General features: G+C 63.8%; 45 protein-coding genes and 1 pseudogene (2 of these 46 cut by a window edge). 22 read left to right on the forward strand and 24 right to left on the reverse strand.

Annotated elements, in window-relative coordinates; all coding sequences use genetic code 11:
- Positions 1 to 113, reverse strand: the beginning of a protein-coding gene (locus tag BMI01S_RS17365) for an amidohydrolase family protein (protein WP_028231215.1). The gene continues 772 nt to the left of window position 1, outside the view; the window shows 113 of its 885 coding nt (coding positions 1-113); its start codon is at positions 111 to 113; its stop codon lies beyond the left edge, outside the window.
- Between the two features lie 42 nt (positions 114 to 155).
- A complete protein-coding gene (locus BMI01S_RS17370; RefSeq protein WP_042290004.1) occupies positions 156 to 647 on the reverse strand; it encodes a MarR family winged helix-turn-helix transcriptional regulator in 492 nt (163 codons plus the stop codon).
- Positions 648 to 765: 118 nt separating this feature from the next.
- On the opposite strand from BMI01S_RS17370, the gene BMI01S_RS17375 reads away from it, so the two are divergent.
- The 4 genes from BMI01S_RS17375 to BMI01S_RS17390 all read left to right on the forward strand — a co-directional run bounded on the left by BMI01S_RS17375 (position 766) and on the right by BMI01S_RS17390 (position 6,896).
- On the forward strand, positions 766 to 1,593 hold the full coding sequence (locus BMI01S_RS17375; protein ID WP_028212367.1) for a p-hydroxycinnamoyl CoA hydratase/lyase: 828 nt from the start codon (positions 766 to 768) through the stop codon (positions 1,591 to 1,593).
- A 32-nt stretch (positions 1,594 to 1,625) separates the two neighbouring features.
- The gene (locus BMI01S_RS17380) at positions 1,626 to 3,077 is read left to right on the forward strand and encodes an aldehyde dehydrogenase (protein WP_028231216.1); all 1,452 of its coding nucleotides are present in this window, start codon (positions 1,626 to 1,628) and stop codon (positions 3,075 to 3,077) included.
- 102 nt (positions 3,078 to 3,179) lie between these two features.
- The gene (locus tag BMI01S_RS17385) at positions 3,180 to 5,075 is read left to right on the forward strand and encodes a feruloyl-CoA synthase (protein WP_028231217.1); all 1,896 of its coding nucleotides are present in this window, start codon (positions 3,180 to 3,182) and stop codon (positions 5,073 to 5,075) included.
- Between the two features lie 12 nt (positions 5,076 to 5,087).
- Positions 5,088 to 6,896, forward strand: a complete 1,809-nt coding sequence (locus BMI01S_RS17390) for an acyl-CoA dehydrogenase (protein WP_028231218.1) — start codon at positions 5,088 to 5,090, stop codon at positions 6,894 to 6,896.
- 93 nt (positions 6,897 to 6,989) lie between these two features.
- Here the strand turns inward: BMI01S_RS17390 and BMI01S_RS17395 are convergent, their stop codons facing one another.
- The 6 genes from BMI01S_RS17395 to BMI01S_RS17420 all read right to left on the reverse strand — a co-directional run bounded on the left by BMI01S_RS17395 (position 6,990) and on the right by BMI01S_RS17420 (position 12,134).
- Positions 6,990 to 7,946: a PDR/VanB family oxidoreductase gene (locus tag BMI01S_RS17395; protein WP_028212371.1), complete on the reverse strand. Its 957-nt coding sequence runs from the start codon at positions 7,944 to 7,946 to the stop codon at positions 6,990 to 6,992.
- 55 nt (positions 7,947 to 8,001) lie between these two features.
- On the reverse strand, positions 8,002 to 9,048 hold the full coding sequence (locus BMI01S_RS17400; protein ID WP_028231219.1) for an aromatic ring-hydroxylating dioxygenase subunit alpha: 1,047 nt from the start codon (positions 9,046 to 9,048) through the stop codon (positions 8,002 to 8,004).
- Between the two features lie 127 nt (positions 9,049 to 9,175).
- Positions 9,176 to 9,946 carry a GntR family transcriptional regulator gene (locus tag BMI01S_RS17405; protein WP_028231220.1) on the reverse strand — a complete coding sequence of 257 codons (771 nt, stop codon included), beginning with the start codon at positions 9,944 to 9,946 and terminating at the stop codon, positions 9,176 to 9,178.
- 357 nt (positions 9,947 to 10,303) lie between these two features.
- Positions 10,304 to 10,570, reverse strand: coding sequence for a pentapeptide MXKDX repeat protein (locus tag BMI01S_RS17410; protein ID WP_028212374.1), 267 nt, complete (start codon positions 10,568 to 10,570; stop codon positions 10,304 to 10,306).
- A gap of 92 nt (positions 10,571 to 10,662) precedes the next feature.
- Complete coding sequence (locus BMI01S_RS17415; protein ID WP_028231221.1) at positions 10,663 to 11,439, reverse strand: molybdopterin-dependent oxidoreductase; 777 nt, start codon at positions 11,437 to 11,439, stop codon at positions 10,663 to 10,665.
- Positions 11,440 to 11,495: 56 nt separating this feature from the next.
- Complete coding sequence (locus BMI01S_RS17420) at positions 11,496 to 12,134, reverse strand: cytochrome b/b6 domain-containing protein (protein ID WP_028231222.1); 639 nt, start codon at positions 12,132 to 12,134, stop codon at positions 11,496 to 11,498.
- Positions 12,135 to 12,554: 420 nt separating this feature from the next.
- On the opposite strand from BMI01S_RS17420, the gene BMI01S_RS17425 reads away from it, so the two are divergent.
- Positions 12,555 to 13,100: a sigma-70 family RNA polymerase sigma factor gene (locus tag BMI01S_RS17425; protein WP_028212377.1), complete on the forward strand. Its 546-nt coding sequence runs from the start codon at positions 12,555 to 12,557 to the stop codon at positions 13,098 to 13,100.
- Positions 13,097 to 13,738 carry a DUF1109 domain-containing protein gene (locus BMI01S_RS17430; protein ID WP_028231223.1) on the forward strand — a complete coding sequence of 214 codons (642 nt, stop codon included), beginning with the start codon at positions 13,097 to 13,099 and terminating at the stop codon, positions 13,736 to 13,738. The genes BMI01S_RS17425 and BMI01S_RS17430 overlap by 4 nt, the downstream gene beginning before the upstream one ends.
- A gap of 33 nt (positions 13,739 to 13,771) precedes the next feature.
- Here BMI01S_RS17430 and BMI01S_RS17435 read toward each other — a convergent pair whose 3' ends face one another.
- Positions 13,772 to 15,070, reverse strand: coding sequence for an L-fuconate dehydratase (locus BMI01S_RS17435; RefSeq protein ID WP_028231224.1), 1,299 nt, complete (start codon positions 15,068 to 15,070; stop codon positions 13,772 to 13,774).
- 119 nt (positions 15,071 to 15,189) lie between these two features.
- Between BMI01S_RS17435 and BMI01S_RS17440 the strand changes: the two genes are divergently transcribed.
- The 5 genes from BMI01S_RS17440 (at position 15,190) to BMI01S_RS39080 (ending at position 21,142) form a co-directional block, all read left to right on the forward strand.
- Positions 15,190 to 15,951, forward strand: a complete 762-nt coding sequence (locus BMI01S_RS17440) for a GntR family transcriptional regulator (protein ID WP_028212380.1) — start codon at positions 15,190 to 15,192, stop codon at positions 15,949 to 15,951.
- 137 nt (positions 15,952 to 16,088) lie between these two features.
- Positions 16,089 to 17,600, forward strand: a complete 1,512-nt coding sequence (locus tag BMI01S_RS17445) for a sugar ABC transporter ATP-binding protein (RefSeq protein WP_028231225.1) — start codon at positions 16,089 to 16,091, stop codon at positions 17,598 to 17,600.
- A 17-nt stretch (positions 17,601 to 17,617) separates the two neighbouring features.
- Complete coding sequence (locus tag BMI01S_RS17450; protein WP_028212382.1) at positions 17,618 to 18,646, forward strand: ABC transporter permease; 1,029 nt, start codon at positions 17,618 to 17,620, stop codon at positions 18,644 to 18,646.
- 95 nt (positions 18,647 to 18,741) lie between these two features.
- Positions 18,742 to 19,683 (forward strand): ABC transporter substrate-binding protein, encoded by a 942-nt coding sequence (locus BMI01S_RS17455; RefSeq protein ID WP_028212383.1) that lies wholly within the window; start codon positions 18,742 to 18,744, stop codon positions 19,681 to 19,683.
- A 346-nt stretch (positions 19,684 to 20,029) separates the two neighbouring features.
- The gene (locus BMI01S_RS39080) at positions 20,030 to 21,142 is read left to right on the forward strand and encodes an alpha/beta fold hydrolase (RefSeq protein WP_208460973.1); all 1,113 of its coding nucleotides are present in this window, start codon (positions 20,030 to 20,032) and stop codon (positions 21,140 to 21,142) included.
- 308 nt (positions 21,143 to 21,450) lie between these two features.
- On the opposite strand, the gene BMI01S_RS17465 is transcribed toward BMI01S_RS39080, so the two are convergent.
- The 3 genes from BMI01S_RS17465 to BMI01S_RS17475 all read right to left on the reverse strand — a co-directional run bounded on the left by BMI01S_RS17465 (position 21,451) and on the right by BMI01S_RS17475 (position 28,552).
- Positions 21,451 to 22,344, reverse strand: a complete 894-nt coding sequence (locus tag BMI01S_RS17465) for a transglutaminase family protein (protein ID WP_028231226.1) — start codon at positions 22,342 to 22,344, stop codon at positions 21,451 to 21,453.
- Positions 22,341 to 24,989 (reverse strand): circularly permuted type 2 ATP-grasp protein, encoded by a 2,649-nt coding sequence (locus BMI01S_RS17470; protein WP_028231227.1) that lies wholly within the window; start codon positions 24,987 to 24,989, stop codon positions 22,341 to 22,343. The genes BMI01S_RS17465 and BMI01S_RS17470 overlap by 4 nt, the downstream gene beginning before the upstream one ends.
- Before the next feature lie 77 nt (positions 24,990 to 25,066).
- Positions 25,067 to 28,552, reverse strand: a complete 3,486-nt coding sequence (locus BMI01S_RS17475; RefSeq protein ID WP_028231228.1) for a transglutaminase family protein — start codon at positions 28,550 to 28,552, stop codon at positions 25,067 to 25,069.
- A 182-nt stretch (positions 28,553 to 28,734) separates the two neighbouring features.
- Here BMI01S_RS17475 and BMI01S_RS17480 point away from each other — a divergent pair, with 182 nt between their 5' ends.
- Positions 28,735 to 29,814 carry a zinc-binding metallopeptidase family protein gene (locus BMI01S_RS17480; protein ID WP_028212387.1) on the forward strand — a complete coding sequence of 360 codons (1,080 nt, stop codon included), beginning with the start codon at positions 28,735 to 28,737 and terminating at the stop codon, positions 29,812 to 29,814.
- A gap of 14 nt (positions 29,815 to 29,828) precedes the next feature.
- On the opposite strand, the gene BMI01S_RS17485 is transcribed toward BMI01S_RS17480, so the two are convergent.
- The 6 genes from BMI01S_RS17485 to BMI01S_RS17510 all read right to left on the reverse strand — a co-directional run bounded on the left by BMI01S_RS17485 (position 29,829) and on the right by BMI01S_RS17510 (position 37,742).
- Positions 29,829 to 31,301: a circularly permuted type 2 ATP-grasp protein gene (locus tag BMI01S_RS17485; RefSeq protein WP_028212388.1), complete on the reverse strand. Its 1,473-nt coding sequence runs from the start codon at positions 31,299 to 31,301 to the stop codon at positions 29,829 to 29,831.
- A gap of 499 nt (positions 31,302 to 31,800) precedes the next feature.
- Positions 31,801 to 32,238 carry a cupin domain-containing protein gene (locus BMI01S_RS17490; protein ID WP_028231229.1) on the reverse strand — a complete coding sequence of 146 codons (438 nt, stop codon included), beginning with the start codon at positions 32,236 to 32,238 and terminating at the stop codon, positions 31,801 to 31,803.
- Between the two features lie 119 nt (positions 32,239 to 32,357).
- Positions 32,358 to 35,351, reverse strand: a complete 2,994-nt coding sequence (locus BMI01S_RS17495) for a CheR family methyltransferase (protein WP_042290010.1) — start codon at positions 35,349 to 35,351, stop codon at positions 32,358 to 32,360.
- 275 nt (positions 35,352 to 35,626) lie between these two features.
- Complete coding sequence (locus tag BMI01S_RS17500; protein WP_028231231.1) at positions 35,627 to 36,013, reverse strand: response regulator; 387 nt, start codon at positions 36,011 to 36,013, stop codon at positions 35,627 to 35,629.
- Positions 36,010 to 36,411 carry a response regulator gene (locus BMI01S_RS17505; protein ID WP_036019205.1) on the reverse strand — a complete coding sequence of 134 codons (402 nt, stop codon included), beginning with the start codon at positions 36,409 to 36,411 and terminating at the stop codon, positions 36,010 to 36,012. The genes BMI01S_RS17500 and BMI01S_RS17505 overlap by 4 nt, the downstream gene beginning before the upstream one ends.
- 197 nt (positions 36,412 to 36,608) lie before the next feature.
- Positions 36,609 to 37,742 (reverse strand): sensor histidine kinase, encoded by a 1,134-nt coding sequence (locus BMI01S_RS17510; protein WP_028231232.1) that lies wholly within the window; start codon positions 37,740 to 37,742, stop codon positions 36,609 to 36,611.
- A gap of 751 nt (positions 37,743 to 38,493) precedes the next feature.
- Here BMI01S_RS17510 and BMI01S_RS17515 point away from each other — a divergent pair.
- Complete coding sequence (locus BMI01S_RS17515; RefSeq protein ID WP_028212392.1) at positions 38,494 to 38,739, forward strand: hypothetical protein; 246 nt, start codon at positions 38,494 to 38,496, stop codon at positions 38,737 to 38,739.
- A gap of 119 nt (positions 38,740 to 38,858) precedes the next feature.
- Here BMI01S_RS17515 and BMI01S_RS17520 read toward each other — a convergent pair whose 3' ends face one another.
- Complete coding sequence (locus tag BMI01S_RS17520; protein WP_028231233.1) at positions 38,859 to 39,353, reverse strand: bacteriohemerythrin; 495 nt, start codon at positions 39,351 to 39,353, stop codon at positions 38,859 to 38,861.
- Positions 39,354 to 39,425: 72 nt separating this feature from the next.
- Positions 39,426 to 40,394, reverse strand: coding sequence for a PDR/VanB family oxidoreductase (locus BMI01S_RS17525; RefSeq protein ID WP_028231234.1), 969 nt, complete (start codon positions 40,392 to 40,394; stop codon positions 39,426 to 39,428).
- A 237-nt stretch (positions 40,395 to 40,631) separates the two neighbouring features.
- Between BMI01S_RS17525 and BMI01S_RS17530 the strand changes: the two genes are divergently transcribed.
- The 5 genes and pseudogenes from BMI01S_RS17530 to nadC all read left to right on the forward strand — a co-directional run bounded on the left by BMI01S_RS17530 (position 40,632) and on the right by nadC (position 45,221).
- Positions 40,632 to 41,978: an MFS transporter gene (locus BMI01S_RS17530; protein WP_028212395.1), complete on the forward strand. Its 1,347-nt coding sequence runs from the start codon at positions 40,632 to 40,634 to the stop codon at positions 41,976 to 41,978.
- A gap of 46 nt (positions 41,979 to 42,024) precedes the next feature.
- Positions 42,025 to 43,017 carry an ABC transporter substrate-binding protein gene (locus BMI01S_RS17535; RefSeq protein WP_028212396.1) on the forward strand — a complete coding sequence of 331 codons (993 nt, stop codon included), beginning with the start codon at positions 42,025 to 42,027 and terminating at the stop codon, positions 43,015 to 43,017.
- A 118-nt stretch (positions 43,018 to 43,135) separates the two neighbouring features.
- Positions 43,136 to 43,555, forward strand: a pseudogene (locus BMI01S_RS17540) (porin); the annotation flags it as partial.
- A gap of 89 nt (positions 43,556 to 43,644) precedes the next feature.
- Positions 43,645 to 44,235, forward strand: a complete 591-nt coding sequence (locus tag BMI01S_RS17545) for a MarR family winged helix-turn-helix transcriptional regulator (protein WP_028212397.1) — start codon at positions 43,645 to 43,647, stop codon at positions 44,233 to 44,235.
- 140 nt (positions 44,236 to 44,375) lie between these two features.
- Positions 44,376 to 45,221: a carboxylating nicotinate-nucleotide diphosphorylase gene (nadC, locus tag BMI01S_RS17550; protein WP_028231236.1), complete on the forward strand. Its 846-nt coding sequence runs from the start codon at positions 44,376 to 44,378 to the stop codon at positions 45,219 to 45,221.
- A gap of 42 nt (positions 45,222 to 45,263) precedes the next feature.
- On the opposite strand, the gene BMI01S_RS17555 is transcribed toward nadC, so the two are convergent.
- Positions 45,264 to 46,439, reverse strand: a complete 1,176-nt coding sequence (locus BMI01S_RS17555; RefSeq protein ID WP_028231237.1) for a Gfo/Idh/MocA family protein — start codon at positions 46,437 to 46,439, stop codon at positions 45,264 to 45,266.
- A 16-nt stretch (positions 46,440 to 46,455) separates the two neighbouring features.
- Entirely contained in the window at positions 46,456 to 47,787 is a 1,332-nt protein-coding gene (locus tag BMI01S_RS17560; RefSeq protein ID WP_028231238.1) for a Rieske 2Fe-2S domain-containing protein, read from the reverse strand.
- A 313-nt stretch (positions 47,788 to 48,100) separates the two neighbouring features.
- Here BMI01S_RS17560 and BMI01S_RS40870 point away from each other — a divergent pair, with 313 nt between their 5' ends.
- Complete coding sequence (locus BMI01S_RS40870; RefSeq protein WP_154671271.1) at positions 48,101 to 48,445, forward strand: carboxymuconolactone decarboxylase family protein; 345 nt, start codon at positions 48,101 to 48,103, stop codon at positions 48,443 to 48,445.
- Between the two features lie 143 nt (positions 48,446 to 48,588).
- Here the strand turns inward: BMI01S_RS40870 and BMI01S_RS17565 are convergent, their stop codons facing one another.
- A complete protein-coding gene (locus BMI01S_RS17565) occupies positions 48,589 to 50,115 on the reverse strand; it encodes a carbohydrate porin (RefSeq protein ID WP_154671272.1) in 1,527 nt (508 codons plus the stop codon).
- Between the two features lie 1,451 nt (positions 50,116 to 51,566).
- Here BMI01S_RS17565 and BMI01S_RS41965 point away from each other — a divergent pair.
- From BMI01S_RS41965 to benC, 3 genes are all read left to right on the forward strand, one after another.
- Positions 51,567 to 51,716, forward strand: a complete 150-nt coding sequence (locus BMI01S_RS41965; protein WP_167334422.1) for a hypothetical protein — start codon at positions 51,567 to 51,569, stop codon at positions 51,714 to 51,716.
- A 110-nt stretch (positions 51,717 to 51,826) separates the two neighbouring features.
- On the forward strand, positions 51,827 to 53,488 hold the full coding sequence (locus tag BMI01S_RS17570) for an NRAMP family divalent metal transporter (RefSeq protein ID WP_028212402.1): 1,662 nt from the start codon (positions 51,827 to 51,829) through the stop codon (positions 53,486 to 53,488).
- A gap of 837 nt (positions 53,489 to 54,325) precedes the next feature.
- A complete protein-coding gene (gene benC, locus BMI01S_RS17575) occupies positions 54,326 to 57,106 on the forward strand; it encodes a benzoate 1,2-dioxygenase electron transfer component BenC (RefSeq protein WP_028231240.1) in 2,781 nt (926 codons plus the stop codon).
- 22 nt (positions 57,107 to 57,128) lie between these two features.
- On the opposite strand, the gene BMI01S_RS17580 is transcribed toward benC, so the two are convergent.
- A protein-coding gene (locus BMI01S_RS17580; protein WP_028212404.1) for a helix-turn-helix domain-containing protein crosses the window boundary here: on the reverse strand, positions 57,129 to 57,671 show its 3' portion. Its footprint extends 378 nt past the window's final position; 543 of the gene's 921 nt are visible here — the last part of the coding sequence; its start codon lies off the right edge, out of view; its stop codon occupies positions 57,129 to 57,131.

A 57,671-nucleotide genomic window follows, 5' to 3' on the forward strand; every position in this document is an offset into this window, starting at 1 on the left:
AAATATTTGTCGGCGGCATCGTCGAACTCTTTCGCAAAGAGATCGGGCGGCTGGCAGCACGAAACTTCGGCGTGGACGTGCGTATCGATGGCGACCAGGCGGTCGAGGTTCATGGTTGTCTCCTTGTCTCTTTCGTTTGAGGTGGCTTCCGGCAGTCACGTGGCGCGCAGATTGCGCACGCAAGCGTGCAGCAGCCCTTGCAGGGATTGCGCCGCTTCGTGCCCGGTCTCTTCGAGCATGGCCCGCTCTATGCGATCGGCCTGGGCATTGCAGTCGTCCAGCAACGCCTCGCCGGTCGGCGTGAGCGATAGCAGGACAATGCGGCGGTTGGCGGGATCATGCTCGCGCGTGACCCAGCCGTTGGCCGCCATCGTTTTCACGACGACGTTCGCCGATTGGGGCGTGATGAACGAACGCTCGGCCAGTTGGGCGTTCGAGGCACGGCCTCGGGCGCGCAGCACGGAAAGGGCCGTGTATTGCGGCAGCGTCAGGCCATGTTGCGACAGCGCCTCGGAAAGCCGGCGCGACACGATGCGGTCGAGCTGGCCGATGAGGTAGGTGATGCGCAGGCCAGCGGCCGCGGGACGGCGCGCGGTCCCTTTCCCGGTACGTCCCGGGCGATCGGCGACGGTGGTTCTGGTACTCATGATCAAAGCGCGTTTAAGGGTTTGTACCGAAGCGGTCTCATTCTACTTTACATATCAGGCTACCTGATAGTACATTGATCTCAGGCCGCGTGTGCGGCAATGTTCACGGAGATGGAAAATGAATTACGAAGGTCGCTGGAAAACGGTCAAGGTCGCGGTGGAAGCCGGTATTGCCTGGGTGACGCTGAACCGTCCCGAGAAGCGCAACGCCATGAGCCCTACGCTGAACAGGGAGATGATCGATGTGCTCGAAACGGTCGAGCTCGATCCTGAAGCGCAGGTTCTGGTGCTTACGGGCGAAGGCGAATCATGGACCGCGGGCATGGATCTTAAGGAGTACTTCCGGGAAGTCGATGCGAGCCCCGACGTCATGCAGGAGCGCATTCGCCGCGATGCGAGCCGCTGGCAGTGGCAACTCCTGCGCATGTATTCCAAGCCCACCATTGCGATGGTGAATGGCTGGTGCTTTGGCGGCGGTTTCTCGCCGCTGGTGGCCTGCGATCTTGCTATCGCCGCCGACGAAGCCGTGTTCGGCCTTTCGGAAATCAACTGGGGCATTCCGCCGGGCAACCTGGTGAGCAAGGCGATGGCGGATACAGTCGGCCACCGCGAGGCGCTTTACTACATCATGACGGGCGACACGTTCACGGGCCAGCAGGCCGCGAAAATGGGCCTCGTGAACAAGAGCGTGCCGCGTGCCGAACTGCGCGAGGCGACGCTTGCGCTCGCCGCGAAGCTGCTCGACAAGAACCCGGTCGTGCTGCGCAACGCGAAGCACGGTTTCAAGCGTTCGCGCGAACTGACATGGGAGCAGAACGAGGACTATCTCTACGCCAAGCTCGACCAGGCCAACTACCGCGACCGCGAAGGTGGCCGCGCCAAGGGGCTCAAGCAGTTCCTCGACGACAAGAGCATCAAGCCGGGCTTGCAGGCCTACAAGCGCTGATTCAAGTGCGGTATAACGAAGGAGGAGACGACATGCACGAAACCGGGCTACTGATCGGCGGCGCGACCCGCTCCGCATCGAACGGCAAAACCTTCACGCGCATCAATCCGGCGACGGGTGCAGTGGCCACGCGTGCTGCGGCCGCCACGCTCGAAGACGCCGATGCCGCGGTCGCCGCCGCCGCGCGCGCCTTCCCGGCTTGGGCCGCGCTCACGCCGACCGAGCGCCGCAAGCGCCTGTCCGCCGCCGCAGACCGCATGGATGCGCGCGCAACGGATTTCATCGCCATCGGCGCGGCGGAAACGGGTGCCATGGCGAACTGGTACGGCTTCAATGTGATGCTCGCGGCCAACATGCTGCGTGAGGCCGCCGCCATGACCACGCAGATCGACGGCTCCGTGATCCCGTCCGATGTGCCAGGCAGCCTGGCCATGGCCGTGCGTCAGCCGTGCGGCGTCGTGCTCGGCATGGCGCCCTGGAATGCGCCGGTGATTCTCGCAACTCGCGCGCTCGCCATGCCGCTCGCGTGCGGCAATACCGTCGTGCTGAAGGCTTCGGAGGGCTGTCCCGGCGTGCACGCGCTGATCGGCGAAGTGCTCGACGAAGCGGGTCTGGGCGAGGGCGTCGTCAACGTGCTCACGCATGCGCCTGAAGACGCACCGGCCATCGTCGAGCGCCTGATCGCGAATCCGGCGGTCAAGCGTGTGAACTTCACGGGCTCGACACGCGTGGGCCGTATCGTCGCCGAGCTTGCTGCGCGGCATCTCAAGCCTGCGCTGCTCGAACTGGGCGGCAAGGCACCCGTGCTCGTGCTCGACGACGCCGATCTCGACGCGGCCGTGGAAGGCATTGTGTTCGGTGCGTTCTTCAATCAGGGGCAAATCTGCATGTCGACGGAACGTGTGATCGTCGATGGCAAGGTTGCCGATGTGTTCGTGCAAAAGCTCGTGGCGAAGGCGCGCACGCACAAGGCGGGCGATCCCACGCAGCCGGGCTCGATACTGGGTACTTTGGAGAGCGAAGCATCGGCGCGGCGCATTCGTGCGCTCGTGGAAGACGCCGGTGCGAAGGGTGCGAGTCTGCCGCTGGGCTGCGAGGTGAACGGTGCGATCATGCAACCGGTGATCGTCGAAAACGTCACGCGCGAAATGAAGCTTTACGCCGACGAATCGTTCGGCCCGGTCGTCACGGTGCAGCGCGTGGATGGCGACGAAGAAGCGGTGAACGTGGCGAACGACAGCGAGTACGGACTGTCGGCCGCGGTGTTCAGCCGCGACATCGCGCGCGCGATGAACGTCGCAAAGCGCATCGAATCCGGAATCTGCCATATCAACGGGCCGACCGTGCACGACGAAGCGCAGATGCCGTTCGGCGGTGTGAAGGCGAGCGGCTATGGGCGCTTCGGCAGCAAGGCGTCGATTGCCGAATTCACCGACCTGCGCTGGATCACCGTGCAGACCGGCCCGCGCCACTATCCGATCTGAACGATACGGACGCGCGCCCCATCGCGACATGACATGAACTACCGGGCCGGCTGCGCCGCTACCTTGCGCGGTCCCGGCACCGGTTTGCAAAGGAGACAGGCTTTGGAACCGGAGCCGACCCAAACCCAGCCGGCCTTCGCAGGCTATCGTGCCGTCGCCATCGGCACGGCTGCGCCGCAGATCGAGCGGCGCGGCGACTGCTGGTATCTGCGCTCGACCGAGCCGCTAGGCGACTACCCCGAACGCGTGACGGATCGCCTCGTCAGCGGCGCGCGCACGCATCCCGACCGCTGGCTCGTGGCACGCCGCGGCGCTGACGGCCAGTGGCAAGGCATCAGCTACGCGCAGATGCTCGAACGCGCACGCTCGATCGGTCAGGCTTTGATCGAGCGCGGATTGTCGGCCGAGCGCCCCGTCGCGCTGCTCTCGGGCAATGATCTCGAACACTTGCAGATGGCGTTCGGCGCACTGTGGGCCGGCGTGCCCTATGCACCGATTTCCCCCGCTTATTCGCTCGTATCGAGCGACTTCGGCAAGCTGAAGCACGCGCTGGGCCTGCTCGATCCGGGCCTCGTGTTCGCGGCCGACGGCCCTGCCTTCGCGGCCGCGCTCGACGCCGCGGTGCCCGAGCATATCGAACGCATCGTCGTGACACCCGCTGGCAGTGGCCGCCGCGAAACCTCGTTCGCCGACTTGCTGCAAACGCGCGCGGGCAGCATGGAAGAAGCCCTGGCGCGCGTGAATGGCGACACGATCGCGAAGTTCCTCTTCACCTCCGGCTCGACACGCCTGCCCAAGGCCGTGCCCACGACGCACCGCATGCTGTGCAGCAATCAGCAAATGCTGCTGCAGACGTTCCCGCAGTTCGGCATCGAGCCGCCGGTGCTGGTCGACTGGCTGCCGTGGAACCACACGTTCGGCGGCAGCCACAACGTGGGCATCGCGCTTTACAACGGCGGCACGCTCTATATCGACGACGGCAAGCCCGTAGCTGGCCGCTTCGAAGAAACCTTGCGCAATCTGCGCGAAATCGCCCCTACGCTCTATTTCAATGTGCCCAAGGGCTGGGAAGAGTTGACGGCCGCGCTCGAAACCGACGAGCGCCTGCGCGAGACATTCTTCTCGCGCGTGAAGATGTACTTCTTCGCGGGCGCGGGGCTTTCGCAGGCCGCGTGGGACCGGCTCGAGCGCGTGACGCAGGCGCATTGCGGCGAGCGCATCCGCATCATGGCGGGCCTTGGGATGACCGAAACGGCGCCGTCGTGCCTCTTCACGACCGGGCCGGTGATGGGCGCAGGCTATATCGGGCTGCCCGCGCCGGGCTGCGAGACACGTCTCGTGCCGGTCGACGGCAAGCTCGAAGCGCGTTTTCGCGGGCCCAACGTGATGCGCGGCTACTGGCGCGCGAACGAGGCGGACCGTCATGACGTATTCGACGAAGAGGGCTACTACCGCACCGGCGACGCCGTACGTTTCGTCGACCCGGCGCGCCCCGAGCTGGGCCTGCTGTTCGACGGCCGCATTGCTGAGGATTTCAAGCTCAGCTCCGGCACGTTCGTGAGCGTCGGGCCGATGCGCGCGCGCATCGTCTCCGGCGGCGCGCCGTATGTGCAGGACGCCGTGATCGCCGGCATGAACCGCGACGACATTGGCGTGCTGATCTTTCCGCGTCTCGACGAGTGCCGCCGGCTCGCCGGTCTCGACGCAGGTGCTTGCGCGCGCGATGTGGTGGACGCGCCCGCCGTCCGTGCTTTTTTCACTGACCTGATGGAGCGGCTCAATCGCGATGCGACCGGCAGCGCAACGCGCATCACGCGCCTTCATGTGATGGACGTCCCGCCTTCGCTCGATCTCGGCGAGATCACCGACAAAGGATCGATCAATCAGCGCGTCGTATTGAGCAAGCGTGCGGCGCTCGTGGAGGCGCTGTATGCCGCGCGTGACGGTCACGATACGCGCATGCGCGTGCTCCTCTCGTCGCATCTTCAGCATGTCTAAGGGGTGGTGACGATGAGTCTCGACTATCGGGCTCCGCTGCGCGACATGCGCTTCGTGATCGACGAATGGATCGACGCGCCCGCGTGGTGGCGCAGCGTGCCTGCGTGGGAAGACCTTGACAGCGCGATGGCGCAGCAGGTGCTCGAAGAAGCCGCGCGTTTTGTGACGGAGCGCATCGCACCGTTGAATTCGGCGGGCGATCTCGATGGATGCCGCTTCGAGAACGGCGAGGTCTTGACGCCCACGGGCTTTCGCGAGGCATACGAGGGCTTCGTGGCGGCGGGCTGGCCCACGCTCGCGCTCGACGTCGACGCGGGCGGCCAGGGCTTGCCGCAACTGCTCGAAGTAGCGCTGCAGGAAATGCTCGCCGCCGCCAACCATGCGTGGCTGATGTCGCCCGGCCTCACGCACGGCGCCACGGCGTGCCTGCTGGCGCACGGCTCCGATGCCATGAGGCGCGACTGGCTGCCGAAGATCGCGAGCGGCGAGTGGCTCACCACGATGTGCCTGACCGAGCCGCAGGCAGGCAGCGACCTGGCGCTGCTGCGCGCAAGGGCGACCGCCGACGCGGCGCACGACGCATGGCGCATCGACGGCAACAAGATTTTCATCAGCGGCGGCGATCACGATCTCACCGACAACATCGTGCACCTCGTGCTCGCGCGGCTGCCCGATGCCCCGACGGGCACCAAAGGTCTCTCGCTCTTCGTGGTCCCGAAGTGGATCGTCGATGACAGCAGTGGGAAGCGCGTGGCCAATGGCGTGCATTGCGAAGGCATCGAAAAGAAGATGGGGCTCAAGGCGAGCCCGACCTGCTCGATGCGGTTCGAACAGGCGCTGGGCTGGCTCGTTGGCGAGCCGCATCGCGGCCTCGCTTCGATGTTCGTGATGATGAACGCCGCGCGCTTGCAGGTTGCGATGCAGGGTGTGGGCCATGCGCAGCTCGCCTGCCAGCGCGCGCATGCCTACGCGCACGAACGCGTGCAAATGCGCGCCGTGAGCGCACCTGCGAACTACGGGGGCGAGCCGGGGCAGGCCGCGCCGATTGCGCTTCATCCGGCCATGCGGCGCATCCTGCTCGACCTGCGCTCGACCGTCGAAGGCGAGCGCGCCATCGGCTACTGGATCGGCTACTGGCTCGACGTGGCCGCGCGCCACCCGCACGCGGGCGAGCGCCAGGCTGCGAGCCAGCTCGCCTCGCTGCTCACGCCCATCGCCAAGGCGTTTTTCACCGCCAACGGGTTCGCGGCCGCATCGAGCGCGCTGCAGGTATTCGGCGGCTATGGCTACATCCACGAATACGGCGTCGAGCAGACCGTGCGTGACAGCCGCGTCGCGATGCTTTACGAAGGCACGAACGAAATTCAGGGCATCGATCTGCTCGTGCGCAAGGTGCTGGGCGACGGGGGCGAGGCGTTGCGCGCGTTGCTCGCGCATATCACCGGGGAGGCCGCGCGATGTGCGGCGTCCGGCGACTGCGCGCTTCGCGACGCGGGCGTCCGGCTCGATGCGCTGGCCGCTAGCGTTCAGCGCGTCACGAACGAGATCGAGCAGGGCAGCGCGAGCGATCGCGAGTTGCCCTACCGCGTCGCTGACGACTACCTCGCGCTGCTCGGCTGGCTGCTGCTGGCATTCGCGTGGGCGCGAACGCTACGCATAGCGCTGAACGCGCCCGTCGACGATCCGTTCTATGCCGAAAAGCGCATCACGGCCCATTACTTCTTCGCTTATCCGCTCGCGGCGTTCGATCATCGGCTGAAGCTGATCGAAGCCGGGTGCCGCGCATCGCTCCCGTACGCCGGACAGGCTTTCGTCGATTAGCAGCACGAATCTATCGAGACAGCAGCCAGCGAGCGTCGACGTCGTGAACGATGGCGCGTTTCCACCAGGAAATGCGGCGCATGCGGTCGCGTATCAGAGATCGAGCACGAGCATGGGCGTGCGCGAGCGCGAACAGCACGGCAGCAGCTGATCGTTGGCGGCGCGCTCTTCGTCGGTCAGGTAAAGATCGCGGTGGTCCGGCTCGCCTGACAACACGCGCGTGAGGCAGGTGCCGCACACACCTTGCTCGCAGGAGATAGGCACCTCGATGCCGCCGGCGCGCAGCGCCTCGACGATCGTCGTGCCCGCGGGGACATCGATCACGCGCTGGGAACTGGCCAGCGTCACCTGGAACGCGCCGCTTTCGTCCGCGCCAGCGTCGGTCTGCTGCGCGGCGCCGCCGAAGTACTCGCGATGCACGTTCTTCGCCGGCCACCCCGCGCTTGCCGCCGCGCCGAGCACGGCGTCGATGAGGCCCGCAGGGCCGCAGACGTAGAGGTGCTTGCCATCGTTTGGCTGGGCGAGCACGCGCGCGAGGTCGATGCGCGCGCCGGAGCCTTCGCTGTCGAAATAGAACCGTGTGTTGTCCGCGAAGCCCGCTTCGGCAAGACGCTCGCCAAAGGCGGCGCGCTGCGGGTCGCGCGCGCAGTAATGCAGCTCGAACGCTCGGCCCGCTTCGCGCAACTGCTCGGCCATGGCCATGAGCGGCGTGATGCCGATACCGCCCGCGAGCAGGACGGTGTGGGTAGCCTGTTCGTCGAGCGGAAAGTGATTCCTGGGTGTACTGATTTCCAGCGTCGCGCCCGCGGCTAGCGCGTGCATGGCGACGGAGCCGCCACGCGAGGCTGCCTCGCGCAGCACGCCGATACGGTAGACGCCGCCTTCGGACGGGCGGTTGCACAGCGAGTACTGCCGCACGAAGCCGCCGACATGAACGTCGATATGCGCGCCCGCCGCGAATGGCGGGAGTGGCGTATCGTCGGCGCTCGCGAGTTCAAAGACGCAGATGTCGGTAGCAACGGGAATCTTGCGGATGAGAGTGACTTTCATGAGGCGTCTGTTCGTAAGAACGAGGGCGGCCGCGCGCATGCGCGCGGCCCTGGCGTCAGACGGTTTCGGTCGTGGCGCTGCGCTCCGCGGCGATGAGCCGGTCGAGCACGCGCCGTGACTGCACGCCGCCCGCGTCGATATTGAGGCTCAGCAGGCGGCGCTCGGGCCATGTGAGGAGGTTGCGCTGCTGCGACTCGAGCATCTCGAGATCCTCGGCGAAGATCTTCCCCTGGCCCGCCCGGATCGCTTCGGTGAGCGACGCGTCGTGCACGGCGAAACTGCGCGCCATGCCCCAGAAGTACCAGATCGACGTTTCCGTCTCGGGCGTGATGAAGTCCACCACGATGCTCGACGCCTTGTCGCGCGCATCGGCGTCATACCCGCCCTTGCCTGCGTGCGCCACGCCCACTTCGATCATCACGTGGCTGGGCGGCGAGAAGTGGCAGATCTGCCAGCGGTCGCAGGGCACGTTGTCGGCAAGGCCGTTGCCGCGCAGCGCGGCGGCCCAGAACGGCGGCGGCATGATGTTGTGCATGAAGCGGCTGGTGGTGACCACGTCGCCGTTGACGGTTGTTTTGGGTGGCGCTTCCTCGATCTCGGCCTGGCCGATGCTCGATGCGTGGACATACGTCTCGTGCGTGAGGTCCATCAGGTTATCGATCATGAGGCGGTAATCGCACCGGATGTGATAGAGGCCGCCGCCATAGGCCCAGCCAGGATTGCCGGCCCATTCGAGGTGATGGATCTTCGCGGGGTCGGCCTCGGCTGCATCGCCGGGCCAGACCCAGATGAAACCATGGCGCTCCACGGCCGGATAGCTGCGCACCGCCGGTATGCCGCCCACGCGTTGGCAAGGCATGCTCACGCACTTGCCGCTTCCGCCCACGGTGAGGCCGTGGTAGCCGCATACCAGGTGGCCTTCGCGCACGCTGCCGAGCGAGAGCGGGGCGCCACGGTGCGGGCAGAAGTCTTCGAGCGCGGCCACACTGCCTTCGGCCGTGCGCCAGAACACCATGCGTTCACCGCAGATTTGCCGCCCAAGCGGCTTGCCGTCGATTTCATCGGGCGTGCACGCGACGTACCAGGCGTTTTTCAGGAACATATGTCTCCTCCGGGGCGCTTCAATGCGCTTTTGTTCATGGTGGGGGGGGGCGGCACGCCGTGCCGCCGTTCGTATCGAACCGCGAAACGCGTTGGCGAGCTAGCAACAACGCAGCGTCAACGCAGCATCAACGGGTATTGCGGCGAATGAGGTTGCCGCCAATCAGCCTCGTCATCGCGCGCTGGTTTTCGAGCACGCGCCGCAGGTTCTGATGGGCGATATGCGAGTGCTCGCGCATCAGCGCTTCGGCGCGTGTGCCTTCGCGGTTCTCGATCGCTTCGAGCACGGCGCGATGCTGGGCCTGCGCGACGATCAGCGTCTCTCTCGCGCGCGGGTCGAGCGACTGCACGACCACGAACGCGCTCGCCGACGCGAACGGCAAGGTGGCGACTTTCTCGATCTGCCGCGCCACCACTTCGCTATCCGAAGCAATGGCGAGGAGGCGATGAAAGCGTCGGTTTGCTTCGACATAGTGCGAGAACGTCTCCTCGCTCAGTTCGCCCACGAGCAGCTCGTCGATTTCGTCGATGCAGTCGTGCAGATCGCGGGACATCGAATGGGTGATGCCGCGCTCGGCGGCGAGGCGGGCGGCCAGGCCTTCGAGCGTGCCGCGCAGCTCGATGGAGTCGCGTATTTCGTTTTCCGAAAACGAGCGCACTGCATAGCCCCCGCTCGGAATCGGCTCGAGCAGCCCTTCCTCCTGAAGGCGCATGAGCGCCGCCCGCACCGGCGTGCGGGAGACGCCAAGACGCTCGACCACGCCGAGTTCGGAGATGCGCTCGCCGGGCGGCAGCTCGCCGCCGAGTATCAGTTCGCGCAGCCCGAGCTGGGCCTTGACGGTTTGCGAGGCGGCAGAGCCGGCGCGCGTGCTGGTTGGCGTGTCGTCGATGCTGTTCATGCGTAGCGAGGAAATGGAAGCGAATGCGGTGAGCGGCCGGCGAAGGCTGCTGACTACGTCTCGATGTGTACAAATTGTATACAGCGTTTCCATCGATTCAACTGGTTTCCCTCCAAATTACGGGTAAACGTGGAGAGGAAAGCCGTTTGAAAAAGACAAATTGTGTACATTGAAGAGGCGCTGGATTGCGCTGGCTCCTCGATGAGGCAGTAGCGTTGGGAGTTGAAGCGGATCGAGTGCGCTGCGCACGCGGGTAGAAGCGGCACCGTTTGGTCGGAATCAGGCGCCGGGTGAACTACAGGTGAGCCCGCCACGCCGCTCCCGCCGCAACGGCAAGGGGAGCGGCGTGGGGATCGTTCAATGCGACATTGCGCCGGATGCCGGATGATCCATGCCCATCGCATCGCCCTTCGCGGGCTTGCTCATGGAGTCGTGTTTCATCCCATCGGTCTTGCTCATCGTATCGTGCGACATGGCATCCTTGCCCATGGTGTCCTTGTGCATCGAGTCCTGCGACATGGCGTTGTTCGACATCGCGCCGCTCGCTTGCGCGAACGCGGTGCCCGCCGTGATGCTCAACAGGGCGGCCGACATGGCGATTGCTGCAATTCCGGTCTTCTTCATTTCACTGCTCCTTGCGGGTTGAAAAAAGCGAAGTTCGCGAATAGGGCGAACGGGAAACGAGGCCGCCACGCGATGCGGCGGCATGAAAAACGTCACGAACCGCCAAACCAGTTGTAGCCCTGGTCGACCCAGTAGCCGCCCGGATACGAATTCGTGACGAAAATCTCGACGATGTGCTTCGGGTTCTTGTAGCCGAGCTTCGTCGGCATGCGCAGTTTCATCGGGAAACCGTATTTGGCGGGCAGGCGCTCGCCGTCGTAGTCGAAAGCGAGCAAGGTCTGCGGATGTAGCGCGGTGGCCATGTCGATGCTTTCGTAGTAGTTGTCTGCGCAACGAAAGCCCACGTATTTCGCTGTTAGGTCCGCATCGACACGACGCAGGAAGTGCGCGAACGGCGTACCGCCCCAGCGCCCGATCGCACTCCAGCCTTCCACGCAGATATGCCGTGTGATCTGCTCCGCGTGCGGCAGGGCATACAGCTCGGGCAGCGTCCACACGCGCTGGCCTTTCACGAGGCCGCTGAGCCGGAGCCGATAGTCGCCGGCATCGACAACAGGCGCCTCGCTTTCGCTATAGAACGCGTTGAAGGGAAACGGCCGCGTGATCTGGGCTTCGGTATAGGTGGGCGCGAGCCGTCTCGGGTCGAACAGCCAGGCCTGGACGCGATCGTTCAAACGCGAGACGGTGCTGAGGAACGTGTTGACCGACGCGTCGTCGGTGAGCGTGCAGCCGGTGAGCATCGCAAGACCGCCTAGCGTGAGCACGCGCTTGCCGAACAGGCGCCGCGACGGCATGTCGAGTTCGCGCCGGGCGTCGGCCAGGATCGCCGCGCGGTCGAGTTCGATGATCTTTCGATCTGGCGTTTTCATACGGAATCCTCATAAATCACGATGGAGGGCGTCAGGCGTGATGTCGCGCTGTGCGTTCAGCGCCCGCGCAGCATGGTGAGCAGCGAGCGCGGCACGAGCGCGACCATCGTCACGTGAACGAGCACGAAGGCGGCAAGCAGCGCCATCGCGCAAAAATGAACGACGCGCGCGCGGTCGTATCCGCCTATCAATTCGCGCAACAGCGGGAATTGCACGGATTTCCAGATCACGAGGCCCGAGAGCACGAGCACGAGAAGATCGGCGATCGCGACGAGATAGGCGAGCTTCTGCACGGCGTTGTACTGGCTCGGGTCGGCATGCGAAAGATGGCCCGTGAGCGCGGCGCGCAGATCCTTGAGCACGGCGCGCGCGCTCAGCGGGAAGAACTTCGTGCGCCACCTTCCGGTGGAGAGATTCATCGCGAGATAGAAGAGGCCGTTGAAAAACAGCAGCCACATGGCCGCGAAATGCCATTGCAGCGCGCCGCCAAGCCAGCCGCCCAGGGTGATCGGCGTGGGAATGACGAAGCCGGCAAACACCGGCGACGCATCGTAGATGCGCCAGCCCGAGAACATCATGACGAGCGCCGCAAGCGCGTTGAGCCAGTGCGTGACGCGCAGCCAGAGCGGCTGAATGGCGCGCGGGCGGCGCAGGCGGGTTTCGAGCGGAAGCGGTTCGCCGGTCGAGGTGTGCATGGCAATTCCTTTAGCGGATCGATGCCAGTGAATTCGCTCCGGCGCGGGTGGGGGTTACAGCGTGTCGACAAAAAATTTCGCGAGAGTGTCGGCTGAACAAAATATTCGTCTGCGCCGTAGCGCCTGTAACCCGATCGGCGCTGCGAACGAATTACCGCGAATGGACGCATATGTTTGCGTCACGCGGAGAATCCAGACGTGGGCTTGACCAATACATGGGCGATAGGGGGGAAAGCCGCCGCGGCCGGCGCGGAGCACGTTGTTGCGGTGCGGGGAGCGTTCGGCTACCCTCACGCCTGCGCTCATGCAATTGGGGGCGAATATGGCGGCATCTGCAAGCTGCCTGAAAGTTCGCCTTCGCGAGATCGCCCGAATACAACGCGCCCGTCAACGTATCGTCGCGACAACCCAGGACGACTTTTGCACTCCGCGGAAACCCGTCTAAAAGCGCTCTTCATCAGCGGTCTGGAAGGCGACGCAATCGCGTATCGAGACTTCCTCGAGGAACTCACGCGCCATTTGCGGGGCTACCTGCGCCGCCGCATTCCGCAGTTGCGCGACGACGTTGAGGATCTCGTGCAGGAGATCCTGCTCGCGGTCCACAACGCGCGTCACACGTGGCGTCCCGACGAACCGCTCACGGCGTGGGTGCACGCGATCGCCCGTTACAAACTGATGGACTTCTTCCGCTCGCGCGCACGCCGCGACATGCTCAACGATCCACTGGACGACCATACCGATCTCTTTGCCGCGCCCGACGACGAACCCGCGCAGGCGCGCCGCGATATCGGCAAGCTGCTCGAGGCATTGCCCGACAAGCAGCGCTTGCCCATCGTCCACGTGAAGCTCGAAGGGCTTTCGGTCGTGGAAACGGCGAAGCTCACGGGCCTCTCCGAGTCGGCGGTCAAGGTGGGCATTCATCGCGGGTTGAAAGCGCTCGCCGCGCGCATTCGGGGAGCGCGATGAAAACCGACGATCTGATCAACCTCCTGGCCACTGGCGTGATGCGCGTGGATCGCAAGGCCGCGCTGCGCCGCTTCGCACGCGCGCTGCCGCTCGGGTTCGCGGGCTCGGTCGTGCTGATGAGCGTGGTGTTCGGCGTGCGGCACGATCTCTGGAGCGTCGCGCACACGCCGATCTTCTGGGCCAAGCTTGCGCTCCCGTTCGGCGTGGCGCTGGCTGCCGCGCTCGCCGTCAGCCGCCTCGGGCGGCCTGGCCTGCGGGGCGGTTACGCGTGGGCGCTGGTGGCGCTGCCGTTCGTCGCCGTGCTGGCGGCCGCCTGGCTCGTGCTCGGCGACGCGCAGCCCGCGCAACGCGTGCCGCTCGTGCTCGGCCTCACCTGGCGCACGTGCCCGTTCAATATCGTGTTGCTTTCGGTGCCTACGTTCGCGGCCGTATTCTGGGCCGTGCGCGGTCTTGCGCCGACGAATCTGCGCGCGGCAGGCGCCGCGTCGGGGCTCTTTGCGAGTGCGCTCGCGACCATCGCATACTGCCTCCATTGTCCCGAGATGAGCCCGGCGTTCTGGAGCGTCTGGTATGCGATCGGCATGTTGCTGCCCGCCGGCGCAGGCGCATGGCTGGGGCCACGGCTGCTGCGCTGGTAGCGAGGCGGCGTTGGCCCCGCGCGTGTTGCCGGCTCAGGGCCGCCACGCCTCGCCGTCCGGGAAAACGTGTCGCTCCAGCGAATCCGGCTTCATTTCGATGCTGTAACCCGGCTTCTGAGGCGGCATGTACCGGCCATTGCGGATCACGACAGGATCCAAGAAATGCTCGTGCAGATGATCGACATATTCGAGCACGCGATTCTCCAGCGAAGCCGACACGCAGAGATAATCGAACAGCGAAATATGCTGCACGTACTCGCACAGGCCGACGCCGCCCGCATGCGGACAAACGGGCACGCCGAACTTCGCCGCCATCAGCAGCACGACGATCACTTCGTTCAGCCCTCCTAAGCGGCAGGCGTCCACCTGGCAGAAGTCGATGGCCTGCGCCTGCAGGAGCTGCTTGAACATCACGCGGTTATGGCAGTGCTCGCCGGTCGCAACACCAATCGATCCCAAACGACGGCGAATCTGGGCATGGCCGAGGATATCGTCGGGACTCGTCGGCTCCTCGATCCACCACGGATCGAATTCCGCGAGGCGCCGCATGTTGGCCACCGCTTCGTCCACGTCCCATACCTGGTTGGCGTCCATCATCAGCTTGAGGTTCTCGCCGATCTCCTCGCGCAAGATTCGCGCGCGCCGCACGTCTTCCTCGAGATCGGCGCCGACTTTCTGCTTGAAGTGCGTCCAGCCCAGCGCGACACCTTCGCGCGCGAGACGGCGGATCTTGTCGTCGTCGTAACCGAGCCAGCCAGCCGAGGTCGTATAGGCGGGGTAGCCTTGCGCGAGCATTTCCTTTTCGCGTGCGCCCTTGGTCTTCGCGTGGCGATGGAGCAGGGCCAGCGCTTCGTAGGGCGTGATCGCATCGGTCACGTAGCGAAAGTCGAGGCAACGCACGAGTTCTTCGGGGCTCATGTCGGCGAGCAGCTTCCACACCGGTTTGCCGACCGACTTCGCCCACAGGTCCCAAACCGCATTGACGACCGCCGCCGTGGCCAGATGAATCGCGCCTTTGTCCGGGCCGATCCAGCGCAACTGGCTATCGGACGTGAACGCGCGCCAGAATGCGCCCATATTCGCGGCGATGTCTTCGAGGCGCTTGCCCACCACGAGCGGTGCCAGCGCGTTGACCGCCGTCACGCAGATTTCATTGCCGCGCCCGATGGTGAACGTAAGGCCGTGACCCGCGAGTGCGTCCGGAGAATCGGTTTCGAGCGTGACGTAGGTGGCGGAGTAATCCGGCGCGGCGTTCATTGCGTCGGAGCCGTCGAGCGAGCGCGAGGTGGGAAAGCGAATATCCCGTACGGACAGCCTGGTGATGGTGGTCATCTGAACTCCCAATGAAGGACGCGTGCGTGAATTGCAAGGTACGCCAGTGAAACGGGAGAGCGGGGTAAGGGAAAACGAGGCGTCTTCCCGCGTTGACAATGCGATGTGTGCTACCTAGCATGCTAGCATGTCTTCTCGAAATCAAGCGTGCCGTGAGCTCTTCTCCCGATGTAGCAAGTGCCGCGAGCGATCCTTATGTCGCACTGCAAAAGATCAAGGACGGCGCGCGCGGCAGCCTGACCGACGCCGTTGAACAGGCGCTCAGAGAAGCGATCGTGACGCTTGCGCTGGAACCGGGAATGATGATCGACAAGATGGCGGTCTGCGAACGGATGGGCGTGTCGCGTTTTCCCGTTTCGGCCGCGTTGGCGAAGCTCGCCCATGCCGGTCTTGTCGAGGTATTGCCGCAACGCGGCACGCGCGTCAAACCCATCGCGCTCGACGATATCCGCCAGCATCTGTTCATCCGCAGCGCGCTCGAAGTCGAAACGGTGCGCGGCGTGGCGCGCATGCACGACCGGGCCACGATCGACGCACTCGCCGCGAATCTGGACAAGCAGCGCAGGGTCGCCGGCAACGGTCAACGGCTCTTGTTTCATGAGCTCGATCTCGCGTTTCACGAAATCCTGCTCGACGCGGTGAAACTGCCGCGCGTGAAAGAAATCGTCGCCGTATCGCGCAATGCGCTGGACCGCGCAAGGCAATTGCTGGCGAGTCCCGAGCGGCTCATGCATACGCTCGACGAGCACGAACGTATTTTCGAGGCCATTCGCGCCGGCAAGGCCGACGCGGCGGCAAAGGCGATGCACGAGCATCTCGACCAGGTGATCGCGGAATTGCACCGATCGGCAAAGGACCGGCCCGATCTTTTCGCGCCTTGAACCTGCGTTTTCGAATGAAGGCTTTTCAATTGCGTTTCACCTGTATGTCAACCGCTTCGTGCTGCGTCGCCAAGTCGCCGCACGTGGAATAAAAGGGCCCCGGCAATGTGTCTGGCTTCTCTTCACGGATTTGCGCCATGACGCCGCTCATTTCCGTCAACAAACTCAGCAAGCGCTTTCCCGGCGTGAGGGCGCTTCATGAAGTGCAATTCGAACTCATGGCGGGCGAGGTGCACGCGTTGATGGGAGAAAACGGCGCGGGCAAATCCACCTTGATGAAGATTCTCGCCGGCGTCTATACGCGCGATTCCGGCGACATTCTCTACGACGGCCAAAGCGTCGCGTTCGCGAGTCCGCGCGAGGCCCAGGCCGCGGGCGTGGGCATCATTCATCAGGAACTCCAGCTGATGAATCATCTGAGCGTCGCGCAGAACATCTTCATCGGCCGCGAACCGCGCGGTCGTCTGGGCCTCTTTCTAGACGAAGACAAGCTCAACGCGCAGGCGCGCGAGATCCTCGGCCGCATGCACGTCCCGCTCGATCCGCGCACCCTGGTCGGCTCGCTCACGGTCGCCAGCCAGCAGATGGTCGAGATCGCGAAGGCGCTTTCGTTCGATTCGCGCGTGCTCATCATGGACGAGCCGACCTCGGCGCTCAACGACGCCGAAATCGCCGAGCTTTTCCGCATCATTCGCCAGTTGAAAGCGCGTGGCGTCGGGATCATTTACATCTCGCACAAGATGGACGAGCTCAAGCAGATCTCCGATCGCGTCACCGTGCTGCGCGACGGCGAATACGTGGCAACGGTCTCGACCGCCGATACGAGCGTGCAGGCCATCATCGGCATGATGGTCGGCAGGACGCTCGCCGACGTCGCGCCTTATGAAGGGCCGCGCAGCGAAGGCGAAGTGGCGCTCGAAGTGAAGCATCTCAATGCGGGCCCGCTCGTGCGGGACGTGAGCTTCACGTTGCGCAAAGGCGAGATATTGGGCTTTGCGGGACTGATGGGCGCCGGGCGCACGGAGGTCGCGCGCGCCGTGTTCGGCGCGGACCCGATCGAATCCGGAGAAGTCTTCGTGAAAGGCGTGAAGGCGCCGATCAAAAAGCCGAGCGACGCGGTCGCGCACAGCATCGGTTACCTCTCCGAAGACCGCAAGCGCTTTGGTCTCGCGACGGGCATGGACGTCGAGTCGAACATCGTGATGTCCAATCTCGGCAAATTCCTGTCGATGAATCTGTTCCTGCGCCGCTCGCATATACGCTGGACGGCGTCGCATTTCATCAATCTGCTCGCCATCCGCACCCCTTCGGCTACGCAGCAGGTGCGCCTGCTCTCGGGTGGCAACCAGCAGAAGATCGTCATAGCGAAGTGGCTGGAGCGCGACTGTGACGTGCTGTTCTTCGACGAGCCGACGCGCGGCATCGATGTCGGCGCCAAGAGCGAGATCTACAAGCTGTTGCGCGCGCTTGCCGAGCAGGGCAAGGCGATCGTGATGATCTCGTCGGAACTTCCGGAAATCCTGCGCATGAGCGACCGGATCGTAGTGATGTGCGAAGGCCGTATCACTGGCGAACTTTCCGCCAGCGAGGCGACCCAGGAGCGCATCATGCATCTCGCGACGCAGCGCGAAACCTTGCAAGCGGCATGAGCCCGAGGTCGAACCCTATGACAACGCAACCGGATATGGCGGCACCGGCGGAACAGAAGCGGTCCACCGGCATCAAGGCGCGGTTTTTCTCGCCGACCACGCTGCAAAAGCTGCTCGCCTTCGCGAGCCTGATTCTCCTGCTGATCTTTTTCAGCTTCGCGTCGCCCGCCTTCATGCAGATGGACAATATCCTCGGCATCCTGCAGGCGACGGCCGTGAATGGCGTGCTGGCCATCGCGAGCACCTTCGTCATCATCACCGGGGGCATCGATTTGTCGGTCGGTACGTTGATGACTTTCACGGCCGTGATTTGCGGCGTGTTTCTCACCTACTGGCATCTGCCGATGTGGATGGGCGTGCTCGCCGCAATCGGAACCGGCGCGGTGTGCGGGACCATTTCGGGAACATTGACCGCGAAAATGAAAATCCCGCCCTTCATCGCGACGCTAGGCATGATGCTGCTGCTAAAGGGGCTTTCGCTCGTCGTCTCGGCCGACAAGCCGATCTATTTCACTGAAACCGAAAACTTCTACATGATTTCGCAGGATTCGCTGATCGGCTATTTCCTGCCCAGCGTGCCCGTGCCCAACGCAGTGCTGATCCTGTTCGTGCTCGCCGTGCTCAGTTCGATCACGCTAAATCGCACGGCACTCGGCCGCTATACGTTCGCACTCGGCAGCAATGAAGAGGCCGTGCGTCTTTCCGGCGTGAATGTGGATCGCTGGAAGATCGCGATCTATGGCCTTGGCGGTGCGATCTGCGGTATTGCAGGACTCCTGATCGCTTCGCGCCTGAACTCGGCGCAGCCGGCGCTCGGGCAGGGCTACGAACTGGAAGCCATTGCGGCCGTCGTCATAGGCGGCACGTCGTTGAGCGGCGGCTCGGGTACGATCGTCGGCACGATCATCGGCGCGTTCATCATGAGCGTGCTGACCAACGGCCTGCGCATCATGTCGGTCGCGCAGGAGTGGCAGATCGTGGTGACCGGCCTCATCATCATTCTGGCTGTCTACGCGGACATCCTGCGGCGCAGGCGCAGTCGATAGGGAAAGCAAAAGAAGAAGCAAGCAAAGAACGGGGAGCAAGAACAGGCTCCCTCAATGGCTGGAGGTCAATGGCCCACCTTAGGAGGAGAGACGTCATGTTGAAAAGAAGACTCATCAGTGCCGTGATCGGGATCGGCGCGCTCGTGGGCGCGACCAGTTCGACATATGCTGAGGAACCCTACATTCCGATCATCTCGAAGGGCTTTCAGCATCAGTTCTGGCAAGCCGTGAAATCCGGTGCGGAACAGTCGGCGAAGGCGAACAACGTCAGGATCACGTTCGAAGGCCCGGAAACGGAGGCCATGGTCGACAAGCAGATCGACATGCTATCGGCTGCACTCGCGAAGAAGCCGCAGGCGATCGGGCTTGCCGCGCTCGACAGCAAGGCCGCCATTCCGCTGCTCAAGCGCGCGCAGGCCAGCAAGATACCCGTGATCGCGTTCGACTCGGGCGTCGACAGCGATATTCCGCTGACCACGTGCACCACGGATAACCTCGCCGCCGCTGCGCTCGCCGCAGACAAGATGGCCGAGCTGATCGGCAATTCGGGCGAAGTCGGCGTGATCGTGCACGACCAGACGAGCCGCACGGGCATCGACCGCCGCGACGGCTTTGTTAACCAGATCAAAACGAAGCATCCTGGCATCAAGATCGTTTCGGTGCAGTACGGCGCGGGCGACCACCTGAAGTCGGCGGAAATCGCCAAGGCCATGATTCAGGCGAACCCGAACCTCAAGGGCATTTTCGGCGCCAATGAAGGCTCGGCGGAAGGCGCGGCGATCGGCATCAAGGAGTCGGGCAAGAAGCTCGTGTTGATTGGCTACGACTCGGGCAAGGACCAGAAGGAGGCCATCATGTCCGGCCTGATGGCGGGCGCGATCACGCAGAATCCGGTGGGCATCGGCAAGTGTGTCGTCGATTCCGCGGCGAAGGCGCTGAAGGGCGAAAAGCTGCCGAAGAAGATCGACACGGGCTTTTTCTGGTACGACAAAACCAATATGAACGACCCGAAGATCGCTGCCGTGCTTTACGACTGATTCTGGTCGAACAGTTTTATGCAGGACGAGAGGAAGAGCCGAGGCTCTTCCTCTTTTTGTTCCAATGGCGGGCGCCAGAACTTCTGGAGTGCCGGCTGCGCTTTCGACGCGAATCATGCGCTGGACGGTCGCGCTGGGGACGCGATGCGTTGTCTGGCGATCAGTGTCGCGTGGCGGCGGAACGCAAAGCTGCGTTCGACAGAGACCGGACCATTGCGCAGCGCGACCCGCAACGCCGACAAGTCTCCCACTCGAGGGCAAGAAGCGCTTCAAAGCATCGTTGCGGCTGAGGACCGCCTGCAGCGTCCGACTGCCTCGGAGATATCGCGGAGTAACTGCGACACCATTGAGGAAAATTAAGACTTATCTGATTCTCATTGAATTCGCTCTTCTGCGGTCTCTTTACATTCGAAGCGACCTGCAACGTGACGTGCAATTGTGCTCTTTGCTCTCCGATGGGCGTTCAACAGGGAACACAAAAAGGCAATCGAATAGCTATCTAGATATTACAAATTGCCAACACAATTGTTATTTTGTTGATACTCTGAAAGTAGAGGCTGATGTGAGGTCATCGTTTCCGATTAATCATTTTCTGATTCCGGCTGCTGACGGCCACAACCTGGCGCTCTGGAGGGTATCGGAAAACGTCGGGCCGGCTGTCATCCTGACCCATGGCACATTCTCGAATCAACGCTCGTGCCGCGGCCTTGCCGAACACCTCGCGACTCGCGGGTTCTCCCCGTGGATCCTGGAATGGCGCGGGCACGGTGCCAGCGAGCGACCCAGGAATCATGCCTTTACACTGGAGGACGTAGCGCGGTTCGATCTGCCTGCGGCGTTTGAAGCGGTACAGCACGCCGCAGGGCAGGAAAGGGTGTTTCTGATCGGACATAGTGGTGGTGGATTGGCGGCCTGCATGTGGATCGCGAAAAACCCTGCCGAAGCCAGGCAGCGTCTGCGTGGGCTTGTTCTGATGGCTGCGCAGGCAACGCATGCCGCTCCGGGATTCAGACAACGCATACTGCTGCAGTTGATCAATGGCTATCTCTCCGGACGCAAGACTGCGCCAGGTCACCGTATCGGTATCGGCCCCGAAGCGGAAAGTGCCAGACTCATGCAACAGTGGTGCACGTGGAACCTGTTACGCGAATTTCGTGGTAGAGACGGATTCGACTTCATCGAAGCGCTAGGTCATGTCGATCTACCCGTCCTCGCACTGGCGGGAGCCGGCGACTGGTTTATTGCTCCCCCCGAAGGCTGTGAAGCGCTGGCCTCCGCTTTTGGCAGCAGGGATACGACGTTCTACCGTTGCGGCAAATCAGATGGCTTCAGCGAAGACTACTCGCACGCGCGCCTGATCATTTCACAACCCGCAAGCCGTGAAATCTGGCCTTTGGTCGAAAAGTGGCTGTCAGAGAGCGGTAGAAATCTCAAGGCCTGCAGCAAGTGCTTTAGTTGACTAGTTGGGTCTGCAAAGCTCGACCCTCGGCTGGGATACCCCGAGGAAGCAATGGCCAAGGAGCTGGAAATCAATGGATTTGCCAATCGTTGCACTTGACTCTTGAAACCACACTGGCGCACGAACCGGGACGCGCGATGCTGTCGGGAGGAACAGGCGGGTCGTTGGCACTGAATCCGGATCGGGCTGAGTCAGATGGGTTGGCGAGCGAAGGGGTAGCGCGGCCTCCGAACCTATCGTCGCCGTTCAGTTGGGCCTGGCGGGTGGCACGTAGACCAGTCCAACCCCGCGTCAGCGTACCACCAGGATCAGTCCGCCTCCACCCGCACCGCCACTTCCATACGATGCGCGCCGCCGCCGAGAATGACGCCGCGAATCAGCGAAACATCGCTGTAATCGCGCCCGATGGCGAGCGTGACGTGGCCCTGATCGGCGAGCACGTCGTTGGTCGGATCGAGATCGAACCAGCCTGCCGAAGACGCCGCCGGCACATACAGCGACACCCACGCATGCGAAGCGTCCGCGCCGATCATCGGCGAAGCGCCCGCGGGGGGATCGTTGCGCAGATAGCCGCTCACATAACGCGCGGCGAGCCCGATCGAGCGCAGGCAGCCGATCATTACCTGGGCGAAGTCCTGGCACACGCCGTGACGCAATTCGAATGCGCGCGCGGCGGGGGTGTCGAATGCCGTCGCCGATGGGCGGTACGCGAAATCGGCGTGAATGCGATGCATCAGGTCGATCGCGCCGGCCAGAACGGGCGTGCCCGGCGCGAAGCTCTCCAGCGCATAGGCACGCAATTCGGGCAACAAGTCGATATTCGGCGAGGCGAAGCAGAATTCGGACTCCGGATGAAAGGCGCCGCCCGCCGTATAACGCAGCAGCCGCGCGACGTCTTCCCAGGCCGGCGTGTCGTCTGCATCGAGCGAAGCGTAGCGCGGCGAGAGCAGCACGCTCGTCACGCTCGTCATCTGCAGATAGTCGTGGGGCGCGTCGAACGAGAAGTAGAGCACCTCGTTGCCGAATGCATCGTGGCGGCTCGTCTGATACGACGGCGACGGCTCGATGGACTCGCGATGCGCGAGCACGCGCTGCCATGGAAGATCGAGCGGGCGGATCGTCGCGAGATGCTGCGCGGTCTCGACGAGCGTCGAATAGCGGTAAGTGGTGCGGTGCGTGACCGCGAGGCGCGTGCCGCTCATGACCAGACCTGCGCGGCGAGCGGCACGGCATGGCTGAACCAGCGGGCGCTGATCTCGTTCGACGCCGCGGCCATGCGTTCGGCGAGACTGTCGCACAGTGCGGTGAGCGCGGGATAACGGCCGTCGTCGCCGGGCTCGCACAGCGCCTCGAGCGACGGCAGCGCCTCAATGGGCGCGAGTTGCGAAGCGAATGGCTCGCGCCTCGGTCCGCCCGCTGCCTGCGCGATTTCGTCGAGTCTCGCCCGCAGCCGCGCGTAGACCCCATAAAGGCCGCGCGGATTGGTCGGGTCCGTCACGATCAGGTCGAGCAGGGCGGGCACTTCGAAGCGCCCCGGATACAGCGAGCGATACGTGAGCGTGCTGTCGAACAGTTGCAGCAGCACGTCGAAGCCCGCAGGCGTGGCGAGCGTGCGTTCGTGCGCCGCGATGCGGAGCATCGTCGCCAGTGCCGCCACGCGCTCGATATGGCGTCCCGCGAATAGGAGGCGCCACGCTTCGTCGCGGGTCATGCGGTCGCCCTGGCAACCGCTGATCGCGCTCAGTTGCGTGGCGAGCGCATCGAGCGCGCCCATCAGCGCCATGCGGTCGTAAGGCGTGCTGCGTCGGAATTCGATGGCCGCACCATGACGCTGCGGCGCCGCCGCGGGCACGAGCGATAGCGCGTGAAGCGCGTCGCGGAAGTCGTTGCGCGCGGCGAGTACGTTGCGCCAATGGTCGCTAGACAGCCGGCCGCGAATCTCCCCGCAGGCGTACGCCTGGCTCGCGAGCGTTCGGCCGATGCCCGTTGCGCCCGCTTGCTCGTGCAGATTGGCGACGAGCGCGCGCTCGAAGTCGTCGAGGTCTCGGCGCGCTTCATCGCCCGTGGCTGGCACGAGGCCGTTCGCGGCGGCGAGTTCGAGGAAGGTGCCGAACAGCTCTTCCGCGTCGCTGCCTTCGAGCGAGCCGAGAATCAGCCGGCACAGGCGCACGCCGTTCTCGGCGCGCTCGCCGTAGCGTCCCGCCCAGAAGAGATTTTCCGCGGCGCGGCTAGGCACGCGGCGGCGTTCGCGGCGCAGGTCGCCGGGCTTCATCGGGCTCGGCAGGAGCGTGAAAGTCGAACCGGGTTGGCTCGACAGCACCCAGGTATCGACGCTGCTTCCACCCATCTGCATCGATACGGACTCCTGATGCTCTGCGGCGAGGCGCGTAAAACCACCTGGCAGCACGCGCCAGCTGCATTCCTGATCGGCGATCGCATAGACGCGCAGGACAGCGGGCCGCGCGCCGAGCATGCCGGCGCCGTTTTCGTAGCGCGGCGTATAGCTGTAGCGCAGCGGCTGCTGGATCGTGAAGGCGTCGGGCAATGGCTCGATACGCTCGCGCCAGGCGGCGAGCGTTTGCTGCCCGGCCGCGAGACCGGGCGGCGAAGACAGCGCGCGCGGGCCGCCCGGCCAGGTCGGTACGAGCAGCGCTTCGGGCACTTGCGCGAGCGCGTCGCGCCAGGCCGCGTCCTCGCCGCACCACCAGGTGGCAACGCCCGGTAGCGCGAGCGGCTCGCCGAGCAGCGCCTGCGCGATGCCTGGCAGGAAGCCGTGCAGAGCGGGCGATTCGACAAACCCCGCACCGGGCACATTCGAGACCATCACATTGCCCGCCCGCATGACCTGCAGGAGCCCCGGCACGCCGATGGTCGAGTCGGCGCGCAGTTCGACGGGATCGCAGAAGTTGTCGTCCAGCCGGCGCAGTACGCCGTGCACGCGTTCCAGACCGCCCAGCGTTTTCAGGTACAGCATGTCGTCGCGCACCGTGAGGTCCTTGCCCTCGACCAGCGTGAGGCCAAGATAACGCGCGAGGAACACATGCTCGAAATAGGTCTCGCTGAAAGGCCCGGGCGTGAGCAGAACGATATGCGGGGAAGCGCCGCTCGCGCCGTCTACGCCAGGTTCGTCGGCGCTCATGATCGCGCGCGCGGCCGCGGCGAGCGTGGCGATGAGCTGCGAATACAGAGGCGCGAGCCGGTGCACTCGCATGGTGCGAAACGGTTCGGCGAACAGGCTCGAAACGATCAGCCGGTTCTCCAGCAGATAGCCGAGCCCCGAAGGCGCCTCCGTGCGATGCGAGACGACGGTCCACTGGCCTTCGGGCGAGCGCGCGAGGTCGAGGGCGACGATCTGCAGATACTGGCGTCCGGGCGGCACGAAGCCTTTCACGGCGCGCAGATAGCCGGGATGCCCGAACACGAGCGCAGGCGGCAGCAGGCCGCGCGCGAGCAGCGTCTGCGGTCCGTAGATATCGGCGACGATCTCGTTGAGCAGGCGCGCGCGCTGCGCCACGCCATGCTCGATACCGGCCCATTCGTTTTCGTCGATGATGAACGGCAGCACGTCTAGCGCCCATGGGCGAGGGCCGCCCGGGTCCGCGTAGACGTTGTAGGTGATGTCGTTCTCTCTCACCTGGCGCGCGACCGAGGCCGCCGCGCTGTCGAATCCCGCCACGCCCGGCTTGCCGATCAGCGCGAAGAACTGCCGCCACGGCTCGCGCAGCTCACCGTCCGGCGTGCGCAGTTCGTCCCAGTGCCCGGCCCGCACGGGCAGCGTGCGCAGCGGCGCGAGCGCCAGCGCGTCGCTGGCGGAGGAATCGAACGGCAGGGCGGATTGAGTCGGCAAGATCGTGGGTCGTCGCGGCGCACCTCGCGGGCAAGGTGCGCCTTCGGTTGGGTCTCTCGACGTGTTATCGGCCGGAATCAGCCGCGCCGCAGATCCAGTGTGAACGGAAATTCGAGGCTGCGCTCGGGTGGCGCCACTTCCACGGCGCCTGGCGTATGCCCGGTCGTGAAGAAGCGTGCGCGACGCCGGGCCTCTGCCTCATAAGCGTTGACCGGAAACGTCTGATAATTGCGGCCGCCCGGATGCGCAACATGATACTGGCATCCGCCGATCGCGCGGGCGCTCCAGGTATCGACGATATCGATCGTGAGCGGCGCGTGCGCGCCGATGGTCGGGTGCAGCGACGACGCCTGTTGCCACGCCCGAAACCGCACGCCCGCCACGCTCTCGCTCACGCGCCCGGTGGGCTGGAGCGGCAGCGCGCGGCCGTTCACGGTGACCACATGACGGTTCTCGTTGATGCCGAGCACGCACACTTCGAGCCGCTCCACCGAAGAATCGACATAGCGCACCGTGCCGCCGGCCGCGCCTTCCTCGCCCATCACGTGCCACGGTTCGAGCGCGTGGCGCACGGCGAGCGCGATGCCCGCGGTCTGCAACTCGCCCACCAGCGGAAAGCGGAACTCGAAATGCGGCGCGAACCAGGCGGGATCGAGCGCGAAGCCCGCCGCGCAGGTTTCGGCGAGCACATCGTCGAAGTCCATCTGCACGAAGGTCGAGAGCATGAAGCGGTCGTGCAGTTCGGTGCCCCAGCGCGTTAGCCGCTGCGTGTACGGCGTTTGCCAGAAGCGCGCGACGAGCGAGCGCAGCAGCAGTTGCTGCGCGAGGCTCATGCGCGCGTGCGGCGGCATTTCGAAGCCGCGCAGTTCGAGCAGGCCGAGGCGGCCGGTCGGGCCGTCGGGCGAGTAGAGCTTGTCGATGCAGAACTCGGCGCGGTGCGTGTTGCCGGTCACGTCGATGAGGATGTTGCGCAGCGTGCGGTCGACGAGCCAGGGCGGCACGCGCGGGCCGTGGTCGAACGGGCTCCCGAACCCACGCAGCAGATCGACCTGGCGCTGGATCTCGGCGAACGCTATCTCCAGTTCGTACACCTGATCGTTGCGCGCCTCGTCCACGCGCGGGGCCTGGCTCGTCGGGCCGATGAAGAGGCCCGAGAACAGATAAGAGAGCGACGGATGGTTGTGCCAGTACGCTATGAGGCTCGCGAGCAGGTCGGGGCGGCGCAGGAAGGGGCTGTCGGCTGGCGTCGCGCCGCCGAGCACGAAGTGATTGCCGCCGCCGGTGCCGGTGTGGCGCCCGTCGAGCATGAACTTCTCGGTGGAGAGCGCGGTTTCGTGCGCGGCCTGATAGAGGAATTCGGTGCGCTCGACCAGCTCGTCCCAGTTGGACGACGGGTGGATGTTCACCTCGATCACGCCGGGGTCGGGCGTGACCTGGAGCATTTTCAGGCGCGGGTCGCGCGGCGGCGGATAGCCTTCGATCACGACGGGCAGCGCGAGGTCGGCTGCGGTGGCTTCGACGGCGGCCAGCAGGTCGAGGTAGTCATCGAGCTCGGCGAGCGGCGGCATGAAGACGTGCAACTGGCCTTGCGCGCGGCCGAACGAGGCAGCCTCGGCCTTCGGCCCCGCGGCGCGCGCGGGGTCGCGCACTTCGACGCACAGAGCGGTGCGGTGGATCCAGGCGGCGGATTCGCCGCGCTCGGGGTAGCGGTTTGCATCGGGCGCGTGGGGGCCTCGCGCGCCTTCGGTAGACGCGGCCCCGCCTGCGCTTTGCGCGTGCCGCGATTGCGCAGTCGCACCGAAGCCCGACTCGTACTGCATGCGCAGCCCGGCGGCGCTGCGCAGCGACGCCGGCGCGGCGAACGGATCGCGCGCGTGCTGCCACGGGTAATCGCCCGCCGCAACCCACGGCAGCGAATCGAGCGGCAGCCGGTAGCCCATCGGCGAGTCGCCGGGCATCAGGTACATGCGCTCGTCGCGGAAGAACCACGGGCCGCTTATCCAGCGCGGACCTTCCAGGGCGGGCTGAGCCTGCGAGGCCGACGATGCATCGCCGCGCTCGCAGGCAAGCGGCAACACGTAGCCGGTCACGGTGTCGAGACCCGCGTCGAACACGCGGCGCAGCCGCATGCGCTCGAGTTCGTCGTCGAGACGCGAGTCGAACGGATCGACGTTCACGGGCAGGCGGCGCTCGCGCCACAGGTAATACCAGGTGTCCTCGTAGCCGGGCTGCACATGCTGCGGATCGACGGCGAGCTTCGCGGCGAGATGGGCGATGAAGCGCTGTGCGTCTTCCGCCGTATGGTGAGCGGGCGAGCGCTCGTCGGCGAAGAGCGCAGGGTCGCGCCAGCAGGGCTCGCCGTCGGCACGCCAGAAGAGCGAGAGCGCCCAGCGCGGCAACTGCTCGCCCGGATACCATTTGCCCTGCCCGATGTGCAGAAAACCCAGTGCGCCGTAATGCGCGCGCAGCTTGTCCATCAGCGCGATCGCGTAGCGGCGCTTGGTGGGGCCTAGCGCGTCGGTGTTCCATTCGGGCGCGTCGCGGTCGCCCGCCGCCACGAAGGTCGGCTCGCCGCCCATCGTGAGGCGCACGTCATGGCTTGCGAGCGCCGCATCCACCTGGATACCCATCGCATGCATGTCCGCCCATTGCGCTTCGGTGTAGGGCTTCGTCACGCGCGGCGTTTCGAGCACGCGCGCAATCGACATCGAATGCGAGAACTCGACTTCGCAATCGTCGAGCGCGCCCGAGATCGGCGCGGCGCTGCCGGGCTCCGGCGTGCACGCCACCGGAATATGGCCTTCGCCCGCGAGCAGCCCCGAAGTCGGATCGAGCCCGATCCAGCCCGCGCCCGGCAAATAGACCTCGCACCACGCGTGGAGATCGGTGAAATCGGCTTCGGCGCCGCGCGGGCCGTCGATTGCCTTGACGTCGGGCGTGAGCTGCAGCAGGTAGCCCGAAACGAAGCGCGCCGCGAGCCCGAGCTGGCGCAGCGTCTGCACGAGCAGCCAGCCTGTGTCGCGGCACGAGCCGGAACCTTTCTCCAGCGTTTCCTCGGGCGTCTGCACGCCCGGTTCCATTCGGATCAGGTAGCCGATCTCGCGTTGGAGGCGCTGGTTCAGGTCGACGAGGAAATCGATGGTCACGCGCGGCGTGCGATCGATCGTCTCGACGAACGCGGCGAAGCGCGGCGTCGGCTCTGCGCGCACCAGATAGGGCGCAAGCTCCGCGGCCAGCTCCGGCGTGTAGGCGAACGGGAAACGCTCGGCGCTCGGCTCCAGAAAGAAGTCGAACGGGTTATAGACCGCCATTTCCGCGACCAGATCGATCGTCACGCGGAACTCGCGCATCGGCTCGGGAAACGCGAGCCGCGCCTGATAGTTGGCGAACGGATCCTGCTGCCAGTTGACGAAATGATCGGCGGGCTCCACGCGCATCGAGTACGAAAGGATGGGCGTGCGGCAGTGCGGCGCGGGGCGCAGCCGCACCACGTGGGGCGCGAGTTTCACGAGCCGGTCATAGTGGTACTGCGTGACATGGTTTAACGCGACACGGATGGACACACCCGACTCCTCGATCGACGTGGATGGAACGGCTCGAAACGCACAACAGCCGCACGGCGCAGCGTGCGTATGATGCAGACGGCGTGAGTGCCGGATATGACAGCGGCGGCCATGCGACTGGAAGGCACGCGGCGTGCTGCGCGAGGCATGGCAGCACGGGCGGCCATCACGGGAATGCGGCAATGAAGACCTTTCACTGCGATCACTGCAACCAGCTGGTGTTTTTTGAAAACGAGCGCTGCGAACGCTGCGAGGCGCGCCTGGGCTACGTGCCGCAGACAGGCGAGATGCACGCGTTCGAAGAGGCGGGCGAGGGCCGCTGGCGCATTGTGCATGGACCGGAGCAGGGCGAGGGCGCGCTCTTTCGCCAGTGCCATAACTACGCGGTCGAGAACGTGTGCAATGGCATGATCCCCGCCGATTGCGCGGACACCCTGTGCCACGCCTGCCAGTTCACGCGCACGATCCCCAACCTGACGCGGCCGGAGAACCGCCTTTACTGGTATCGACTGGAAACGGCCAAGCGGCGCCTGCTCTACACGCTGGGCGTGCTCGGCCTGCCGCTCGTCACGCGCGCGGAGGATCCCGAGCATGGCCTGCAGTTCGAGTTTCTCGAACAAACGGGCGACGGCCAGTCCATCATGACCGGCCACGATCACGGCGTCATCACGATGAACATTGCCGAGGCTGACGACGCGCATCGCGAGCGCACGCGCGTTTCGCTGCACGAGCCATATCGCACCTTGCTGGGGCATTTTCGCCACGAGGTCGGCCATTACTATTTCGAGCGCCTCATCGCGCGGGAGCCGACGCGGCGCTGGCTCGAACCGTTTCGCCGCCGCTTCGGCGACGAGCGCACCGACTACGCCGCGGCGCTCGCCGCGCATTACGCCGACGGCCCCGCGCCCGGCTGGGCGGAGCGCCACGTGAGCGCGTATGCCTCCGTGCATCCGTGGGAGGACTGGGCCGAGACGTGGGCCCACTACCTGCATATCGTCGATACGCTGGACACCGCAACGGCCTGCGGCCTCGCGCTCCTGCCCGAAAGCCCCGACGAGCCGATGCTCGTCGATCAGACTCCGGTGGACGAGGCGAGCTTCGACAGCCTGATGGCGCGCTGGTTTCCGCTCACCTACGTGCTCAACAGCCTGAACCGCAGCCTCGGCATGCCCGACGGCTATCCGTTCGCGTTGGCGACGCCCGTCATCGACAAGTTGCGGTTCGTTCATCGTGTGATCTCGGCTTCGTCGGTTCGTTCGTGATCCTGATCGATGGACTAGCGCTCCAGCACCCAGGTGTCCTTGGTGCCGCCGCCCTGCGAGGAATTGACGACGAGCGAACCCTCGCGCAGCGCGACCCGCGTGAGGCCGCCGGGCACCATGCGCACCTCCTTGCCGGAGAGCACGAACGGACGCAGATCGATGTGACGCGGCGCGATTCCCGCCTCGACCCAGGTGGGGCAGGTGGAGAGCGAGAGCGTTGGCTGCGCGATGTATTTGTCCGGGTTCGCGAGGAGCGCCGCGCGGAATTCCTCGATCTCGGCGCGCGTGGAAGCCGGGCCGATCAGCATGCCGTATCCACCCGCGCCGTGCGTTTCCTTGACGACCAGGTCCGGCAGATGGTCGAGCACGTATTGCAGGTCGTCGGGCTTGCGGCACATCCACGTGGGCACGTTCTTGAGAAGCGGCTCCTCGCCCAGATAGAAGCGCACCATGTCGGGCACGTAGGGGTAGATCGACTTGTCGTCGGCCACGCCCGTGCCCACTGCGTTGCACAGCGTCACGTTGCCCTTGCGGTAGACGTTCATCAGGCCCGCCGCGCCGAGCGACGAATCGGCGCGGAAGACGAGCGGATCGAGGAAGTCGTCGTCCACGCGCCGGTAGATCACGTCCACGCGCTGCGGACCCTGCGTCGTGCGCATGTACAGGTAGTCGTTCTCGACGAACAGGTCCTGGCCTTCCACTAGCTCGACGCCCATTTGCTGCGCGAGGAACGCGTGCTCGAAATAGGCCGAGTTGTACATGCCCGGCGTGAGGACCACGATGGTCGGGTTGTCGGCGCCGGCAGGCGCCGCGGCGCGCAGCGTATCGAGCAGCAGGTCGGGGTAGTGCGCGACCGGCGCGATGCGATTGCGCACGAACAGATCGGGAAAGAGCCGCATCATCATCTTGCGGTTTTCGAGCATGTACGAGACGCCGGAGGGCACGCGCAGGTTGTCCTCCAGCACGTAGAACTCGCCCGCGTCGGCGCGCACGATGTCGATGCCCGCGATATGCGCATAGATGTCGTGCGCGACGTTGACGCCCTGCATCTCGGGGCGGTACTGCGCGTTGCTCAGGATCTGGTCGGCGGGCACGATGCCGCTCTTCACGATCTGCTGCTCGTGGTAGATGTCGTGGATGAAGCGGTTGAGCGCATTCACGCGCTGACGCAAGCCAAGCTCCAGCGCGTTCCACTCCTGCTGCTGAAAAATGCGTGGAATCACATCGAAGGGAATCGTGCGCTCGGTGCCCGCGCCCGAGACATCCTTTTCGCCATAGACGGCGAAGGTGATGCCCACGCGCCGGAAGATGGCATCGGCTTCACTGCGCTTCTTGAGCATCTGCTGCTCGCTCTGGCTGCGCATCCACGCGAAGAATTCGCGGTAGTGGGCGCGCGGCGCGCCGGCCTGTGCGAACGCCGTGGCGGCGAGACCGCGAACGTCGAATTCCCCGTGTTCGAACATCTCGTTGAAGAATGTTTGCGTCATATCCGTTTTTCCGTTCGCTGCTTATGCGCGCGACTTCTACGCGCTGTTTCCGGCTGATTCCGCCCCCAGCCCGAATCGACGGCTACTCTCGATCGATGACGCCTGTTGCCGATTTCGCGTGTGTCGGCTTGCTCCCCGCGAGCCGTGCCGATCGACGCTTCGACGCATTTGCCTGATCAAGAAGACCTGAGACGCGCGCCCCCCCATACGGGCAAGTTCGCTCGAGTGCGCGCGCCGTGCGCAACTGCCGCTACGCCGGTGATCGGGCTGCGACGTGGGCAATGCAACTTCCATGCCGATGCTGGGGCATAGCGTGTTTCATGGCATCGGCTGTGGCGCGCAACGAGCCGTGCGAGGGAGCTTGAATGGCGATTCGCCCGCAGGCGTCGCGCGGCACTTTTTCGATGCGCGGCGCCGCCGGGCTGCGCAAAGGGGAGATGCCCGGTTTTGGTGCGCAGCGGAGATCAGGATGCGATGCCGGGTTCGTCGATGGCGCGCTTCACGCCGCGGGGCTCGCTTGCCAGGGCGTCGGGGCCGGCACGGCGCACGGGGCCTCCACGTCGATCGACTTGAAGTTGGCCGGGCTCACGATTTCGAGGTACTCCATGTCGGGCGAGTAATCAAAGAGGTAATGGGCGATACCCGGCGCCTGGTGCACGCAGTCGCCGGCTTCGACGAGTGTTTCCTTGTCGCCGTACATGAAGCGCGCCCAGCCCTTGAGCATGAAGACAATATGAAAGTCTGCCTCATGGCGGTGCCAGCCCGTGCCCAACTCCGGCGCAAGATTTGCCCTGACAAGCTGCGCGATCACCTTCCCGTGCGTGGCGTCGGCGATTCCCAGGTCACGATAGACAAAGAGGTCGCGCAGCCCGCCGCCCTCGAATGAGGTGTCCTGCGGCTTGACGTGCGAAAAGCGGGTGGCAAGTCCGGTTTGCATGACAGGTCTCCGGTGGGATCAGGGTGAAAGGGCGGAGGAATGCCAAGCATGAGATGTTCCAGCGCGAAATGCGCTGGCGGGCGCAAGCTCCGCCGTCGCCGCTGCATCCCGCTGAGCGTTTAGCCTCCTGAGGGGCCGCCAGGGGTGTGACCGGGACGCCCCACTTGCAGATGCCGCCAGATGATGATCGCCGCCGTCTGTGCAAATGCCGTTGCCAGTTTGCGATCGAGTGGCGAGGGTTCACGGGGCATTTCGAAGTACATGGCAAGTGAGCCCACGAGATTGCCTTCCGATGTCTCGACCGGGAAGGACCAGCAGCCGCGATAGCCGAACCGTTGCGCCAGCCATCTCCATGGCTCCCAGCGCGGTTCGAGTAGCACATCGCGCGTAATGACCGGGGTGCCCGTCGCGACGGCGAGCCCGCAGGCGAGGGACTCCGGCGAAATGCGGAATCCGTCCACACAGCGGGCGTAGTCGTCCGACATGCCCACCACGTGTCGCAGGACGTCGCCGTCGGCGATGTAAAACGCGCAGCGACGCGCATCATCGGCCTGAGTGACGAGTGCGCGGATCAGGATGCCCAGCGACGCGTCAAGCGACGCCCCATTCATCGCCGACTTGAACGCTTCGTTCTGGGCCGAAAGCCACGCCTCGTTCAGGCGCAGCGCGCTCTCGGCCCGATTGCGCTCGGTGATGTCGGCATAGGTGACGGCGACGCCTGCTATTGCGCCCACCTCGGATATGTACGGCCAGGTCTTTCGCAAAAAGCAGCGTTGATTGGCGCCATTTACGACAGCCTCCCGCGGTTCGGCGCCGTCGAGGACACTGCGTATGTCACCCACAAAAGTCCTGTCCCGAAATCTCGGAACGAGATCCTCGATGTTGCGGCCGATATCGTTCGACGTCAGCGGAAACAGTTCGCACATCGCAGGCGTGAACCAGCGGAGTTCCGCCTTCCGGTCAAGAAACATGGTCATGATGGCACCGGACAGCAACACACGGCTTTGCATCGCCAGTTGCCCGATATTCGCCTGGAGTCGGCAGTTCGCTTCGTTGAGGTCCTCGTTGCTTTCATTCAACTGTTCGTTGGACGCCTGCAGTTCTTCATTGAGTGCCAGCAGTTCTTCATTGAGTGCCAGCAGTTCTTCTTTGGACGCCTCCAGTTCTTCACGCGACACGCGAAATTCGTTCTGCCAGTCCACGGAGTCATTGGTCTGCGGGGCCGGTAGCTCTGGCGCGCCGGCGCCGTCATCGGGCTGCTCCAATGAACCTTGACCACGTATGAAAGACACCAGCATCCGGTCCCAGACGGCGTCCTCCGAGGTTTGCAGGGGCGTCAGCCGGACACTGAGGGACGCTTTTCCGGTCCCGCGGTCGTACAGTCCCGTGAGCGTGACAGGCACGCGCTCGGCGAACGCCTGCTGTATGGAAAGTCGAAGGTGCGCTGACCACTGCCGCGGTACGAGCTCCGGAAGGCTCAGCGTCGGTTCGCCTGCTGGCAGGCTGAGAACCTCGCTGGCCTCGCCGTAGACGCGCAGGACGCTGCCTTCGTCGTCAATGAGCACGCACGGCACATGGAACTGTTCCAGCGCAACGCGAAGCGCCGTTGCGTGGTGGGGCCCGATGGTGGCGGCGGGTTTTGGCAGCGCCGGTCTGCGCGGCGGGCTCATCTGGCCGACTTTCCGGTAGATCTTCCATTCCCTCGACACGGTGGCGAAGGCCTGCCGTTCGAGCGAGTACGGCTCGCTCTTCCCGAGGAAAAGAAAACCGCCCATCCGCAACGCGCCATGGAGGACATGCAGCACGTGGTTGACGCTCTCCGGCTCAAGGTAGAAAAGCAGGTTCCGGCACGTAATCAGGTGAAGGCCGGAAAACGGCGGATCGGCGAGAAGATCATGCGGGGCAAATACCAGCCTTTCGCGCAGATGGCGCTTCACCCGGAATGCGGAATCGACCTGATAGAAAAACCGCGTCCGGCGTGCAGCGGATATCGCCGCCAGGGCATCTGCCCGGAACACACCACGGCTGGCTTTCGCGACCAGCTCTGGCGCTGCATCGGTCGCGAAGACCTGGAAATTGCCGCGTCGGCCGCTCCCGTCTGAGATTTCATCGAGAAGCATCGCGACCGAGTAGGCCTCCTCGCCGGTGGAACACGCCGGCGTCCAGACTCGCACGGGGTTCTTTCCCGCATTCGTTATCAGAGGCACGAGCACATCCGATCGGAGCACTTCCCACGCCTTCGCATCGCGAAAGAATTCCGTCACATGGATCGGAATACCACGCATTAGTGCTTCCAGTTCGACGGGGTCGTCCTCGACGAGCGACGCGTAGTCGTCGAACGCCCAGATCTTGCGCGTGTCCATGCGTTGCTGGATACGCCAGAACAGCGGTGAAGGCTTGTATCCGCTTAAATCAAAACCGCTGCGCTGCCGGATCAGGTCGATAATGCGGCCGAGCGTTCCGGACATCTCGCCTTTCCAGTCCACCGACCGTTCGGGTCTTGTGTACCGGGGATCGGCGCAAGCCACGAGTTGATGTCCGATCGCTCCGACGGTAAGCACATGATCGTGAATCCCACGCTGCATGACGGCGTTGGGCATGCCGTCATGCGTCGCCGTAAGCGGATCCTGAACGATCACGACCCCGTCTGCTTCGCGGATGCAGATGGCTCCTGCTGTCCCGTCCATGCCGGTGCCGGAAAGGATCACGGCAATATGACGGGGACCGGCGTGCCGCGCGAGGCTTTCCAGAAATGTGTCGATCGTATCAATGCCAGGTCGCCGCCCGCCGCCATCAGCCGGCCTGGTCCGGAACGCACCATGCTCGATTGTCAGAATATGAGCCGGCGACGGCAGGTAGACGCAGCGCGGCTGGGGGACGGTTCCGTCGGCAGCGGCAAGGACGGGCATGGAGGTCCATCCGGCGACAAGTTGCCCCAAACGACTGCATTCCCCCGTCGGCAGATGCTGCAGTACGACGAACGCGTACGGCAACCTGGCAGGCAGCGTCTCGAACAACTTCTGCAAGGCGGTGATGCCGCCGGCCGATGCACCGATTGCGACGATTGGTGTCATTGAAGACATGTCGTCAACAAGCCCATACGGTTCAGCCATGATCGGCTCCTGCGATACGGCGCCTGTTCACGTGTCGAGCGTGGAGCTAGCTACCGTGAAAACTATTGTAGCGGGCAATGCAGGCTCTCGCGGCTGTCCAGGACCCCGTGGAGGATCGTCACCGGAAGCGGGGAGGTCATTGAAAAATGGATTGACGCCGGCGGCAAAGAACGCCAAACCAGTTACCAGGCGGTGCAGCGGCGTCGACACGAGCGTGACTACCGCCGCGGTGGCTCACGTACGAGGGCACAACGGATTGCGAGTGGACCGAACAATCATTTTGGCGTGCGTTTTGCGCCTGCTCGCAGCCGCTGGATTTGCGCCAGCACCACCCGGTGATCGTAGGGTTTCGATAGCGCGGGGCCCTCATCGCATAACCGTGCGGCTCTTTCGACAGACCCGGCAATGCTTGCAGCCAGGATCACCCGGATGTCGGGAAATCGCCCTCGTATCCACTTCGCCAGGGCGAATCCGCTGCGCTCTTCACCCCCGACGTCCGCCAGCACGATATCGACGGCTGAAGGATCGTCGGCGAGCAGGGATCGGGCCTCGCCGCTGTCAACCGCCTCCATGACGAGGTACCCGCATTCGCGCAGATATTCTGCAAGCGGAGTGCGAACGCATATGTCTGCGTCAACGATCAGAATGTTAGGTACACTCACGAATGCCCTTTGGGTGGAAGCCGGTCCAGCACTGAAAGAAGCAACGCCACCGTGTGTGCCAGACTGTATGGCTTCGCGACGAACAGCACCGCTGGCAGGTTCCCGGCGAGCGCCGTGTCGCCGGAAGTGAGGATGACGGGAATGCCGGGATGGTCGCTGGCGATCAGCGCAGCCAGCTCTCGACCGTCAACCTTGCCCGGCATCTGAATATCGGAAAACACGAGGTCGACCGTGCCACCAGCGCGGATATAGGCCAGCGCGTCATCTGCGCAACTCGCCTCGATCACGCCAAAGCCCACCGCACGTAGTGCTTCGGCCAGGGCCAGGCGGACGAGGACGTCATCCTCTGCGATCAGGATCTGAGCGACGCCCGGCTCGGGCAGCGGTTGAGGTATCATCGATTTCCCCGGAAAGCACGAAGAGACAGCATCTGTCGTTCCCGCCTGGTGAGAGTGTTTGTCGCTGCGCTGCGGGCCGGTCGTCGTTCCGGCAGCCCGGTTGATGCTTCGACAGGGCCCGTGAATCTATCGAAGTTTCGGCATGTCATGACTACCTGATCCTGATGGCCGTGTGCTCGACCCGCCCGGCTCAACCCCTATTCGTAATTCCGGCGCGGCAGTCGCACGGAGAAGATGGTTTGCGTCTCATCGGACTGCGCGCGGATCTCACCGTGATGCGCTTTGGCAATCTCAGTGGCGATGTACAGGCCCAATCCCAGCCGTCCGCTGTCCCGGGGTCGGGCCGGCTCATGCAAGCCGCGCTGGAGCGGCTTGAACATATATTCCATCGTCGTACCATCGATCGCCGGACCGCGATTCCAGACCTCGACGCGGACTTCGTCATCCGTTCCGGTTACCAGCACGCGAACCGAAGTGTCGGGCGCTCCATATTTGATGGCGTTGACGACGAGATTACCTAGCAGTTGCTGGATCCGCCGCCCGTCCCATGTCCCGTGGAGATTGCCCTTTGCCTCCACGTCGATCCTGCGATCGGAATGCACCGCGCGCAACTGGTCGATCACGTCAATCAGCACTTCCGCGAGATCGACGTCGTGGGGGTCGATCTTGATGCCCAACCCCAGCTTGGTCCGGTTGAAGTCACAAAGATCTTCGAGCAGACTTTGCATGCGGGCGCCGCTCCTGATGAGTCGGGAGGCAGCGTCCGAAACGCTTTCACCGGCATTGAGCGCCGCAAGGTGAGACGCCGTTGTCACGATCGTCTGCAGCGGACTGCGCATGTCGTGCCCGAGCATCCCGAGCAAGAGATTGCGAGCCTGCTCGACCTCCTTGTTGAAGAACGCGACCGAATCTGCCAGCGCCTGGTCCATGGCTTCGTCGAACCGGATGATGTCATCCAGGTCCAGAGCGTCCGGCCTGGCTTTGTCCGCCCACAGTCGTAGCACACTGGCTCGCAGCGCGCGGTAATCAAGGGCCATCTGGTTAATGCTGAAACCACGTTGCGCCCGCATCAGGGCAAGGGTCTGCGCGGCCGTCATTTCTCCGGCGTCGTCGACTGTCCTCGGCAGACGCCTCCGTGATTGCTCCTGCTGGGCGTCTTTCGTTTGCGGGACCGAGATCTGTTTCGCCACGGTCTGCAGTATCTGCCGTGCAGGGTCGCGCAAAACGGTCCATTCTGCGCTTGCCGCCGCCCCCGTCACGGGGACCACAGAGGCTTCCCATTGCGCGAGGATAGCTTCGGTGTTGCACACCATGAAGTCAGCCAGTCTCATGCCTCACCTCCCTTTGCTGGCCTCACAACCTCACAACAGCTCAGGGCTTTTCCAGGCCCTGCTTGTTGCGTGTGCCAAGCGCGGGCCCGGCAGTGCACGAGCGCGCGCCAGTCACCCCATTAATTTACCAGCGCGCAGGCACAGCAAATGAAGGCGCGAGCGCTTTTTTCCCGTCCAAAAGCAATGCAATTCGTACAGCGGCGAAAGACTCGGTATGGCACGCGCATGGCGCCGCAAACCGGTCGAATGTTTTCTCCCGCCCCACCGGCTTTCGGACTACACTTGAACGAACCGCGAATTGACTCCTCATCCCACCAGTGGCTCGCCATTCCTGGCTGTCGAACATATCTCGGCCAACGGTGGCGCAGTTTTGGGTCAGCCCTTCCGACGGACAAACAAGATCAGTCGGCTGCCCACCTTTCCGTCACACATTAAAAGTTGCCGAACAGGCGCGCTATGCGCACCCGTCGGCAGCGGTCAAAGAACCGCGGACGACGTCATTTGCTTGCGCTCACCGTTCATCGCCTTGCCCCAAGCTGCGAAACTTGAGAGTTGTTCAGGTATTGCTGAGCCTCTCCCGCTGTCCCGCAGCGTGCGCCGCCCTCGAGGCCGCTCACACAGTCGCAGCCACCCAGCATCGTAGAAGTTGAACCGTTGTTTGAGCGGATCCTGTTGGTCGGAACGTAAGCACGACAAACCTGGCCTGCCACGAGCGGGCGATCCGGGGAGCTTCATGGAAAGATGTAGGGAAGTGCTCCAGGCCGACGACTATCTGGTGTTGCTTTCATCACTTCGCACGAGGATCAGCTTTTCCTGGAACCGGGATCCGGAGAGCGCTACGGCACAAGTTTTGGACCTGCTCAGTTTCATCGAACTGGGTATCCGAACGAACCGGACGTCCGAGTCCGCCTTTGCAGTGGCGAGATCGATGCTTGCGCTCGGACGACCGGAATCCGCGCTGAAACGCATCGAAACGCTGTTGCGCAAAGCTTGTTGATGACCGTGCGGAGGACCTCAAGGAGATCGACGTACATGAACTTTTCTATCGCGCCTCGATGAGATCAGGCGATAAGTGCACGGTGCGATGAGCATCGGCGGCACCGTTTTCACGCCCAATCAAATCGAACGTCTGAACACGAGCGGCTTGCCGCCTGTCGTCAGCTTCGTCATCCATGCAGCGAGTGCCGAGTCGAGGTAGTCCGCATGACCGGGAAACCAGTCGAAAAGACGCAGGCCGAGAGCCCGGGTCAGTTCCGCTCCGGCCCGCCCTTCCGCGACCGCGGCCTTCACGTCACCGACCGACTTCAGTACGGCCGCATGCTCTTCGATGTGGCAGTCGCGGGGCGGGAAGTTCGTCGTACGCATCCACTCGTCTTCCTGCTCGAAATGGCTAACGGCATGCTGTTCGAACAGATCCAGTGCTGCTGCCGCCGTTGCGTCCGTGCACGTCACCAGCCGCAGTGCGACCGTATAGAATTCCTTATGAATGTCGTCCATCTGCGCGAAGCCCAGGAGTAGCGCGTCATTCCAGACCAGACTATTGTCGCTGGCCGGCGCCGGGGCATCGCTATCTCGCGCCGGAGGCGTTCGTGGAGGAGTTTCGTCCGTCATGTTCAATGACTCCTGCTGTTTCGGTGTGCTGCCCCGTTGAGCAAAACCGTAGGTGTTCGTGTCCCGCGCAACTCAAAGATCGAGAACCAGCTCCGCGGATTTCGCACGCGACACGCAGACCATGATCTGCGTTGCTTTTTCGTCGTCGCGCAGCACGAGATCCCGATGATCCGCCTCCCCCGAGCACAACGCGGTTTTGCACGAACCGCAGGTGCCGCTCTCGCAGGAACTGGGCACGCGCACGTTCGCGTCGCGCAGCACCTCGAGGATCGAGCGATTGGCTGGAACGTCGAACGACGCGCCACTGCGTGAAAGCCGCACCGTGAACGGCGTGCTCTCACGTGCATTCGCATTGCCTGCACCGAAGCTCTCGAAGTGTACCGTGCCTGAAGGCCAGTGGCCGGTCATGTCCCGCACGGTGTCCATGAGCGCCTGCGGGCCGCAGCAGTACACGTGTTGCCCCGACTTTGGCCTCTCGAATACGGGCCAGAAGTCGAAGGCCTTCGACGCGTCACCGCGATCGTGATGCATCTTCACGTCCGCACGCCATTCGTCGCTGGTCAGTTCATCGAAGAACGCCGTGCCTTCCGGATCGCGAGCGAGGTAGTACAGCTTGAACGAACGCAGGCCTTCCGCTCGCAACTGCCGCGCCATCGACAGCATCGGCGTGATGCCGATACCGCCCGCGACGAGGATGAACGATTTCGCGCGCTCATCGAGGGAAAATTCGTTGCGGGGCAAAGAGACGTCCACGGCGTCGCCCTCGGCCGTGTCGTCGACGAAACTCATCGAGCCGCCGCGTCCGTTGCCGTCACGCTTCACCGCGATGACGTAGCGATCGCGCTCCTGCGAGTCATTGCACAGCGAATAACTTCGCCGCGAGCCGTTGGGCACCACGACGGTGAGGTTCGCGCCCGCCTCGAACTGCGGCAACGGTGCGCCTTGCGGGTCGGTCAATTCAAAGCGCCAGATGTCTCGAGCGATTTTCTCCTTTTCCGCAATCCTCAGATGAAGAAAACCGTCTTTCTGGGAGGCTGCCATATCTGTCTCCTTGCGACCGATCCTGTCTTTTGTTGCATCAACATGGACGCATGTTATTACTAGATATCTAATGATGCAAGTCAAGGAAAGCAATTATTTGTGATGTCGCTCTCGGTATAAACCCGCGCTTGCCAGCGGCATGAAGCCACCGTAACCTGAATATTAGACGTCTAATTATGCCGCGAGATGGACCCCGTTCCACCCGGTATCCATAATGAAATTCGGAGACATTCAGTTATGGCACATTCAACGCTGCACTCCGGGGACATATCCCTGTCTGCCGTAGCCGATTCGGCGGCGGAGGAGGCGACTTACCGCAAGATCACGCTCAGGTTGATGAGTTTTCTATTCCTGTGCTGGGTCCTCAACTATCTCGACCGCGTCAACGTCAGCTTCGCGCAGTTGCAACTCAAGCACGATCTCGGGCTGAGCGACGCGGCGTACGGGCTCGGCGTGAGTCTGTTCTTTATCGGCTACATCCTGCTCGAAGTGCCGAGTACGCTGTTGCTGCGCCGCATTGGCGCCCGCAAGACCGTCACGCGGATCATGTTGCTATGGGGGGCCATTTCCACGGCCATGGCGTTCATGACTGCGCCGTGGCAGTTCTATCTCGCCCGGACGCTCCTCGGCGCGGCCGAAGCGGGCTTTTGGCCCGGCATCATCCTCTATCTCTCGTACTGGTATCCGTCGAAGCGTCGCGCTCGCATCACGTCGCGGTTCCTGCTGGCGATTGCGGTTGCGGGCATCGTCGGCGGCCCGCTTTCCGGGTTCATCCTGCAAAACTTCATGGGCGTATGGGGCTTTCGCAACTGGCAATGGCTGTTCTTCCTTGAAGGCTTGCCCGCCGTGATTGCGGGGGGCGTGGCTTACTTCTACCTGATCGACCGGCCGCAAGACGCGCGCTGGCTGACCGATGAACAAAAGCGGCTTGTCATTGGCGCGCTGGACGAGGAAGGCCGCAGCAAGCCGCATAGCTCGCCGAGCACGCTCCTTGCCGCGCTGCGCGACCCGCGCGTGTACGTGATTGCCGCAGGCTGGGCCACGGTGCCCATTTGCGGAACGCTCCTCAACTACTGGACGCCCACGATCATCAAACAGGCGGGCGTTTCCAATCTGCTGCAGATCGGCTTCATGTCGGCGCTGCCTTATATCGTCGGCGCCGTTGCCATGCTGCTGATTGCGCGCAGTTCCGACCTGCGGCTCGAGCGCCGCTGGCACTTCGTGCTCTCGACGACAGCCGGCGCCTCGGGCGCGGTACTTCTCACGGTGCTGACGCACAACCCGGTTGCCGCCATCGCGTGCCTGAGTCTCGTGGCGCTGAGCTATTTCGCGGCCGCGGCCATTATCTGGACCATTCCGCCGAACTACCTCAAGGGCGAGGCGGCCGCGGGCGGTATCGGCGTGATCAGCAGTCTCGGTCAGGTGGGCGCGTTCTTCGCACCCATCGTCCTCGGCTGGGTGAAGAGCGTGACCGGCAGCTTCTCGGCCGGCATCCTGCTGGTCGCGGTGCTCGTTTTCATCGGCGGCGTTGCCGTCTTCTTCGGCGTGCCGCGCGAGCGGCAGGCGCAGCAAACCGGCGCGTGACGATGCGCGCGACGGACAGCATTTTGACAGTCAGACAGGAGCAGGAATGAGCAAGCTTCCACTTTCCATCGCCGTTGGTAACTACGACCGGATGCGGCCGCTGATCGACGGCGAGGTCCAGATCGACGGCGTGGACCCCGTGTTCATGCTGCAGGACCCCGAGGAGATCTTCTTTCGCGCGTTCCGTCACGCGGACTACGACATTTGCGAGCTTTCGCTCAGCAGCTATTCGGTGAAGACGGCCGCGGGCACGTCGCCCTACATTGCCGTGCCGGTGTTCCCTTCGCGCGCGTTCCGGCACAGCTCGATCTATGTGCGCTCCGACCGTGGGATCGATCGTCCCGAGGATCTGAAGGGTAAGCGGATCGGCGTGCCGGAATACCAGCTCACGGCCAATGTGTGGGTCCGGCTGTTCCTGGAAGAAGAGTATGGCGTGAAGGCGTCGGACATTCGCTGGGTGCGGGGCGGCTACGAGGACCCGACACGCGTGGAGAAGATCGCGCTGAAGCTGCCCGAAGGCGTCGTGCTTGAAAACGCGCCCGAAGGGCGGACGATCTCGAATCTGCTGGCCGACGGCGAGATTGACGGCGTGATCGGACCGCGCGCGCCGTCGTGCTTCGACCGCGGGCATCCGAAGGTCAAGTACCTCTTCGATGACCCGCAAGAGAGCGCCGCCGAATGGTACGGGCGCAGGCAGCTCTTCCCGATCATGCACACGCTGGGGATTCGCAAGACGCTCGCGGATCAGCACCCGTGGCTGCCCGGCGCGATCGCCAAGGCATTCGAGCAATCGAAGGAAGTGGCGTTGGCCCGTTTGAGCGATACCTCGGCGACCAAGGTCACGCTGCCGTTCATCGAGGACCAGTTGCGCAACGCGCGTCGACTGATGGGGCACGACTTCTGGTCGTACGGATTCGCGAACAACGAGCACGTGATCGACCGCTTCCTCGCGCAGCACCATGCCGAGGGCTTGTCGAGCCGTCGCCTCGAGCCTGCCGAACTGTTCCACCCGGCCAGCCTGGAACGCTTCAAGATCTGACCTTCCGGGGCGGCGGTTCGTGCCGTCGCGCGTCCGGCCGTCCCGCATGCGCCGGGTGCGCAAGGGATGCGCGGAAACCGACGATATATCCGATGTAATCAGTAATCCAGAATAAGGCCAGTTGCAGGGCACCTCGATCGCGACGCAGAGCAACGCGCAGCAGCGTGCACTGCTCGGCGTGTCGTACGACTTCGGTCCGGTCACGACGCTGGCGGGCCTGCGCTGGCTGAACACGCGCAACACGGACGTGCCGCCCAGTTCGTTGCTCTATTGGGGCGGGGTGACGTGGCGGGTGAATGCGCCGCTGGCCATTTCCGCCAGCGTCTATCACACGCAGTTTCGCAATCCGCACGGCGGCCCGACGATGGGGGCATTGCTCGTCGACTACTCGCTGTCCAGGCGCACCGACGTGTACGCCGAAGGCGCGTATGTCTCCAATCGCTCGTTTTCCGATGTCGGCCTTCGCGGCACGGGCGTGGACATCGCGCCTGGCATGGACCAGGCGGGCGTGACCGTGGGCATTCGCCACACGTTCTGAGCGGCACGGGGGCGAGACGCCAGTGCCTCTCGCGCCTGCTGAAGCGCTATGATTGTCATCAGTCTGATCACAATAACGGCGAGGAAGGTATGGCAGCAGCACGTACTTCGGGCAAGGGCGGGGTCGCGAGCGAGGACCCCATCCTGCGGCACTGGCGCGAGGCAGTGCCGGACGATCGTCTTGCTCACCTGGTCAAGGATGCGGGCCGCGCGATGATCCGCGGTCTGCAAATGCGCCTGGCACAGCATGAAGTCTCGTTCGGCCACTGGGCGTATCTGCGTGTGCTGTGGGTCACCGACGGGCTTACGCAGAAGGAACTCAGCGACGAGACCGGCACCACCACGCCCACCACGTTCAGTGCGGTGTCGGCGATGGAAAAGCTCGGCTACGTGGAGCGGCGCTATGCGCCCGGCAATCGCAAAAACACGCACGTCTATCTCACGCCGCGTGGCCGGAGCCTGAAAAACAAGCTCGTCCCGCTCGCGGAAGAAGTCAACGAAATCAGCGTCAGGGGCCTGAAAACCACCGAGATCAACGTTGCGCGAAAGGTCCTGCTGACGATCATCGAGAACATGGCGCGCGACGAATCGGAGTCGGACAACCCGGCGCTACGCATTCCGTCGACGCGTGAAGTGGGCAGCCTGATCGCCGCACGCGGGGAAGAATTCGATCAGGAATAAGGTATAGCGCCGCTTCAGGTCATTCCCGGGTAGAACGTTTATTATAGATCTAATAATATTGGCGGGCGTGCCGCGTCCACGACCGGCACGACAGCATGTCACTGCATGCTGCTTTCTCGCTCAAGGAATACGGATCTGCAATGATTGGAATGACCCGCGCGGCGATGACGCGCAACGTCCGCGAGGCGCTCGCGGAAGATGTCGGCGAGGCCGACTGGACGTCACTACTGATCGACCCCGACGCTTCAGCCGAGGCCGTCCTTACCGTGCGCGAAGCCGCCCTGCTGTGCGGCAGGCCGTGGTTCGACGAAACACTTCAGCAGGTCGACCCGCGCATCACGATTGAGTGGTTCGTCGGCGAAGGCGAACGGATGCACGAAGGGCAGGCCGTCTGCCGGATCGCTGGTCCGGCGCGCGGCATGCTCACCGCCGAACGCACCGCGCTCAATTTCATCCAGTTGCTTTCTGGCGTGGCCACCGAGACGAGCATGATGGCGCGGATCGTCCAAGGCACATCCGCGCGGATTCTCGACACCCGAAAAACGTTACCCGGCTTGCGCCTCGCGCAAAAGTACGCGGTGCGTGTTGGCGGCGGTGAAAACCATCGTCGCGGGCTGTACGACGGCATCCTGATCAAGGAAAACCATATCGCGGCTGGCGGCGGCATCGCGTCGACGCTACGCGCCACACAGGCATTGGGTGCGGGTGTGCCGGTTCAGGTCGAGGTGGAGACGCTCGACGAGTTGAGCGAAGCGTTGGCTGGCGGCGCCGCGGCGATTCTGCTCGACAATTTTTCGATCGAGTCCATGCGCGAGGCTGTGCGTGTCACCGCAGGGCGCGCCGAACTGGAAGTCTCGGGCGGCGTGAACGAGGAGACGCTGCGTACCATTGCCGAGACTGGCGTGGACCGCATTTCGTTAGGCAAACTGACGAAGAACGTCAGGGCGGTGGATTTTTCACTGCGCTTCGCGGCGTTCGCCGGGTAGCGAGATCAGAGGGAGGGGGCGCACGGATGCGCCCCCGGACCATCAAAGCGCTACATCAGCGCCGGTTTCGCTCGACTTCAGAATCGCAATGCAAATTTCCAGCGTGCCCTTTGCCCATTCGCCGTTGTGAAGGGGCGGCCGTCCCTCAACGACCGCGCCGTATAACTCGTCGATGACTTCGGCTCGCGGCACAGAAGGGACAGGCAGCGGCAGCGTCTTGCGCTGCTCGTCGCCGTAGACGACGATCGAGTCGGGCAACGGGCGCAGGTCCGCGCGTTCACAGGAGACGATGACCGGGCCGAAATGTTGATGAAATCGCTGCGGCCCGTCCGCGGAGGTCGTGGGCGGTTTGTATGCCGAACCGCCGTACGTGCCGGCCGCCTTGAGTTTCGCCTCGTCGCCCGACGAAGCGAGTGTCTCCAGACGGCGGCGGGCGCTGCCATAGGTGTCGGGGCTCGTGCGATCGCCCATCTCGCCGATCCAGCCGCTCCACTCGTCGGTGTTGAAGTGGCCGTAGCCGTTGTACGAGAGCGAGGCATAGGCACCGTTCTCGAACCAGATCAGCGCCGAATAGGCTCCTTCGGTCGGGCGTGACGGATCCCACCGGCCGACGCTCGCGCGCAGCCGCGAGGCGCGAGAGCCGGCGAGCATTCGCACGATGTCCACCTGGTGCGCCGCCTGGCTGAAAACGGCGCCGCCGCCTTCGGCCGTCGCGAGTTCCTCGGGCCTGCGCGGCCGATACAGGTAGTCGGTGTAGTTGACGGCCTGGATCATTTTCACCGCCCCGAAGTCGCCGCCGTCGATCAATTCACGCGTACGCAGGTACGGCGTGTCGAAACTGTGGCAATGGCCGACGATCAGATGCACGTTTGCTGCGCGGCATGCAGCGATCATGCGATCGCAGTCCGCAGCGGCGAGCGCCATCGGCTTTTCGACCAGCACGTGTCTGCCGTTCGCCGCGGCAATTTCAGTGTGCTGCGCGTGGAACTGGTGCGGACTCGCAACGTAGACGATCTCGACATTGGGGTCATGCGCCAACTCCGCCACGTCCGCATAGACGGGCGCCGCGAAATCAGCGGCGAACTGCCGCCGCGCTTCCTCACGCGGATCGCACGCAGCGACGAGCTGGACTCTTGGGTCGCGCAGGAACGTAGGCAGCATCAGCGAGAATGCCCGCCCCAGTCCTGCGACCCCGATACGCAAACGGCGCTGCTCCATGGTCGCGTGCCTCCCGTTATTGCCCGACCTGATAGTCCGTTGCGAGCGCGGATGGCTGGTCGGCCGGCTCCGGATTCTTTTTGCTGACGTAACGCGCGGCATACGTGCGCCAGTCGATTTCCTTCGGCACGACAGCCTGGTACGAACACACTTCGCGGGAAATCACCTTTGTTCCGGTGCCGATTGCTTCTCCATCGCTTTCGAATTCGGCGATCGCATCGATCATGCGGCGACGGAATTCGACGATGGCGAGATCGCTCGCGCCGAGGCGCTCGTCCGAGCGGTTCGCAATCGGGCCCATGGTGACCCACATCGCGATGTCCTGGTTCGGGAAGCCCGAAATGCCAGTGAAATTGCCAGCCTTCATTGCCTGGCGGTCCTGCCAGAAGCGGTTGTCGTGATTGCGCAGCGGACGATAGTACTGGTCGAGGTCAACACCGACCTGCTGACGCAGGAACTTGCGCCACGTTTCAGTTTCTGGCGTCGTCTCCGGATCGCCCCAGGCGATGAAGTAGAACGCCGTGTTCGTGTCGTCCATCGGCACGTTGACGTTCGCGACGTTGTACAGATTGTTCGGCGGGATCAGTACGGTTGCGGGTGCAACGAATACCGTCGAGCGCACGTAGTCGTGCGTGTTGGCGTTGAAGATCGGCCGGCGCAGCGCGGCGTAGCGAAAGCCGTAACCGGTGCGCTCGACCTGCAGGCGCGGCGCCTTGTCGGTGGACGGGCGCAACCAGTTCTTCCCAGTCGCTTCGGCGCCGCCGACGCGCGCCGGCACGAAGTCCGACGAATGCAGGCTCGAGCTGTGGGCGGAATCGATCGCGCCTTCGAGAATCTGCGCCCAGTTGCACGGCAGAAGCGCCTTCGCGATGCTCACGCGCGTGTCGGCGGTCGGCGCCCATGCCGGCGGTACGAACTCGGGGACAGCGTCCTGCGGGCCCATATACGCCCACACCATGCCGCCCCATTCCTGGACCGGGTAGGCCTTGTGCTTGACCTTTTCGGCCATGCAGCTCGCCGCCGGCTCCGACACCATTTCGAGCACGTTGCCCGCGACGTCGAACTTCCAGCCGTGATAGAGGCAGCGCAGGCCGGAGTCTTCATTGCGACCGTAGACGAGCGATGCACGACGGTGCGGACAGTACTCGTCGAGTACTCCAACGCTGCCTTCCGAGTCGCGGAATACGACGAGATCCTCGCCAAATACGCGGGCTTTGACCGGCGCGCCGTCCGGCTCGCTGACTTCTTCGATGAGGCAAACCGGCGTCCAGTGCCGCCGCATCAACTGGCCCATCGGGGCATCGCCTTCAACGCGGCACAGTAATTCATTTTCCTGGTGGGTCAGCATGTCATGTCTCCCGGCGAAAGGTCGCCTTCATCAGCAGGTATTGCGCCAATATATTAGAGATCTAGCTATATTGGCAAGAGCCGGTTGTGCGGTATCCGGGAAAGTCTGTACGGCGGACAGGGATGCCGGACGAGGGGGCTACAACCCCAAAGAAGAGCAGGTTCACTGCTGTTCGTTGCGGCGACCGTGGAACAGGGGATGTAATGTGTGACACGAAGTGCCATGCATCAGAAGCATTCGAATACTGCGCAAAACGCTGATCGCCCGGTGGCAGGCGATCGTACCCATCGCGGCATTTGCTGCTGCAGCTAACATGGACACTCTCGCTGCTGCGTTGAATCAGGGAGTGGATACCGGTCTGACGATCAGTGAGGTTCGAGAAATCCTGGTGCAGCTTTATGGTTACGCAGGCTTTCCACGCAGCCTCAATGCGCTCGGCGTGCTGATGAAGGTGGTGGAGACCCGCAATCATGCATGTCTTCAGGACACCGAAGATTACGCGCCGAGCCGCCCTGTGCCAACCGGCGACGCATTGCTCGTTGCCGGCACGGCGAACCCGACGAAGCTGTCCGGCGCCCCGGTGAAAGGGGCGTTGTTCCAATTTGCACCGGCGATTGATTGTCGCGCTCGAAAACGTCGCCGAACAGGTGGGTCTTGAGGAACAGGTCGCTTGCAGCTGCGTATCGCCCCCCGTCAGAGCGGCGAGCACGCTTACCGTCGCCAGTTCGCGGCTCTGCCAGGCGAATCCCGAGCTGATCGCGAAAATGCTGGCAGGCCGGGATGCCCCAGAGCGTCACACCATCAGAACGTCACGACCGTCCGCAGTCCGGCCACGGCCTCGTTGCCGATGCGTGCACCGCCGTTGTTCGGATTGGGGATGCCGCCACCCGGATGGACGATGTACTGGAGTTCGCCCTGCAAGAGCCACCACGGCGCAACCTGATACTGGTAAGTCGCCTCGATCACCGTCTCCGCCGAGCGCACGGGGTGGCCCGGCGTCTGGAGCGTTGCGATGTCACGATCGAGCGCGCTCGCGCTCGAGCTGACATTCGCGTAGCTCACGGCGAGCCCGACCGAGTCGCTGTCGCGGCCCTTGAACGGCGCTTTCAGCACGATGCCCGCGTTGATATTGAAGTCGAGCAGGTTACGGTCGCCCGGCGCGCCCATCACACGCGTGAACACGCCGACCGATTGCGGGCTGTCCGCACTCGGGCGCCACACCATCTGGTCTGCAACGGCATAAACGCTGAAGTTGCCGCGATGCGCCGCCGGCACGCCGTTCGACGCGGGGCTCGCGAGCGAGATGCCGTTTGTATCGAGGTGCTGATCCGCGAAGTAATTGTTGTTGTACAAGAAGCCCAGCTTGTAGGTGCCTGGCAGCCCTGCTGGCTGTGACGCCCCGGATCCGCTTGCCGGCGGCTGATTGATCGCGTACTGGACCTCGCCGATTATCATGACGCCATTGTGCAGGTTGAACTGGGTGCCACTGGCGTTGAGCTGTTGCGGGTCGCCATTGCCCGGCGCGGGGTTGCCGTCGAAGATGCCGCCGAGAATCGTCATCGAATCACTCGGCTTGAACCGCAGGCGCACGCCAAGCGACGACAGCGGGTAAGCAGGGCCGCCCGCAGGCAGGTCGGTGGCCGCCAATACGGGCCACCCGAACGTCGCGTTCGCGAACGTGCTGCCGTACTGGCTGATGATGAATTCCTGATCAAGGCTCTGCTGGCCGATCTTGACGTCGAACTTGTCGCCGAGCGCCTGCTGGTACCAGAGTTCCCATAAACGCGTCGTCGCTTCGGCCTCGACGCCGCTCACGGCTTGCAGTGCATTCAGCCGTGCAGCCGTGATGCCGTGTCCGTGAATCTGTAGCGCATCGACGAAAAAGGTGCCGCCTTTCAAGCCGAATGCCTTGTCGGTATCAACGCTAAGGCCAAATTGTGTGGCGCCGTTGTACGAAGCGCCCTTCGAGATGCCACCGGAGAAGTTGCCGTACACCTCGCTCGTTTCCTGCGCGTTGAACGTGACACCGTGGTCGCCCAGCAGTGTGCGCAGTCCGCCCATGTCGCCGAGCAGGTTCGAGCGCTCCCAGAAACCGGTCGGCGCGGCGGCAGCCGCTTCCGGTGCGGCGTTTGCGTCGGTATTCGTGGCTGCGTCAGGGGCCTTCTCCGCCGATCCTGGCGCGGCTGACTCCGATTGTCCGTAAGCCGGAACAGTTGTGCCCGCGGCCAGCGCGACTAGCAGCGCTGCGATGGCGCTGAGCGGCTTCACGCGCGAGGGCGGGGCGAGGAGGCCACGCGTGCCAGTGCTATTTTCGTTTTGTGTGGGCATGCCAAAGGAGATCATTTTATTTTCTTCTGGGAAATGAACTGATGATTGAGCGATGGCGAAAGGGGGACCTGTGCCGAGTCGCGCGGGGCCACGGTTTTATTGAGTCGTATTCGTGACAGCCCGCTCAGGCGGGCCATGATGTACCGCCAGCGTTGCGTGTTGAGGTCGCCCAGAGAGCCGCGGCTGAAGCGTCGCGTTGCACTGCCCGGCCTGGGCGGGCGCTCGTGGGCTGCCAGAGCTGGCTGGGTCTGTCAGGTTCGCGGCGCGGTGGGACGGCCGGCGTCGCACGCAGGTAAGTGCGTGAGACGCGGAGAAAGCGTTCGATATGCAGTTTCAACTCCCGTCGAGCCCGGCCAGGCCGGGCAACGTTCGATAAGCGACACGCCGTCAGCGCAGTCAAGCGCTGTCGGTGTTCTTAAGCAAAAAAGGGAGCGAGCTACAGACGGACCGCAGGGGCGGTCCGGAAGAAGCGCGCTGACCCGACAATCGGAGTCAGCGGCAGGAAGGAAGGTCCGGCGTCGCTAACGCGCGATTGCAGTCTGGGTGCCGGCACGCGCCGGCGTACGAGATCGACTACCAGGGCTTGCGTCCACGAAGGACTCTCCTGTTTCTTGAGACAGGGCGGATTCTATGCGCGCCTTTTATGAACGCACAAGCAAAAATTGCCGGCAGTGCTTATTCGTTTGAAAAAAGCTGCAGTGCCCATGCCGCGCTGAACGGATTCAAGCCCGGCGCACTAGCGTTCCCGCGTTGCTCCTTTGCCACACTGCAAGCTCTGCAGTCACCGCTGGGCAGATGCAATTCGAAGAGGAGAGCAAAACGATTTGCATCCAACTGCAAGTAACGGAATCGAAAGAAAAATCTTCAAAGAAATCGTTGACTCTGTGCAAGCGTCGTCACTAGAATTCGGATGTTTTCACGAAAGGGGCATATGCCTTGGACAGTAGCAGTAGTCGACCTTCGAACGGTTTTTCTGCCTGACCGGCACGACGCCCGCCTGGATTCTCCCCTAGCCGCCGTCCTGCCAGCAGGCAGACGGTGCGCGCCGCAGTAGCTTCCGCAGTTTCTTCCCGCGCATCTCTTCGATTGGCCACCGTCTTTGACGCGTGCGTTGTTACGCGCATTCGTCCAGACGATTCGGCGCGTCGGGCCATTGGCTCGCGGCGCCGCATGCTCACGCCGTTTTCGCGCGCCGAACGTCGCGCGCAGCGGCATGCGGTTACCCACGTCCATTCAACGAGAATCGGACGCAAACGACGGAGGAGTTCACGATGCCCGACCCTGAGCCTGGTTCCAGTATGACTCGCCGTGCGTTCTCGCTGAACGCCGCTCGCTTCGCCTGACCTCCTGGCCGCACACGTTCCTCCCGCACGCCCGAGCACTTCGGCCCGTGTGAACTGAACGAAGGCCCGGTCGACGGCGCCACGTTTCAAGCTATCGGAGGAATCACCATGCGCTTCGCACTCCTCATTGCGCAACTCCCGCGCGTCGAAGAAGCTCGCACGCACTACAACGACATGCTCGCGCTCGATGACCGTTCGCCTGTATCGGCCCGCGTGGTCGCCGCGGTCCGGGCGGCCCTCTGGAAACTCGCTCACTAACACGGCCTGGCGTGACCGCCTGTCTCCCCATCGCTCCCGGCCGGCAGCAGGGCGAGACAGTGCCACACCTCGATCATCAAATTAAAAAGCCCTGCCAAGGAATAAACAAAATGTCCACCACACCAGCAAACATCGCCCCGCGCCGGGCCGCTGTGCTCGACGATGCACACATCGGCGATATCAAGGGTGCCTTCGGCACGATCGCCCACCACGACACCGCCCCGCGCAGCAACTGGATGGCGCGTCTGCGCACGCTGCTTGCCATCCTTGGCCCCGGCCTCATCGTCATGGTTGGCGATAACGACGCCGGCGCGTTCGGCACCTATACGCAAGCTGGGCAGAACTACGGCACGTCGCTGCTCTGGACGCTCGCACTGCTGATACCGGTTCTCTACGTCAACCAGGAAATGGTGCTGCGCCTGGGCGCCGTGACCGGTGTCGGTCACGCGCGCCTCATCTTCGAACGCTTCGGCAAGTTCTGGGGTGCGTTCAGCGTCATCGATCTCTTCCTGCTCAATGCGCTCACGATCGTCACCGAGTTCATCGGCATTACGTTTGCACTTGATTTCCTCGGCGTCTCGAAGGTTCTCGGCGTCTGCATCGCCGCAGTGCTGACGATGGCCGCGGTCAGTACCGGCGACTTCAGGCGCTTCGAACGCTTCGCGATCGTGCTGTGTCTGTTGAGTCTCCTGCTCGTTCCGGTGCTCGTGTCGATCCACCCGCCTGTCGGTGTCATTGCGCGTGACTTCCTCGTGCCGACCTGGCCGAAGCATTCGAAGCTCTCCGATGTCATGCTGCTCGTCATCGGCATCGTCGGCACGACGGTCGCACCGTGGCAACTGTTCTTCCAGCAGAGCTATGTGATCGACAAGCGCATTACGCCGCGCTTCATGAAGTACGAAAAGGCCGACCTCTGGATTGGCATCGCGTTCGTGATCATCGGCGCCGTGGCAATGATGGCCTTCACCGCCGCGCTGTTTGACGGCAGGCCCGAATTCGGCAATTTCACCGATGCGGGTGGGGTGATTGCCGGCCTGCACAAGTATGTCGGCCAGACGTCGGCGACGATCTTTGCGGTCGCGCTCCTCGACGCGTCGATCATCGGTGCCGCCGCAGTTTCGCTCTCGACGGCCTACGCGATCGGCGATGTGTTCAAGGTCAAGCACTCGCTGCATCGCAGTGTGCTCGACGCGAAGGGCTTCTATCTCGTCTACTTCGGCATCATCGCGCTCGCTGCCGCCCTCGTGCTGATGCCCGGCAGCCCGCTCGGCCTCCTGACCGAGGCTGTGCAGACGCTCGCCGGCGTGCTGCTGCCGAGCGCAACGGTGTTCCTGCTGCTGTTGTGCAACGACAAGGCGGTGCTTGGGCCGTGGGTGAATTCCAGGAAACTGAACGTGTTCACGGGTGCAGTGATTGCCGTGCTCGTCGTGCTGTCGATCATCCTGACGTCCGCCACCGTATTTCCGGATATCAGCGGTGCGGCGATCGTCGAGATTCTCGTGGGCGGATGTGGACTTGCCGCCGCCGTGTACGTCGCGGTGGAGCTCTCGCGCAAGGCGCGCGGTAAGGCTGTCAACCATGATGCGCCGGCGCTCAACAAGCCAGCCCTCAAGGCGTTGCGCAACACGTGGCGCATGCCGCCGCTCGACGACCTGTCGGCGCCGCAACACCTGACGTTGTCGACGCGCGTGTGGATGGGCGTGCTGCGCACGTATCTCGTCGTCGCAGTGGGTCTCGTCATCGTGAAGGTCGTGCAGATGGCCATTCACTAATGCGGATGGGGCAGGCACACGTCGGTCTCCTTTTCACGAGCGCGCGGTGTGCGAAATTGAGCGCAGGCGCAGGCAACCTGTGCGCAACGGCTCCCTCATAGCGTGATCGGCCGGCCAGCCGCGCGGGGTGGGGGTGCTTCGCTGGCGTTTCTGCCTGGGTCGTGCTGTCGGGACGGGTCCGCGGGGCCCGGCAGGCACTTTCATTGGCGCCCGTTCGCAGAGGCAGTGTGGCCTGTTCGGATCGTTGATTGCCGCGCTTGGGCGCGTCTATACGACCGCAAGAGGTCACCAGGAAGCTAGGCCCGCCGCGAGCGGGCTTTTATTTGTAGTGTTGCGAAATGTACCTTGACCGGTGAAAGGTGTTTCTCTCAGCGCCAAACCACAGCGCGGGCTGTTGCTGACTGATGGTCCGCTATCCGCGCAAACGCCTTTCGTCTGGACCGCCGAACAATGCGCCGACATATCTCGACGGTAAAAGGCGTCCCAACGACGATCTGAGGCCGCTGTGCGCTCCCTGGTCAGGGGCGGGCCCGCGAGCCGTTCTCCTGGCGGGTTTTCGCCCGTCGTGCCGTTCACGTCAGGTGCTCAGTCTGTACCTTCTGGACGCGAAACGCGGGTGCGGTAGCAATTGCTACGGACATCCAGACCCCATCGCGATGCACGTTTTGTCCGGGCGAACGTCGTCTCTGTCCATTGAGCGGAACTCGGCTCAGGCTCTAAATTGGCGGCATCAAACCCACCGGGCGCTTGCGAGAAATGCAAATACCGCGCGCCATCCCGTCCGAACCTTCCGCCAGCGGCGCGCGAAGTTCGGACGGCCCTAGAGGAGACACCGCCATGGCCCATCAGATCACACTCCGTTTCGAGGACGGCGTGACCCGCTTCATCGAGTGCGCGGACGCAGAGCGCATCACCGATGCCGCGATTCGCGCAAAGATCAATATTCCACTCGATTGCCGTGATGGCGTGTGCGGTACCTGCAAGGCAGTCTGCGAGTCAGGCGAGTACGTGCTGGGCGACTGCGTGGACGATGCGCTCAGCCCGGAGGAGGTGAGCGAGCGCAAGGTTCTCACCTGCCAGATGAGCCCGCGTTCCGATTGCGTAATCCAGATCGCCACGAACTCCGCTGTCTCCGGCACCGGCCCGACCTCCCACAGGGGGCGCATTGTCGCCTGCCAGCGCGCGTCGGGCAGCACGATCGCCTTCTCGGTCGAGCTGGAGAACCGCGCGAATCTCAGCTTCCTTCCTGGCCAGTACGTCAACATCCGCGTGCCCGGAACCGATCAAACAAGGTCCTACTCCTTCAGTTCGGGGCCGTCGGAGCCGCATTTGTCCTTCCTTGTGCGCAACGTGCGCCAAGGGGCGATGTCGACCTGGCTGTGCGAAAGCGCCAAGGCAGGGGACGAAATCGAGTTTCGCGGCCCGATGGGTGGCTTCTATCTGCGCAAGATCGAGCGCCCGGTGCTGTTTCTGGCGGGTGGCACGGGCCTCGCGCCGTTCCTCTCGATGCTGGACAAGATCGTAGAGGACGGCGGCAGCCCGTACCCGATTCACATGATCCTGGGCGTGAACACCGATGAGGATCTGGTTGGCGTCGACCGGCTCGAAGCCTATGCAGAGCGTCTGCCGAACTTCACCTATGCCTGCACCGTCGCCAGTCCCGACAGTGCCCACCCCCACAAGGGCTATGTGACGCATCACATCATCCCTTCGCAGCTCAACGACGGCGACGCGGATGTCTACCTGTGCGGCCCGCCGCCGATGGTCGATGCGGTGCGCAACCACCTCTCGGCCGAAGGGCTCGCGCCGCGCAACTTCTATTACGAGAAGTTCGCCGGTACCGGCCTGGTGGTGCAGACCGGCGAAGAGCGCATCGCGCCTGTCGATGTCGATGAAGCCTTCGACCTGCGCATGGCACTCGAACTGGGGGCAGCCCAGCTGACCATGGGCCGGCTGTCGAGCGAGCAGTTGATCCGCTTCCGCCAGCTCGCCGAGGCGACGGCGCCGTACGTGTCCGGGCAGCGCTTTACTGACGTGGCGCGCTATATCGAGGCAAACTACGCCTTCCACCTGTTCACGATTGAAGCCTCCGGAAACGCCCAGCTGATCGCGCTCTACCGGCAACTGGCCGTGCAGGACTTCATCGCGCGCGCGCTAACCGACCAGATCGAGATCGTCGGCGATATCGTCCAGCAGCACCGGGACATTGTCGGCGCCTTCGAACTGGGCGACCTGAACAAGGCACAAGAAGTGATTGCGCTGCATGCGCTCCATTCCAAGGCCACGATGAGCCGTGCGCTGGAGCGGCTGGCGCTGGGCAAGACGGCCCCTAAGGTCGCCGCGCCCCCAATTGCCGTGCCGCAAAGCGCGCCGCAGGTTTGCCCGTTCACGGCCAAAACGCTTCAGGCCTATTCACACGAACTGGACTGGCCCGAGGGGCTGGAGCCATTCAAGGTGGTCGACGACGGCTCGCAAGGCGACCCTTACGAGCACTACCGCTGGATGCGGGAACATGCGCCGGTGCTGCGTTGCCAGTCGGCGACTTCGGACGTGTGGTTCCTCTCGCGCTATGACGATGTCTACCAGGCGATCCGCAACCCGAAGCTGTTTTCCTCCGAGGTCGTCAGCCCGCCGCCGCTGACCTTCCTGACGTTGTTCGACGCGCCCGACCATTCGCGCTTGCGCAAGGTCGTTCAGCCATCCTTCCTGCCGCTGGCGCTCGATCCGTTTGTTGACCAGATCGCGCAAAGGGCGGAGGACCTGCTCGACGCGATGATCGCCAAAGGTGGCGGTGATGTCGTCAATGATTTCGCCATCCCGCTCAGCATCTCCACCATCTCCACGATGATCGACGTGCCGAACGAGGATGAGGAGAAGATGAAGTTCTGGTCGGACGAGACCTTTAGCTACTTCGGGCGCCTTGCCCGCAACGCGCCGGGGACCGGCACCGACGAGCAGAGCGCGCAGGCTTTCTTCGCATACCTGAAGGAAGCGATGGAGCGGCTCGCTCTCACCGATAGCCAATCGATCGGCGGGCATATCGCGCGCATGTGGAAGGACGGTCTGCTTTCGGAAAAGGAAGCGAAAGAACTGTGCGCCTTCGTCTTCATCGCCGGGCACGACACGACGACCATCCTTGTCGCCAATGCTTTCCGCATGCTTGCCGAACAGCCGCATCTGCTGGGACGTATCCGCGGAAACCCCGCCGACGCCGATCGTTTCGTCGAGGAGGTGGCGCGCTATCGTGGCACCGTCCAGCGCGTGAGCCGCATCACCACCGAAGCCACCACGGTCGCAGGCATCGATCTGCCCAAGGGCGCGGTGGTGCGATTGCTGCTGTCAGCGGCGAACCGCGATAGCCGCAAGTTTGCCGACGGCGAGACATTCGATATCGACCGCGATTCCAGCGGCCACCTGGGCTTCGGCAACGGCGTGCACAAATGCCTTGGCGCGCCGCTCGCCAAGCTGGAGACGCTGATCGCGACCAAGGCTCTGTCCCGCAAGATCGGCGCCATTGCGCTCGATCCGGCAAGGCCGATCCAGTATGTGCGGGGCAACAATCTGACCAACTCCGGGCCGGAGCACCTGTTCGTCAAGCTCGGCGGGCTGTCGGTATGAAACGGGTACGGGGGCGGTCGGGTCAGTCCGTGCCCGGCAAGGATCGATCGTGGGCCGCCAGGCGGTACTCGGTAGGCCGGAGTCCCGTTTGCTTGCGGAAAAAACGCCCGAAATATGCTTCGTCCTGAAACCCCAGTTCACTGGCGATCTGCTTCACGCTGAGCGTCGAATAGCCGAGCAGCCGCTTGGCCTCATGGATCGAGCGTGCGTCGATGGCCTCGCTTGCCGAGATCCCGAAGGTGGCGCGGCAGATGCGGGAGAGCTGGCCAGTGGTCACGCCCATTTCGTCGGCGTAGCTGGAGACTGGCCGCCGCTCACGGCTATGGCGGTCGAGCAGGGCGCGGAACCGTTCGATCCGCGCCGCCATTGTCCGCTGCTCTGAGCTGGCCGAAAGACGGGCGCTCTCGCTGAGGCGCCCGATCTTGACGAAGAGGGCGATCGCGAGTGCCGCGCCTGCGGTGAACTGCCAGCGCTCGTGGCTCTGAGCCTCGTGCCCGATCGACTGAAAAAGCGTGTCCAGCGGTGTGCCGCGTTCGACATCGGGATCGACCGAGAGCACCGTTGG

Origin of the sequence: Paraburkholderia mimosarum LMG 23256 = NBRC 106338, assembly GCF_000739815.1 — a bacterium.
GTDB classification, from domain to species: Bacteria; Pseudomonadota; Gammaproteobacteria; order Burkholderiales; family Burkholderiaceae; genus Paraburkholderia; species Paraburkholderia mimosarum.

Bases quoted from the DNA above. Each gene is read 5' to 3' on its own strand.
- BMI01S_RS17370 (WP_042290004.1), bottom strand. From the start codon at position 647: ATGAGTACCAGAACCACCGTCGCCGATCGCCCGGGACGTACCGGGAAA.
- BMI01S_RS17375 (WP_028212367.1), top strand. From the start codon at position 766: ATGAATTACGAAGGTCGCTGGAAAACGGTCAAGGTCGCGGTGGAAGCC.
- BMI01S_RS17380 (WP_028231216.1), top strand. From the start codon at position 1,626: ATGCACGAAACCGGGCTACTGATCGGCGGCGCGACCCGCTCCGCATCG.
- BMI01S_RS17390 (WP_028231218.1), top strand. From the start codon at position 5,088: ATGAGTCTCGACTATCGGGCTCCGCTGCGCGACATGCGCTTCGTGATC.
- BMI01S_RS17395 (WP_028212371.1), bottom strand. From the start codon at position 7,946: ATGAAAGTCACTCTCATCCGCAAGATTCCCGTTGCTACCGACATCTGC.
- BMI01S_RS17400 (WP_028231219.1), bottom strand. From the start codon at position 9,048: ATGTTCCTGAAAAACGCCTGGTACGTCGCGTGCACGCCCGATGAAATC.
- BMI01S_RS17405 (WP_028231220.1), bottom strand. From the start codon at position 9,946: ATGAACAGCATCGACGACACGCCAACCAGCACGCGCGCCGGCTCTGCC.
- BMI01S_RS17410 (WP_028212374.1), bottom strand. From the start codon at position 10,570: ATGAAGAAGACCGGAATTGCAGCAATCGCCATGTCGGCCGCCCTGTTG.
- BMI01S_RS17415 (WP_028231221.1), bottom strand. From the start codon at position 11,439: ATGAAAACGCCAGATCGAAAGATCATCGAACTCGACCGCGCGGCGATC.
- BMI01S_RS17420 (WP_028231222.1), bottom strand. From the start codon at position 12,134: ATGCACACCTCGACCGGCGAACCGCTTCCGCTCGAAACCCGCCTGCGC.
- BMI01S_RS17430 (WP_028231223.1), top strand. From the start codon at position 13,097: ATGAAAACCGACGATCTGATCAACCTCCTGGCCACTGGCGTGATGCGC.
- BMI01S_RS17435 (WP_028231224.1), bottom strand. From the start codon at position 15,070: ATGACCACCATCACCAGGCTGTCCGTACGGGATATTCGCTTTCCCACC.
- BMI01S_RS17440 (WP_028212380.1), top strand. From the start codon at position 15,190: ATGCTAGCATGTCTTCTCGAAATCAAGCGTGCCGTGAGCTCTTCTCCC.
- BMI01S_RS17445 (WP_028231225.1), top strand. From the start codon at position 16,089: ATGACGCCGCTCATTTCCGTCAACAAACTCAGCAAGCGCTTTCCCGGC.
- BMI01S_RS17450 (WP_028212382.1), top strand. From the start codon at position 17,618: ATGACAACGCAACCGGATATGGCGGCACCGGCGGAACAGAAGCGGTCC.
- BMI01S_RS17455 (WP_028212383.1), top strand. From the start codon at position 18,742: ATGTTGAAAAGAAGACTCATCAGTGCCGTGATCGGGATCGGCGCGCTC.
- BMI01S_RS17465 (WP_028231226.1), bottom strand. From the start codon at position 22,344: ATGAGCGGCACGCGCCTCGCGGTCACGCACCGCACCACTTACCGCTAT.
- BMI01S_RS17480 (WP_028212387.1), top strand. From the start codon at position 28,735: ATGAAGACCTTTCACTGCGATCACTGCAACCAGCTGGTGTTTTTTGAA.
- BMI01S_RS17485 (WP_028212388.1), bottom strand. From the start codon at position 31,301: ATGACGCAAACATTCTTCAACGAGATGTTCGAACACGGGGAATTCGAC.
- BMI01S_RS17490 (WP_028231229.1), bottom strand. From the start codon at position 32,238: ATGCAAACCGGACTTGCCACCCGCTTTTCGCACGTCAAGCCGCAGGAC.
- BMI01S_RS17495 (WP_042290010.1), bottom strand. From the start codon at position 35,351: ATGGCTGAACCGTATGGGCTTGTTGACGACATGTCTTCAATGACACCA.
- BMI01S_RS17505 (WP_036019205.1), bottom strand. From the start codon at position 36,411: ATGATACCTCAACCGCTGCCCGAGCCGGGCGTCGCTCAGATCCTGATC.
- BMI01S_RS17510 (WP_028231232.1), bottom strand. From the start codon at position 37,742: ATGAGACTGGCTGACTTCATGGTGTGCAACACCGAAGCTATCCTCGCG.
- BMI01S_RS17520 (WP_028231233.1), bottom strand. From the start codon at position 39,353: ATGACGGACGAAACTCCTCCACGAACGCCTCCGGCGCGAGATAGCGAT.
- BMI01S_RS17525 (WP_028231234.1), bottom strand. From the start codon at position 40,394: ATGGCAGCCTCCCAGAAAGACGGTTTTCTTCATCTGAGGATTGCGGAA.
- BMI01S_RS17530 (WP_028212395.1), top strand. From the start codon at position 40,632: ATGGCACATTCAACGCTGCACTCCGGGGACATATCCCTGTCTGCCGTA.
- BMI01S_RS17535 (WP_028212396.1), top strand. From the start codon at position 42,025: ATGAGCAAGCTTCCACTTTCCATCGCCGTTGGTAACTACGACCGGATG.
- BMI01S_RS17545 (WP_028212397.1), top strand. From the start codon at position 43,645: ATGGCAGCAGCACGTACTTCGGGCAAGGGCGGGGTCGCGAGCGAGGAC.
- nadC (WP_028231236.1), top strand. From the start codon at position 44,376: ATGATTGGAATGACCCGCGCGGCGATGACGCGCAACGTCCGCGAGGCG.
- BMI01S_RS17555 (WP_028231237.1), bottom strand. From the start codon at position 46,439: ATGGAGCAGCGCCGTTTGCGTATCGGGGTCGCAGGACTGGGGCGGGCA.
- BMI01S_RS17560 (WP_028231238.1), bottom strand. From the start codon at position 47,787: ATGCTGACCCACCAGGAAAATGAATTACTGTGCCGCGTTGAAGGCGAT.
- BMI01S_RS40870 (WP_154671271.1), top strand. From the start codon at position 48,101: ATGGACACTCTCGCTGCTGCGTTGAATCAGGGAGTGGATACCGGTCTG.
- BMI01S_RS17565 (WP_154671272.1), bottom strand. From the start codon at position 50,115: ATGCCCACACAAAACGAAAATAGCACTGGCACGCGTGGCCTCCTCGCC.
- BMI01S_RS41965 (WP_167334422.1), top strand. From the start codon at position 51,567: ATGCGCTTCGCACTCCTCATTGCGCAACTCCCGCGCGTCGAAGAAGCT.
- BMI01S_RS17570 (WP_028212402.1), top strand. From the start codon at position 51,827: ATGTCCACCACACCAGCAAACATCGCCCCGCGCCGGGCCGCTGTGCTC.
- benC (WP_028231240.1), top strand. From the start codon at position 54,326: ATGGCCCATCAGATCACACTCCGTTTCGAGGACGGCGTGACCCGCTTC.